The 57295-nt window shown below is 53.5% G+C and carries 55 protein-coding genes and 4 tRNA genes (1 of these 59 cut by a window edge); 45 read left to right on the forward strand and 14 right to left on the reverse strand.

Annotated elements, in window-relative coordinates; genetic code table 11:
• Positions 1-133: 133 nt before the first annotated feature.
• The 7 genes from ilvL (at position 134) to ilvA (ending at position 6682) form a co-directional block, all read left to right on the forward strand.
• Positions 134-232 (forward strand): ilv operon leader peptide, encoded by a 99-nt coding sequence (gene ilvL, locus NNO04_RS10415; RefSeq protein WP_001311244.1) that lies wholly within the window; start codon positions 134-136, stop codon positions 230-232.
• Positions 233-318: 86 nt separating this feature from the next.
• Entirely contained in the window at positions 319-369 is a 51-nt protein-coding gene (gene ilvX / locus NNO04_RS22880; RefSeq protein WP_203361354.1) for a peptide IlvX, read from the forward strand.
• A gap of 2 nt (positions 370-371) precedes the next feature.
• Positions 372-2018, forward strand: a complete 1647-nt coding sequence (ilvG, locus tag NNO04_RS10420) for an acetolactate synthase 2 catalytic subunit (protein WP_271444599.1) — start codon at positions 372-374, stop codon at positions 2016-2018.
• Positions 2015-2278, forward strand: a complete 264-nt coding sequence (ilvM, locus tag NNO04_RS10425) for an acetolactate synthase 2 small subunit (RefSeq protein ID WP_162380309.1) — start codon at positions 2015-2017, stop codon at positions 2276-2278. Before ilvG ends, ilvM begins: the two co-directional genes overlap by 4 nt.
• 16 nt (positions 2279-2294) lie before the next feature.
• Entirely contained in the window at positions 2295-3224 is a 930-nt protein-coding gene (locus NNO04_RS10430; RefSeq protein WP_271444600.1) for a branched-chain amino acid transaminase, read from the forward strand.
• A gap of 60 nt (positions 3225-3284) precedes the next feature.
• Positions 3285-5135, forward strand: a complete 1851-nt coding sequence (ilvD, locus tag NNO04_RS10435; RefSeq protein WP_271444601.1) for a dihydroxy-acid dehydratase — start codon at positions 3285-3287, stop codon at positions 5133-5135.
• A 2-nt stretch (positions 5136-5137) separates the two neighbouring features.
• On the forward strand, positions 5138-6682 hold the full coding sequence (ilvA, locus tag NNO04_RS10440) for a threonine ammonia-lyase, biosynthetic (RefSeq protein ID WP_271444654.1): 1545 nt from the start codon (positions 5138-5140) through the stop codon (positions 6680-6682).
• A 75-nt stretch (positions 6683-6757) separates the two neighbouring features.
• Here ilvA and ilvY read toward each other — a convergent pair whose 3' ends face one another.
• Positions 6758-7648: an HTH-type transcriptional activator IlvY gene (gene ilvY, locus NNO04_RS10445; RefSeq protein ID WP_271444602.1), complete on the reverse strand. Its 891-nt coding sequence runs from the start codon at positions 7646-7648 to the stop codon at positions 6758-6760.
• Positions 7649-7815: 167 nt separating this feature from the next.
• Between ilvY and ilvC the strand changes: the two genes are divergently transcribed.
• A complete protein-coding gene (ilvC, locus tag NNO04_RS10450) occupies positions 7816-9291 on the forward strand; it encodes a ketol-acid reductoisomerase (RefSeq protein ID WP_271444603.1) in 1476 nt (491 codons plus the stop codon).
• Between the two features lie 129 nt (positions 9292-9420).
• Here ilvC and ppiC (NNO04_RS10455) read toward each other — a convergent pair whose 3' ends face one another.
• Positions 9421-9702 carry a peptidylprolyl isomerase PpiC gene (ppiC, locus tag NNO04_RS10455; protein ID WP_003017999.1) on the reverse strand — a complete coding sequence of 94 codons (282 nt, stop codon included), beginning with the start codon at positions 9700-9702 and terminating at the stop codon, positions 9421-9423.
• Positions 9703-9751: 49 nt separating this feature from the next.
• Positions 9752-10033, reverse strand: a complete 282-nt coding sequence (gene ppiC, locus NNO04_RS10460) for a peptidylprolyl isomerase PpiC (RefSeq protein ID WP_162380315.1) — start codon at positions 10031-10033, stop codon at positions 9752-9754.
• 116 nt (positions 10034-10149) lie between these two features.
• Between ppiC (NNO04_RS10460) and rep the strand changes: the two genes are divergently transcribed.
• Positions 10150-12171: a DNA helicase Rep gene (rep, locus tag NNO04_RS10465; protein WP_271444604.1), complete on the forward strand. Its 2022-nt coding sequence runs from the start codon at positions 10150-10152 to the stop codon at positions 12169-12171.
• 38 nt (positions 12172-12209) lie between these two features.
• Here the strand turns inward: rep and gppA are convergent, their stop codons facing one another.
• Together gppA and rhlB are read right to left on the reverse strand one after the other, a co-directional pair.
• Positions 12210-13697 (reverse strand): guanosine-5'-triphosphate,3'-diphosphate diphosphatase, encoded by a 1488-nt coding sequence (gppA, locus tag NNO04_RS10470; protein ID WP_271444605.1) that lies wholly within the window; start codon positions 13695-13697, stop codon positions 12210-12212.
• 6 nt (positions 13698-13703) lie between these two features.
• On the reverse strand, positions 13704-14969 hold the full coding sequence (gene rhlB, locus NNO04_RS10475) for an ATP-dependent RNA helicase RhlB (protein WP_162380319.1): 1266 nt from the start codon (positions 14967-14969) through the stop codon (positions 13704-13706).
• 166 nt (positions 14970-15135) lie between these two features.
• Here rhlB and trxA point away from each other — a divergent pair, with 166 nt between their 5' ends.
• The 20 genes from trxA (at position 15136) to NNO04_RS10575 (ending at position 32286) form a co-directional block, all read left to right on the forward strand.
• Positions 15136-15465: a thioredoxin TrxA gene (trxA, locus tag NNO04_RS10480; RefSeq protein WP_001280776.1), complete on the forward strand. Its 330-nt coding sequence runs from the start codon at positions 15136-15138 to the stop codon at positions 15463-15465.
• A 130-nt stretch (positions 15466-15595) separates the two neighbouring features.
• Entirely contained in the window at positions 15596-15715 is a 120-nt protein-coding gene (locus NNO04_RS10485; RefSeq protein ID WP_162380372.1) for a rho operon leader peptide, read from the forward strand.
• 87 nt (positions 15716-15802) lie between these two features.
• Positions 15803-17062: a transcription termination factor Rho gene (gene rho, locus NNO04_RS10490; RefSeq protein ID WP_002437993.1), complete on the forward strand. Its 1260-nt coding sequence runs from the start codon at positions 15803-15805 to the stop codon at positions 17060-17062.
• Between the two features lie 239 nt (positions 17063-17301).
• Complete coding sequence (wecA, locus tag NNO04_RS10495; RefSeq protein ID WP_162380320.1) at positions 17302-18405, forward strand: UDP-N-acetylglucosamine--undecaprenyl-phosphate N-acetylglucosaminephosphotransferase; 1104 nt, start codon at positions 17302-17304, stop codon at positions 18403-18405.
• A 12-nt stretch (positions 18406-18417) separates the two neighbouring features.
• A complete protein-coding gene (gene wzzE, locus NNO04_RS10500) occupies positions 18418-19464 on the forward strand; it encodes an ECA polysaccharide chain length modulation protein (RefSeq protein WP_271444606.1) in 1047 nt (348 codons plus the stop codon).
• 55 nt (positions 19465-19519) lie between these two features.
• Complete coding sequence (wecB, locus tag NNO04_RS10505; protein ID WP_271444607.1) at positions 19520-20650, forward strand: non-hydrolyzing UDP-N-acetylglucosamine 2-epimerase; 1131 nt, start codon at positions 19520-19522, stop codon at positions 20648-20650.
• Positions 20647-21909 carry a UDP-N-acetyl-D-mannosamine dehydrogenase gene (gene wecC / locus NNO04_RS10510; RefSeq protein WP_271444608.1) on the forward strand — a complete coding sequence of 421 codons (1263 nt, stop codon included), beginning with the start codon at positions 20647-20649 and terminating at the stop codon, positions 21907-21909. The genes wecB and wecC overlap by 4 nt, the downstream gene beginning before the upstream one ends.
• Complete coding sequence (rffG, locus tag NNO04_RS10515) at positions 21909-22976, forward strand: dTDP-glucose 4,6-dehydratase (protein ID WP_271444609.1); 1068 nt, start codon at positions 21909-21911, stop codon at positions 22974-22976. Before wecC ends, rffG begins: the two co-directional genes overlap by 1 nt.
• Before the next feature lie 18 nt (positions 22977-22994).
• Positions 22995-23876: a glucose-1-phosphate thymidylyltransferase RfbA gene (gene rfbA / locus NNO04_RS10520; protein ID WP_271444610.1), complete on the forward strand. Its 882-nt coding sequence runs from the start codon at positions 22995-22997 to the stop codon at positions 23874-23876.
• Positions 23854-24531, forward strand: coding sequence for a dTDP-4-amino-4,6-dideoxy-D-galactose acyltransferase (gene rffC, locus NNO04_RS10525; protein ID WP_271444611.1), 678 nt, complete (start codon positions 23854-23856; stop codon positions 24529-24531). Before rfbA ends, rffC begins: the two co-directional genes overlap by 23 nt.
• Before the next feature lie 4 nt (positions 24532-24535).
• Positions 24536-25666 carry a dTDP-4-amino-4,6-dideoxygalactose transaminase gene (gene rffA / locus NNO04_RS10530; protein ID WP_271444612.1) on the forward strand — a complete coding sequence of 377 codons (1131 nt, stop codon included), beginning with the start codon at positions 24536-24538 and terminating at the stop codon, positions 25664-25666.
• Position 25667: 1 nt separating this feature from the next.
• The gene (gene wzxE, locus NNO04_RS10535) at positions 25668-26918 is read left to right on the forward strand and encodes a lipid III flippase WzxE (RefSeq protein WP_271444613.1); all 1251 of its coding nucleotides are present in this window, start codon (positions 25668-25670) and stop codon (positions 26916-26918) included.
• Positions 26915-27994: a TDP-N-acetylfucosamine:lipid II N-acetylfucosaminyltransferase gene (locus tag NNO04_RS10540; protein WP_271444614.1), complete on the forward strand. Its 1080-nt coding sequence runs from the start codon at positions 26915-26917 to the stop codon at positions 27992-27994. Before wzxE ends, NNO04_RS10540 begins: the two co-directional genes overlap by 4 nt.
• Positions 27991-29343 carry an ECA oligosaccharide polymerase gene (gene wzyE / locus NNO04_RS10545; RefSeq protein ID WP_271444615.1) on the forward strand — a complete coding sequence of 451 codons (1353 nt, stop codon included), beginning with the start codon at positions 27991-27993 and terminating at the stop codon, positions 29341-29343. Before NNO04_RS10540 ends, wzyE begins: the two co-directional genes overlap by 4 nt.
• A 2-nt stretch (positions 29344-29345) precedes the next feature.
• Positions 29346-30086 (forward strand): lipopolysaccharide N-acetylmannosaminouronosyltransferase, encoded by a 741-nt coding sequence (gene wecG / locus NNO04_RS10550; RefSeq protein ID WP_271444616.1) that lies wholly within the window; start codon positions 29346-29348, stop codon positions 30084-30086.
• A 275-nt stretch (positions 30087-30361) separates the two neighbouring features.
• The gene (gene thrP / locus NNO04_RS10555; protein WP_271444617.1) at positions 30362-31747 is read left to right on the forward strand and encodes a bifunctional threonine/serine APC transporter ThrP; all 1386 of its coding nucleotides are present in this window, start codon (positions 30362-30364) and stop codon (positions 31745-31747) included.
• Between the two features lie 102 nt (positions 31748-31849).
• Positions 31850-31926: transfer RNA gene (locus NNO04_RS10560), tRNA-Arg, on the forward strand.
• A 57-nt stretch (positions 31927-31983) separates the two neighbouring features.
• Positions 31984-32059: transfer RNA gene (locus tag NNO04_RS10565), tRNA-His, on the forward strand.
• Between the two features lie 22 nt (positions 32060-32081).
• A tRNA-Leu gene (locus tag NNO04_RS10570) sits at positions 32082-32168 on the forward strand.
• A gap of 41 nt (positions 32169-32209) precedes the next feature.
• Positions 32210-32286: transfer RNA gene (locus NNO04_RS10575), tRNA-Pro, on the forward strand.
• 595 nt (positions 32287-32881) lie between these two features.
• Here NNO04_RS10575 and hemY read toward each other — a convergent pair.
• Genes hemY through hemC form a run of 4 tightly spaced genes read right to left on the reverse strand, consistent with a single transcriptional unit; the run spans position 32882 to position 37022 of the window.
• Complete coding sequence (gene hemY, locus NNO04_RS10580) at positions 32882-34078, reverse strand: protoheme IX biogenesis protein HemY (protein WP_271444655.1); 1197 nt, start codon at positions 34076-34078, stop codon at positions 32882-32884.
• A 2-nt stretch (positions 34079-34080) separates the two neighbouring features.
• Entirely contained in the window at positions 34081-35322 is a 1242-nt protein-coding gene (gene hemX, locus NNO04_RS10585; RefSeq protein ID WP_271444618.1) for a uroporphyrinogen-III C-methyltransferase, read from the reverse strand.
• A 12-nt stretch (positions 35323-35334) separates the two neighbouring features.
• Complete coding sequence (hemD, locus tag NNO04_RS10590; RefSeq protein ID WP_271444619.1) at positions 35335-36084, reverse strand: uroporphyrinogen-III synthase; 750 nt, start codon at positions 36082-36084, stop codon at positions 35335-35337.
• Complete coding sequence (hemC, locus tag NNO04_RS10595) at positions 36081-37022, reverse strand: hydroxymethylbilane synthase (protein ID WP_271444620.1); 942 nt, start codon at positions 37020-37022, stop codon at positions 36081-36083. The genes hemD and hemC overlap by 4 nt, the downstream gene beginning before the upstream one ends.
• Positions 37023-37411: 389 nt before the next feature.
• Between hemC and cyaA the strand changes: the two genes are divergently transcribed.
• Positions 37412-39958, forward strand: coding sequence for a class I adenylate cyclase (gene cyaA / locus NNO04_RS10600; RefSeq protein WP_271444621.1), 2547 nt, complete (start codon positions 37412-37414; stop codon positions 39956-39958).
• Positions 39959-40000: 42 nt separating this feature from the next.
• Here the strand turns inward: cyaA and cyaY are convergent, their stop codons facing one another.
• Positions 40001-40321, reverse strand: coding sequence for an iron donor protein CyaY (gene cyaY, locus NNO04_RS10605; RefSeq protein WP_271444622.1), 321 nt, complete (start codon positions 40319-40321; stop codon positions 40001-40003).
• Positions 40322-40458: 137 nt separating this feature from the next.
• Between cyaY and lptM the strand changes: the two genes are divergently transcribed.
• From lptM to corA, 8 genes are all read left to right on the forward strand, one after another.
• Positions 40459-40662: an LPS translocon maturation chaperone LptM gene (gene lptM / locus NNO04_RS10610; RefSeq protein ID WP_271444623.1), complete on the forward strand. Its 204-nt coding sequence runs from the start codon at positions 40459-40461 to the stop codon at positions 40660-40662.
• A 36-nt stretch (positions 40663-40698) separates the two neighbouring features.
• On the forward strand, positions 40699-41523 hold the full coding sequence (gene dapF / locus NNO04_RS10615) for a diaminopimelate epimerase (protein WP_271444656.1): 825 nt from the start codon (positions 40699-40701) through the stop codon (positions 41521-41523).
• Entirely contained in the window at positions 41520-42227 is a 708-nt protein-coding gene (locus NNO04_RS10620) for a DUF484 domain-containing protein (protein WP_271444624.1), read from the forward strand. The genes dapF and NNO04_RS10620 overlap by 4 nt, the downstream gene beginning before the upstream one ends.
• Complete coding sequence (gene xerC, locus NNO04_RS10625) at positions 42224-43126, forward strand: tyrosine recombinase XerC (protein WP_271444625.1); 903 nt, start codon at positions 42224-42226, stop codon at positions 43124-43126. Before NNO04_RS10620 ends, xerC begins: the two co-directional genes overlap by 4 nt.
• The gene (gene yigB, locus NNO04_RS10630) at positions 43126-43842 is read left to right on the forward strand and encodes a 5-amino-6-(5-phospho-D-ribitylamino)uracil phosphatase YigB (RefSeq protein WP_271444626.1); all 717 of its coding nucleotides are present in this window, start codon (positions 43126-43128) and stop codon (positions 43840-43842) included. The genes xerC and yigB overlap by 1 nt, the downstream gene beginning before the upstream one ends.
• Positions 43843-43991: 149 nt before the next feature.
• Positions 43992-46154: a DNA helicase II gene (gene uvrD / locus NNO04_RS10635; protein ID WP_271444627.1), complete on the forward strand. Its 2163-nt coding sequence runs from the start codon at positions 43992-43994 to the stop codon at positions 46152-46154.
• 213 nt (positions 46155-46367) lie between these two features.
• Positions 46368-46424, forward strand: coding sequence for a YsgD/CorL family protein (gene ysgD / locus NNO04_RS10640; RefSeq protein WP_238340021.1), 57 nt, complete (start codon positions 46368-46370; stop codon positions 46422-46424).
• Between the two features lie 153 nt (positions 46425-46577).
• The gene (corA, locus tag NNO04_RS10645; RefSeq protein ID WP_271444628.1) at positions 46578-47528 is read left to right on the forward strand and encodes a magnesium/cobalt transporter CorA; all 951 of its coding nucleotides are present in this window, start codon (positions 46578-46580) and stop codon (positions 47526-47528) included.
• 84 nt (positions 47529-47612) lie between these two features.
• On the opposite strand, the gene rarD is transcribed toward corA, so the two are convergent.
• Both rarD and yigI read right to left on the reverse strand, forming a co-directional pair.
• Positions 47613-48509 carry an EamA family transporter RarD gene (rarD, locus tag NNO04_RS10650; RefSeq protein WP_271444629.1) on the reverse strand — a complete coding sequence of 299 codons (897 nt, stop codon included), beginning with the start codon at positions 48507-48509 and terminating at the stop codon, positions 47613-47615.
• A 51-nt stretch (positions 48510-48560) separates the two neighbouring features.
• A complete protein-coding gene (yigI, locus tag NNO04_RS10655; RefSeq protein ID WP_271444630.1) occupies positions 48561-49028 on the reverse strand; it encodes an acyl-CoA thioesterase YigI in 468 nt (155 codons plus the stop codon).
• A 161-nt stretch (positions 49029-49189) separates the two neighbouring features.
• On the opposite strand from yigI, the gene pldA reads away from it, so the two are divergent.
• The 3 genes from pldA to rhtC all read left to right on the forward strand — a co-directional run bounded on the left by pldA (position 49190) and on the right by rhtC (position 52651).
• On the forward strand, positions 49190-50059 hold the full coding sequence (gene pldA / locus NNO04_RS10660) for a phospholipase A (protein WP_271444631.1): 870 nt from the start codon (positions 49190-49192) through the stop codon (positions 50057-50059).
• 77 nt (positions 50060-50136) lie between these two features.
• Positions 50137-51966: an ATP-dependent DNA helicase RecQ gene (gene recQ, locus NNO04_RS10665; RefSeq protein ID WP_271444657.1), complete on the forward strand. Its 1830-nt coding sequence runs from the start codon at positions 50137-50139 to the stop codon at positions 51964-51966.
• Positions 51967-52030: 64 nt separating this feature from the next.
• Entirely contained in the window at positions 52031-52651 is a 621-nt protein-coding gene (gene rhtC / locus NNO04_RS10670; RefSeq protein ID WP_271444632.1) for a threonine export protein RhtC, read from the forward strand.
• A 40-nt stretch (positions 52652-52691) separates the two neighbouring features.
• Here the strand turns inward: rhtC and rhtB are convergent, their stop codons facing one another.
• Positions 52692-53312, reverse strand: coding sequence for a homoserine/homoserine lactone efflux protein (gene rhtB, locus NNO04_RS10675; protein ID WP_271444633.1), 621 nt, complete (start codon positions 53310-53312; stop codon positions 52692-52694).
• Between the two features lie 110 nt (positions 53313-53422).
• Between rhtB and pldB the strand changes: the two genes are divergently transcribed.
• From pldB to NNO04_RS10690, 3 genes are all read left to right on the forward strand, one after another.
• Positions 53423-54439, forward strand: coding sequence for a lysophospholipase L2 (gene pldB, locus NNO04_RS10680; RefSeq protein WP_271444634.1), 1017 nt, complete (start codon positions 53423-53425; stop codon positions 54437-54439).
• A gap of 15 nt (positions 54440-54454) precedes the next feature.
• Positions 54455-55255: a sugar/pyridoxal phosphate phosphatase YigL gene (gene yigL / locus NNO04_RS10685; protein ID WP_271444635.1), complete on the forward strand. Its 801-nt coding sequence runs from the start codon at positions 54455-54457 to the stop codon at positions 55253-55255.
• Positions 55256-55335: 80 nt separating this feature from the next.
• Positions 55336-56235 carry a carboxylate/amino acid/amine transporter gene (locus NNO04_RS10690; protein WP_271444658.1) on the forward strand — a complete coding sequence of 300 codons (900 nt, stop codon included), beginning with the start codon at positions 55336-55338 and terminating at the stop codon, positions 56233-56235.
• Here the strand turns inward: NNO04_RS10690 and metR are convergent.
• The gene (gene metR, locus NNO04_RS10695; protein WP_271444636.1) at positions 56123-57076 is read right to left on the reverse strand and encodes an HTH-type transcriptional regulator MetR; all 954 of its coding nucleotides are present in this window, start codon (positions 57074-57076) and stop codon (positions 56123-56125) included. The two genes, NNO04_RS10690 and metR, sit on opposite strands and share 113 nt — an antisense overlap.
• Before the next feature lie 117 nt (positions 57077-57193).
• Here metR and metE point away from each other — a divergent pair, with 117 nt between their 5' ends.
• Positions 57194-57295 carry the 5' portion of a 5-methyltetrahydropteroyltriglutamate--homocysteine S-methyltransferase gene (gene metE / locus NNO04_RS10700; protein ID WP_271444637.1) on the forward strand. 2160 nt of this gene lie beyond the right edge of the window, so 102 of the gene's 2262 nt are visible here — the first part of the coding sequence; it begins with the start codon at positions 57194-57196; the stop codon falls past the right edge of the window.

Genomic DNA, 57295 nt, shown 5'->3' on the forward strand with positions numbered 1-57295 from the left:
ATATAAAACAATGTGTTTTTGCTAAACCGTTAGCTGCGTCAGAAAAAAGAGAATAAAAATATCTTGTGTTATTTGTGAAATCTATGATAACTCTTTAGGCATTCCTTCGAACAAGATGCAAGAATATACGAAAATGACAGCCCTTCTACGAGTGATTAGCCTGGTCGTGATTAGCGTGGTGGTGATTATTATCCCACCGTGCGGGGCTGCACTTGGACGAGGAAAGGCTTAAAAATCAAGCCTTAACGAACTAAGACCCCCGCACCGAAAGGTCCGGGGGTTTTTTTTGACCTTAAAAACATAACCGAGGAACAGAAAATGAATAACAGCATAAAATTCTGTTTCTCCAAATTTATGGCGGGGAAGTAACTATGAATGGGGCGCAATGGGTAGTACATGCTTTGCGAGCACAGGGTGTTAAAACCGTTTTTGGTTATCCCGGTGGCGCAATTATGCCGGTTTACGATGCGTTGTATGACGGCGGCGTGGAACACCTGTTGTGCCGACACGAGCAGGGGGCCGTTATGGCCGCTATCGGGTATGCGCGTTCGACCGGTAAAACCGGCGTCTGTATCGCAACCTCCGGACCTGGGGCGACCAATTTGATCACTGGTCTGGCTGATGCGCTGTTAGATTCCGTTCCCGTTGTCGCCATCACGGGCCAGGTTTCTGCGCCATTCATTGGCACCGATGCTTTTCAGGAAGTGGATGTGTTAGGACTGTCCCTGGCCTGCACCAAGCACAGCTTCCTGGTGCCGTCGCTGGAAGAGTTACCCCGTATCATGGCCGACGCTTTCAGGGTGGCGAATTCAGGACGACCAGGACCCGTTCTGGTTGATATCCCTAAAGATATCCAGCTGGCCAGCGGTACTCTTGAGCCCTATTTCTCCACTGTGAAAAATGATGTTACGTTCCCGCATGCTGATGTTGAGCAAGCGCGTCGAATGATAGCGCAAGCGCAAAAGCCGGTGCTGTACGTCGGGGGCGGCGTGGGGATGGCGCAGGCGGTAACCGCGTTGCGTGAATTTCTCGACGTGACCCGCATGCCAGTCACCTGCACGTTGAAAGGGCTTGGCGCTGTCGATGCAGACTATCCGTATTATCTGGGCATGTTGGGGATGCATGGCACGAAAGCGGCAAACTTTGCGGTGCAGGAATGCGATCTACTGGTGGCTGTCGGTGCGCGTTTTGATGACCGGGTGACCGGCAAGCTGAATACCTTCGCGCCAAATGCCTGCGTAATCCACATGGATATCGACCCCGCAGAAATGAACAAGCTGCGTCAGGCGCACGTTGCGCTTCAGGGCGATCTGAACACGCTGCTGCCTGCTCTGCAGCAATCGTTAAACATTGACGCCTGGCGCCAGCATTGCGCTGAACTGCGCACTGAGCATAGCTGGCGCTATGATCACCCTGGTGACGCTATCTACGCCCCGCTGTTGTTAAAGCAGCTGTCGGATCGTAAACCGGCAGACAGCGTCGTGACGACGGACGTCGGCCAACATCAGATGTGGTCGGCGCAGCATATGACCTATACCCGCCCGGAAAACTTTATCACCTCCAGCGGCTTGGGCACGATGGGCTTTGGCCTGCCAGCGGCAGTGGGCGCACAAGTGGCGCGACCTGATGACACGGTTATCTGTATCTCCGGTGACGGTTCTTTCATGATGAACGTGCAGGAACTGGGCACCGTAAAACGCAAGCAGTTACCGTTGAAAATCGTCTTACTCGATAATCAGCGATTAGGGATGGTACGACAATGGCAGCAACTGTTTTTTCAGGAACGTTATAGCGAAACCACCCTTACCGATAATCCCGATTTCCTCATGTTAGCCAGCGCCTTTGGCATTCCTGGCCAACACATCACCCGTAAAGACCAGGTTGAAGCGGCACTCGACACCATGCTGAACAGCGAGGGGCCTTACCTGCTTCATGTCTCAATCGACGAGCTTGAGAATGTCTGGCCCCTGGTGCCGCCCGGTGCCAGTAACTCAGAAATGCTGGAGAAATTATCATGATGCAACATCAGGTCAATGTGGCGGCGCGCTTCAGCCCGGAAACGTTAGAGCGTGTTTTACGTGTGGTACGTCATCGCGGTTTTCAGGTGTGCTCTATGAATATGGAAACTGCCAGCGATGCGCAGAATATAAATATCGAATTGACCGTTGCCAGCCCCCGGTCGGTCGACTTACTGTTTAGTCAGTTAAGTAAACTGGTAGACGTTGCACATGTTGCCATTTGCCAGAGCACAACCACATCACAACAGATCCGCGCCTGAGCGCAAAGGAAGAAAAATGACGACGAAAAAAGCTGATTACATTTGGTCCAATGGCGAGATGATCCGCTGGGAAGATGCGAAAGTTCACGTAATGTCCCACGCGCTGCACTACGGTACTTCTGTGTTTGAAGGGATCCGTTGCTACGATTCTCACAAAGGACCTGTGGTGTTCCGCCATCGCGAACACATGCAGCGCCTTCGCGACTCAGCAAAAATTTATCGTTTTCCGGTTTCTCAGAGCGTTGATGAGTTAATGGAAGCCTGTCGCTCGGTTATCCGCAAAAACAATCTGACCAGCGCATATATCCGCCCACTGGTCTTTGTGGGCGATGTGGGGATGGGCGTTAACCCACCACCGGGATACACCACTGATGTGATCATCGCCGCGTTCCCGTGGGGAGCCTATCTGGGCGCGGAAGCACTGGATCAGGGCATTGACGCGATGGTTTCGTCCTGGAACCGCGTTGCGCCAAACACCATCCCGACCGCGGCAAAAGCCGGCGGTAACTACCTTTCATCTCTGCTGGTCGGTAGCGAAGCGCGTCGCCACGGTTATCAGGAAGGGATTGCGCTGGATGTGAACGGCTACATTTCTGAAGGCGCAGGTGAGAACCTGTTTGAGGTGAAAGATGGCATTCTGTTCACCCCGCCGTTCACCTCATCCGCACTGCCAGGCATTACGCGTGATGCGATCATCAAGCTGGCAAAAGAGCTGGATATCGAAGTGCGTGAGCAAGTGCTGTCCCGTGAGTCTCTGTATCTGGCGGATGAAGTGTTCATGTCCGGAACCGCAGCAGAAATCACCCCCGTTCGCAGTGTAGACGGCATCCAGGTGGGTGAAGGCCGTTGTGGCCCAGTCACCAAACGCATCCAGCAAGCATTCTTTGGCCTCTTCACCGGTGAAACGGAAGATAAATGGGGCTGGTTGGATCAGGTTAATCCATAAGTATAAATTCGGGACGGCACGCACCGTCCCGCTAAATAGTCAGACGGGAGTAAACAGAGCATGCCTAAGTATCGTTCCGCTACCACAACCCATGGCCGCAATATGGCGGGGGCCCGCGCACTGTGGCGCGCAACCGGGATGACCGACGCCGATTTCGGTAAGCCTATTATTGCGGTTGTAAACTCGTTTACTCAGTTTGTGCCGGGCCACGTGCACCTGCGCGACCTCGGTAAACTGGTTGCTGAACAAATCGAAGCGGCAGGCGGTGTTGCCAAAGAGTTCAACACTATTGCGGTGGATGATGGTATCGCGATGGGTCATGGGGGCATGCTTTATTCACTGCCGTCTCGCGAGCTGATCGCCGACTCTGTTGAGTATATGGTCAATGCCCACTGCGCAGACGCTATGGTCTGCATCTCCAACTGCGACAAAATCACCCCGGGGATGCTGATGGCCTCCCTGCGCCTGAACATTCCGGTGATCTTTGTCTCCGGCGGTCCAATGGAAGCCGGTAAAACCAAACTCTCCGATCAGATAATCAAACTCGATCTGGTCGATGCGATGATTCAGGGCGCGGACCCGAAAGTGTCCGACGAACAGAGCGATCAGGTAGAACGCTCCGCGTGCCCGACCTGCGGCTCCTGTTCTGGCATGTTCACCGCCAACTCAATGAATTGCCTGACCGAAGCGCTGGGCCTGTCACAACCGGGCAACGGCTCATTGTTGGCGACCCACGCCGACCGTAAGCAGCTGTTCCTCAATGCCGGTTCCCGCATTGTTGAGCTGACCAAACGTTATTACGAGCAGGACGACGAAAGTGCCCTGCCGCGCAATATCGCCAGCAAGGCGGCATTCGAAAACGCCATGACGCTGGATATCGCGATGGGTGGTTCCACCAACACCGTTCTTCACCTGCTGGCGGCGGCGCAGGAAGCGGAAATCGACTTCACCATGAGTGATATCGACAGGCTCTCCCGCAAAGTGCCTCAGTTGTGTAAAGTCGCGCCGAGTACACAGAAATACCATATGGAAGACGTGCACCGCGCAGGCGGCGTACTGGGGATTCTGGGCGAGCTGGACCGTGCCAAACTGCTTAACCGCAACGTGAAAAACGTGCTTGGTCTGACGTTGCCGCAAACCCTTGAGCAATACGACGTTGTCGTGACCCAGGATGAGGCGGTGAAAACTATGTTCCGCGCAGGTCCTGCGGGTATCCGCACCACCCAGGCATTTTCGCAGGATTGCCGCTGGGATACGCTGGATGATGACCGCGCGAATGGCTGTATCCGCTCGCTGGAGCATGCTTACAGCAAAGACGGTGGTCTGGCCGTGCTTTACGGCAACTTCGCGGAAAACGGCTGCATTGTGAAAACCGCAGGTGTGGATGACAGCATCCTAAAATTCACCGGCCCGGCCAAAGTTTACGAAAGCCAGGACGATGCAGTAGACGCTATCCTCGGTGGCAAAGTGGTGGCTGGCGATGTGGTTGTCATCCGTTACGAAGGTCCGAAAGGCGGGCCAGGGATGCAGGAAATGCTTTACCCGACCACCTTCCTGAAATCGATGGGCCTCGGCAAAGCGTGTGCGCTGATCACCGACGGTCGTTTCTCCGGCGGCACTTCCGGTCTTTCTATCGGCCATGTTTCTCCTGAGGCGGCGAGTGGCGGCAATATTGCAATCATCGAAGACGGCGATCTGATTGAAATTGATATCCCGAATCGCGGCATCCAACTGCAACTGAGCGATCAGGAAATTGCAGCACGTCGTGAGGCGCAGGAAGCCCGTGGCGATAAAGCCTGGACGCCGAAAAATCGTGAACGTCAGGTCTCCTTTGCCCTGCGTGCCTACGCCAGCCTGGCGACCAGCGCCGACAAAGGTGCTGTGCGCGATAAATCGAAACTGGGGGGTTAATGATGGCTGACTCGCAACCCCTGTCCGGCACCCCTGAGGGTGCCGAGTATCTCAGAGCGGTGCTGCGCGCACCGGTCTACGAAGCAGCGCAGGTCACGCCGCTGCAAAAAATGGAAAAACTCTCGTCGCGCCTCGATAACGTGATCCTGGTGAAACGCGAAGATCGCCAGCCGGTGCACAGCTTCAAGTTGCGCGGGGCTTACGCCATGATGGCGGGTCTGACGGAAGAACAGAAAGCGCAGGGTGTGATTACCGCATCCGCAGGAAACCATGCACAAGGCGTGGCGTTCTCCTCCGCGCGTTTGGGGGTAAAAGCGCTGATTGTCATGCCAACCGCCACCGCCGATATCAAAGTTGATGCGGTGCGCGGTTTCGGCGGCGAAGTGCTACTGTACGGTGCCAATTTTGATGAAGCGAAAGCCAAAGCGATTGAGTTGTCGCAGCAGCAGGGCTTTACCTGGGTGCCGCCGTTTGATCATCCGATGGTGATTGCAGGCCAGGGCACGCTGGCGCTGGAACTGCTGCAACAAGATGCCCATCTGGACCGCGTGTTTGTGCCGGTCGGCGGCGGCGGGCTGGCGGCGGGCGTGGCGGTGCTGATCAAACAGCTGATGCCGCAAATAAAAGTGATTGCTGTAGAAGCGGAAGACTCTGCTTGCCTGAAGGCGGCGCTGGAAGCCGGTCATCCGATCGATCTGCCGCGCGTAGGTTTGTTTGCTGAAGGCGTGGCGGTCAAACGCATCGGCGATGAAACCTTCCGCCTGTGTCAGGAGTATCTTGACGACATCATCACCGTTGACAGCGATGCTATCTGCGCAGCGATGAAAGATCTGTTCGAAGATGTGCGTGCGGTGGCGGAACCGTCCGGCGCGCTGGCGCTGGCGGGGATGAAAAAGTATATCGCCCAGCACAATATCCGTGGCGAGCGACTGGCGCATGTGCTTTCCGGAGCCAACGTTAACTTCCACGGTCTGCGCTACGTTTCCGAACGCTGTGAACTGGGTGAGCAGCGTGAAGCGTTGCTGGCGGTGACCATCCCGGAAGAGAAGGGCAGCTTCCTGAAGTTCTGCCAGCTGCTCGGCGGACGTTCGGTCACCGAGTTCAACTACCGCTTTGCCGATGCTAAAGATGCCTGCATTTTTGTCGGTGTGCGTCTGAGCCGTGGTCTGGATGAGCGTAAAGAGATTCTGCAACTGCTCAATGACGGCGGTTACAGCGTGGTCGATCTCTCCGATGATGAAATGGCGAAACTGCACGTCCGTTACATGGTCGGCGGACGCCCATCGAAACCGCTAAAAGAACGTCTGTTCAGCTTTGAGTTCCCGGAATCACCGGGTGCGCTGCTCAAGTTCTTGCATACGCTGGGCACCCACTGGAACATCTCCCTGTTCCATTACCGTAGTCACGGCACTGACTACGGGCGCGTACTGGCGGCGTTCGAGTTGGGCGATCATGAACCGGATTTTGAAACGCGTCTCAACGAGCTGGGCTACGACTGCCACGATGAAACTCACAACCCGGCGTTTCGGTTCTTTTTGGCGGGTTAGGACGGGATGCCTGATGGCGCTTCACTTATCAGGCCTACACGCCGTTTGTAGCTTGCGCTGCCATCCGGCATGGGGTTAGTGATTCGGCAAAATCGCCCAAAACGCATCAATCAGCGGCTCATGCAGCCGCTTTTTTTGTGCGCAGACGCCAAGTTCAAACGGCGTTTTTTCGTCGCTGCGCTCCAGAATCATCACACGGTTTCGCACCGGCTCCGGGCTGTTTTCCAGCACCACTTCCGGCAGCAGCGCCACACCGCAGCCGAGCGCGACCATTGAGACCATCGCTTCATGGCCTCCCACCGTGGCGTAAATCAAAGGATTGCTGATCTTGTTGCGCCGGAACCACAGCTCAATGCGTCGGCGTACCGGCCCCTGGTCGGCCATAATGAATGGAATTGTCGACCAGTCCGGGATCTCCACCGAGACTTGATTACGTACCGGGCAGGACAATGCGGGAGCGATCAGCACCACCGCCAGATTCTCCAGCATTGAAAATGCCACCGCGCCGGGCAGCGTTTCCGGTTTCCCTGCAATCGCCAGATCCGCTTCGCCGGTTACCACTTTTTCCATCGCATCGGCGGCATCACCGGTGGTGAGCTTAATTTCCACCGACGGATGTTCCGCGCGAAACCTGTCGAGAATCGGCGGCAGATGGCTGTAAGCGGCGGTGACCGAGCAGAAAATATGCAGTTCGCCGGAAAGTGACGGCCCTTGCTGGTCGATGGTGTGGCGCAGTTGCTGATATTGCAGCAAGGTTTGCTGGGCAAAAACACGTAACTCTTCACCTGCTTCGGTCAGCGTCACGGTGCGGTTATCGCGCACAAATAGCGGCTGGCCGAGATCTTCTTCCAGGCGCTGAATTTGCCGGGAAAGAGTGGAGGGGCTGACGTGCATCGCCCGTGCGCTGCGGCCAAAATGGCGGCTCTCCGCCAGATGCAGGAAGGTTTTCAGATCGCGTAAATCCACAGATCGCACTCCACTCTTTTACATTGCAGAAATTGCAACGTGACGTTGTGAATATATCAATTTCCGCAATAAATTTCCTGTCATATAGTGAGTTCATTCTCTCTTGCAATGACACGGCAAGCGAACCTAACAAGAAAGCACGACAACACAACATCACGGAGTTCACCATGGCTAACTACTTCAATACACTGAACCTGCGCCAGCAGCTGGCACAGCTGGGTAAATGTCGCTTTATGGGACGCGACGAATTCGCCGATGGCGCAAGCTACCTTCAGGGTAAAAAAGTGGTCATCGTCGGCTGTGGCGCTCAGGGTCTGAATCAGGGTCTGAACATGCGTGATTCCGGTCTGGATATCTCCTATGCGCTGCGTAAAGAAGCGATTGCTGAAAAGCGCGCTTCCTGGCGTAAAGCGACCGAAAACGGTTTTAAAGTCGGCACCTACGAAGAGTTGATCCCGCAGGCGGACCTGGTGGTTAACCTGACGCCGGACAAACAGCACTCCGACGTGGTGCGTTCCGTACAGCCGCTGATGAAAGTGGGCGCGGCGCTGGGTTACTCTCATGGCTTCAACATCGTCGAAGTGGGCGAGCAGATCCGTAAAGACATCACCGTCGTGATGGTGGCGCCGAAGTGCCCGGGTACCGAGGTGCGTGAAGAGTACAAACGTGGTTTTGGCGTACCGACCCTGATTGCCGTTCACCCGGAAAACGATCCGAAAGGTGAAGGTATGGCCATCGCTAAAGCCTGGGCCGCAGCAACCGGTGGTCACCGTGCGGGCGTTCTGGAGTCTTCCTTCGTTGCAGAAGTGAAATCTGACCTGATGGGCGAGCAGACTATCCTGTGCGGTATGCTGCAGGCCGGTTCTCTGCTGTGCTTCGACAAGCTGGTGGAAGAGGGCACCGACCCGGCATACGCTGAAAAACTGATTCAATTCGGCTGGGAAACCATTACCGAAGCGCTGAAGCAGGGCGGTATTACGCTGATGATGGATCGTCTGTCCAACCCGGCGAAACTGCGCGCTTACGCGCTGTCTGAACAACTGAAAGAGATCATGGCGCCGCTGTTCCAGAAACACATGGACGACATTATCTCCGGCGAATTCTCCTCCGGTATGATGGCCGACTGGGCTAACGACGATAAGAAACTGCTGACCTGGCGTGAAGAGACCGGCAAAACCGCGTTTGAAACCGCGCCGCAGTATGAAGGCAAAATCGGCGAGCAGGAGTACTTTGATAAAGGCGTTCTGATGATCGCAATGGTGAAAGCGGGCGTTGAGCTGGCGTTCGAAACGATGGTGGATTCCGGCATTATCGAAGAGTCGGCTTACTACGAATCCCTGCACGAGCTGCCGCTGATTGCGAACACCATTGCCCGTAAGCGTCTGTATGAAATGAACGTAGTTATCTCTGATACCGCTGAATATGGTAACTACCTGTTCTCATACGCTTGCGTACCGCTGCTGAAATCGTTCATGACTGAAATTCAGCCGGGCGATCTGGGCAAAGCGATTGCCGACGGTGCAGTCGATAACGCGCAGCTGCGTGATGTGAATGAAGCGATTCGCAGCCATGCGATCGAGAAAGTGGGCCAGAAACTGCGTGGCTATATGACGGATATGAAACGTATCGCTGTTGCCGGATAAGGCGTCGCATGAATTGCCGGATGGCGGTGTAAACACCGTATCCGGCCTACAAAAGTGTACGTTTCGTAGGCCTGATAAGCGAAGCGCCATCAGGCAAAAACCCGGTGTTCAGATGCACCGGGTTTTTTGTTAGTTACGGTACAGCACTTTAATGATGTGGTAACCGAACTGAGTGTGCAGCGGGCCGGTTGGCTCCAGCACCGGGCAGGAGAAGACCACTTTGTCGAACGCCGGAACCATCTGGCCCTGACGGAATTCACCTAAGTCACCGCCGCGTTTGCCTGACGGGCAAATTGAGTGCTTCTTCGCCAGTTTGCCGAAGTCGGCGCCATTTTTAATCTGCTCAAGAAGATCTAATGCCAGTTTCTCTTCTTTAACAAGGATATGCACTGCTGCTGCTGTTTTTGCCATGATCGTGCCTTCAAAAAGGGGTCTATAAGGCTGGCGATTTTAGCATGGCTTACCGTCGATACAGCACTTTGATGATGTGGTAGCCAAATTTGGTTTTTACCGGTCCGTAGGGTTTAAGCAGCGGGATACTAAACACCGCAGCATCAAATGGTCCCACCATCATCCCCTGTTTGAATTCGCCAAGATCGCCGCCGTTGCGCCCGGAAGGGCAGCGGGAGTAGCGTTTTGCCAGATGATCGAAACTGATACCGCGCTCCAGTTTGCTTAGGATCTCGAGAGCCAGTTTCTCTTCTTTTACCAGGATATGCAGGGCTGCCGCGCTCTTAACCATAGGGTCGTTCTCATCAAAGGATTGCCGCCCAACACTTTACCATTTGGTGGGTAAATCTCAGCCTGACTTTCTGCTACAATCCACATCCCCGTGTTTACAGATTGAGCAATCCCCCTATGCGTTTGAACCCCGGACAACAACATGCCGTCGAATTCGTCACCGGACCTTGCCTGGTGCTGGCGGGGGCGGGTTCAGGTAAAACACGCGTTATTACTAACAAGATTGCCCACCTTATTCGTGGCTGTGGGTATCAGGCGCGCCATATTGCAGCGGTGACTTTTACCAACAAGGCGGCGCGCGAGATGAAAGAGCGTGTTGGGCAGACGCTGGGACGCAAAGAAGCGCGCGGGCTGATGATTTCCACGTTCCATACGCTGGGGCTGGACATCATCAAGCGGGAATACGCCGCTTTGGGGATGAAATCCAACTTTTCGCTATTCGACGACACTGATCAGGTTGCGTTGTTGAAGGATCTGACCGAAGGGCTGATCGAAGACGATAAAGTGATGCTGCAACAGCTGATCTCAACGATCTCCAACTGGAAAAACGATCTGAAAACTCCTGCGCAGGCGGCGGCCAGCGCGAAGGGCGAGCGGGACCGCATTTTTGCTCATTGCTACGGCCTGTACGATGCGCATATGAAGGCGTGTAACGTGCTGGATTTTGATGACCTGATCCTGCTGCCCACGCTGCTGCTGCAACGTAATGAAGAGGTGCGTGAGCGCTGGCAAAACAAGATCCGCTACCTGCTGGTGGATGAATATCAGGACACCAACACCAGCCAGTACGAGCTGGTAAAGCTGTTGGTGGGCCAACGCGCACGCTTTACGGTGGTGGGGGATGATGATCAGTCCATTTACTCCTGGCGCGGTGCCCGCCCGCAAAACCTGGTGCTGCTGAGCCAGGATTTCCCGGCTTTGCAGGTGATTAAACTCGAGCAGAACTACCGTTCTTCCGGACGCATCCTGAAGGCGGCGAATATTCTCATCGCCAACAACCCTCACGTTTTTGAAAAGCGTCTCTTTTCCGAGCTGGGTTATGGTGCCGAGCTTAAAGTGTTGAGCGCGAACAATGAAGAGCATGAAGCCGAGCGCGTCACGGGCGAACTTATTGCCCATCACTTTGTGAATAAAACCGAATACAAGGATTACGCCATTCTGTACCGCGGGAATCACCAGTCGCGGGTATTTGAAAAATTCCTCATGCAGAACCGGATCCCGTACAAAATTTCCGGCGGTACGTCGTTCTTCTCTCGTCCGGAGATTAAAGATCTGCTGGCCTACCTGCGCGTTTTGACCAATCCGGACGATGACAGCGCGTTTTTACGCATTGTGAACACCCCAAAACGCGAAATCGGTTCAGCCACGCTGCAAAAACTGGGTGAATGGGCGATGACCCGCAACAAAAGTCTGTTTACGGCCAGCTTTGATATGGGGCTTAACCAGACATTAACCGGGCGTGGGTATGATTCGCTCACCCGTTTTACCCAGTGGTTGGGCGAAATTCAGCGTCTGGCGGAGCGTGAGCCGATTGCGGCAGTACGCGACCTTATTCACGGCATCGATTATGAATCCTGGCTGTATGAAACCTCGCCGAGCCAAAAAGCAGCGGAGATGCGCATGAAAAACGTCAACCAGCTGTTTAGCTGGATGACGGAGATGCTGGAAGGTAGTGAAATTGATGAACCGATGACGCTCACCCAGGTGGTGACGCGCTTCACCCTGCGCGACATGATGGAACGTGGCGAAAGCGAAGAGGAGTTAGATCAGGTTCAACTGATGACGCTGCATGCTTCAAAAGGGCTCGAGTTTCCGTATGTCTTTATGGTGGGGATGGAAGAGGGTTTCCTGCCGCACCAGAGCAGTATTGATGAAGATAATATCGATGAAGAGCGCCGTCTGGCCTACGTTGGGATCACGCGTGCACAGAAAGAGCTTATCTTCACGTTGTGCAAAGAACGCCGTCAGTACGGCGAGCTGGTGCGCCCGGAGCCAAGTCGTTTTCTGTTGGAGCTGCCGCAGGACGATCTCATTTGGGAGCAGGAACGTAAAGTGGTGAGCGCCGAAGAGCGGATGCAGAAAGGGCAGAACCATCTGGCAAATTTGAAAGCGATGATGGCGGCAAAGAGAGCTAAATAGTTGCCGGATAAGCGTTAGCACACCCGGCAAAAAACGTCTTACAACACGTCCAGCGGCCAGTGGACATAGCTTTGCCACTGGCTTTCCTGATCAATAAGTTCTTTACCCAGCGGGTGATGCGCAAACCAGCCTTCGGGGAGGATTAACGTCAGATTTTCATTCTGCGCCTGCAACACAATATCAGGCACCAAATCGTCGCGTCGCCGACTGGCAAAAATAATTGCCAGACGCAGTAAACGACAAAGGTGTTCTGCTACGCGCGGTGGCACCGCATTTTGCTGGTGGAGTGACGAGAGATCGACAGGGTTGGTCTGATTTAATAATAACGTTGCCAGCAATTTCTTTTGCGCAGGCGTAAAACCCGGTAAATCAAGATTGCGCACCAGATAGGCCGCATGTTGTGGCGCTTGCCTGAAATCGACGCTTAACCCAATCTCATGCAACTGGCAGGCGCTGATCAATATTTCGCGGCTGATCGGTTCAATATGCCACTCATTCTCCACCTGATCGAGGAAAGAGGCCGCGAGATTCGCGACACGGTTTGCCTGTTCGGTATCGACCATAAATCGCCGCTGAACGTTACGCAACGTGCGGCTGCGAATATCCTGTTCAACGGCGAGGTGTAGCATCCCGTAGACCAGACCTTCACGTAATGCGCCGCCGGCAAGGGTCATGCACTGAATGTTCAGTTCGGTGAAAATGGCGATCAGAATGGCCAGACCGCTTGGGAATACCAGAGCGCGCTCGAGCGTTAATCCTTCAATTTCCAGCTCTTCCAGGCGGCCACACTGAATGGCTCGCTGCTTTAACTGTTGAAGCTTCGCCAGCGTAATACGTTCATCCATGCCCTGCGCCATCATGATTTCTTGTAGCGCTTGCACAGTGCCAGAGGCACCCACACACACTTTCCAGCCATGATAGCGCAACTTATCAGCAACGGGACGCAGCACTTCGCGTGCGGCTTTTTCCGCCTCATCAAAGTTTTCTTGCGCCAGGTTGCGATCGGTAAAGTAACGTTCAAGCCAGGTAACGCAACCCATCGACAAACTGAACAGTGAGGTGGTTTGCGCACCGGTACCCGTGACCATTTCAGTGCTGGCACCGCCGATATCGACAACCAGACGCTGGTCTGCGCCGCCAGTGGTATGGGCGACACCCTGATAAATCAGGCGGGCTTCTTCTTCGCCGCTAATGACCTGGATGGGACAACCGAGGATATCTTGTGCTTTGGCAATAAACTCGCCCGCATTGACGGCAAGGCGTAATGTTGCCGTTGCGACCACGCGGATTTGCGATTGGGGAATATCCTGCAGGCGTTCAGCAAATAAACGCAGGCACTGCCAGCCGCGCTCCATTGCCTCTGCTGAAAGAGAATTATCACTGTTCAGCCCTGCAGCCAGACGCACCTTGCGTTTGATGCGGGTAAGCGTCTGGATGCTTCCTGCCACCTCGCGTACAACCAGCATATGAAAACTATTGGAACCGAGATCGATAGCTGCATAAAGCGACGAGGTGGAGCTGAGCATATTTTCTTAACCTGAACGACGACGGTTACGAGGTGCGCCAGTGCGGCGTGGCCCATTACCAGGGCGCGAACGCGTCAGGCGCAATGGCTTAGGCAAATCGGTCATCAGCGCGTCTGGATTGTATTTGCTCACCGGAATCGAGTGACCAATGTAGGTCTCAATGGCGGGCAGATTCAACGCGTACTCTTCGCAGGCCAGACTGATGGAATGACCGCTTGCGCCAGCACGACCTGTACGACCGATACGGTGGACGTAATCTTCACAGTCATCCGGCAGATCGTAGTTAAAGACGTGCGTCACCGCAGGAATGTGCAGACCGCGGGCCGCAACGTCAGTTGCCACCAGAATATCAAGGTCACCACGGGTAAATTCATCGAGAATGCGCAGACGTTTTTTCTGCGCTACGTCGCCGGTCAACAGACCTACGCGATGGCCATCAGCAGCAAGACTGCCCCAGATCTCTTCGCAACGATGTTTGGTGTTGGCGAAAACAATGGCACGATCTGGCCACTCTTCTTCGATCAGCGTTTGCAGTAAACGCATCTTTTCTTCATTAGAAGGGTAGAAAAGCTCTTCTTTAATGCGATGACCCGTCTTTTGTTCCGGTTCAACTTCAACGTATTCGGCGTTGTTCATCTGCTCGAAAGCCAGTTCACGAACACGGTAAGAGAGGGTCGCAGAGAACAGCATGTTCAGACGCTGAGTGGCTGGCGGCATACGACGGAACAGCCAACGGATATCTTTAATAAAGCCCAGGTCGTACATACGATCGGCTTCATCGAGCACGACGACCTGAATAGCGCCAAGGTTGATATGATTCTGTTTCGCGTAGTCGATCAGACGACCTGTGGTGCCGATCAGAATATCGACGCCGCTTTCCAGCACTTTAAGCTGTTTGTCGTAACCGTCACCGCCGTAAGCCAGACCTAACTTCAGGCCGGTCGTTTGAGCCAGAGGCTCCGCATCAGCGTGGATCTGCACAGCTAATTCGCGTGTCGGCGCCATAATGAGCGCGCGCGGCTGATTCACTTTGCGATCGGCAATCGCGGGATGAGAGAGAAGATAATGAAACGTTGACGTCAGAAACGCCATCGTTTTCCCGGTACCGGTTTGCGCCTGCCCTGCAACATCACGACCTGCCAGCGTTAGCGGGAGGGCCAGTGCCTGAATGGGCGTGCAGTTATGAAACCCTTTTTTTTCAAGGGCTTCTATCACCTTAGGATGCAGGGCGAAGTCGGAAAACTTCTGTTCTGTTAAATGTGTTTTGCTCATAGTGTGGTAGAATATCAGCTTACTATTGCTTTACGAAAGCGTATCCGGTGAAATAAAGTCAACCTTTAGTTGGTTTTGAAGGCTGCATCCCTCAATTGTGAGTGATGTTGACGCTGAGCGACAGATCCTGAACCAACACGCCAGGCTTATTCCTGTGGAGTTATATATGAGCGATAAAATTATTCACCTGACTGACGACAGTTTTGACACGGATGTACTCAAAGCGGACGGGGCGATCCTCGTTGATTTCTGGGCAGAGTGGTGCGGACCGTGCAAAATGATCGCCCCGATTCTGGATGAAATCGCTGACGAATATCAGGGCAAATTGACGGTTGCTAAACTGAACATTGACCAGAACCCAGGCACTGCGCCGAAGTATGGTATCCGTGGCATCCCGACCCTGCTGCTGTTCAAGAACGGTGAAGTGGCTGCAACCAAAGTGGGCGCTCTGTCCAAAGGTCAGCTGAAAGAGTTCCTCGACGCCAACCTGGCGTAAGGAAATATCATGTTCGGGCGACCGGCATCCTAAATTATGTGGATGACTGGACGCCCGGCTTGAGTCATGCTAAGTTAGTGTTGACTTCGTATTAAACATACCTTATTAAGTTTGAATCTAGTTTTATCCAATACTTCCCGTTTTATCTCACGCGAGAAGTGGACAGATTCCTGGCTTGTCACTCAATCCGTCTTGTCGTTTCAGTTCTGTGTACTTTCCTGTGACCAGACAGCGAACAGACATGAGTTGATGGCCGTAAACAGGCATGGATGATCCTGCCATACCATTCACAACATTAAGTTCGAGATTTACCCCAAGTTTAAGAACTCACACCATTATGAATCTTACCGAATTAAAGAATACGCCGGTTTCTGAGCTGATCACTCTCGGCGAAAATATGGGGCTGGAAAACCTGGCTCGTATGCGCAAGCAGGACATTATTTTTGCCATCCTGAAGCAGCACGCAAAGAGTGGCGAAGATATCTTTGGTGACGGTGTGCTGGAGATATTGCAGGATGGATTTGGTTTCCTCCGCTCTGCAGACAGCTCCTACCTCGCCGGTCCTGATGACATCTACGTTTCCCCTAGCCAAATCCGCCGTTTCAACCTCCGCACTGGTGATACCATTTCTGGTAAGATTCGTCCGCCGAAAGAAGGTGAACGCTACTTTGCGCTGTTGAAAGTTAACGAAGTTAACTATGACAAACCGGAAAACGCCCGTAATAAAATCCTGTTTGAGAACTTAACCCCACTGCACGCAAACTCTCGTCTGCGTATGGAACGTGGTAACGGTTCAACAGAAGATTTGACCGCTCGCGTACTGGATCTGGCTTCGCCAATTGGTCGTGGTCAGCGTGGTCTGATTGTGGCGCCGCCGAAAGCCGGTAAAACGATGCTGCTGCAGAACATTGCGCAGAGCATTGCGTACAATCACCCGGACTGCGTGCTGATGGTCCTGCTGATTGACGAACGTCCGGAAGAAGTGACCGAGATGCAGCGTCTGGTGAAAGGTGAAGTGGTTGCTTCCACCTTTGACGAACCCGCATCTCGCCACGTTCAGGTCGCGGAAATGGTGATTGAGAAGGCGAAACGCCTGGTTGAGCATAAGAAAGACGTTATCATTCTGCTCGACTCCATCACCCGTCTTGCACGTGCATATAACACCGTGGTACCGGCTTCCGGTAAAGTACTGACCGGTGGTGTGGACGCTAACGCCCTGCACCGTCCAAAACGTTTCTTCGGTGCCGCGCGTAACGTGGAAGAGGGCGGTAGCCTGACCATTATCGCGACGGCGCTGATCGATACTGGCTCTAAAATGGACGAAGTTATCTACGAAGAGTTTAAAGGTACAGGTAACATGGAACTGCACCTCTCTCGTAAGATCGCTGAAAAACGCGTCTTCCCGGCTATCGACTACAACCGTTCCGGTACCCGTAAAGAAGAGCTGCTCACCACTCAGGAAGAGCTGCAGAAGATGTGGATCCTGCGCAAAATCATTCACCCAATGGGCGAAATTGATGCTATGGAATTCCTCATCAACAAACTGGCGATGACCAAAACCAACGACGACTTCTTCGATATGATGAAACGTTCGTAAGCCAGTTTTTACTCGAAAACGCCACGTTTTTACGTGGCGTTTTGCTTTTATATCTGTAATCTTAACGACACCTTTACAAAAATACGGTATCACATGCCGTTGCTTTGCGATTCATTCATAATTCGTACCGTGTGGTTGATAATTATACAAAAGCACCTGATTCAGCGCAGGGTTTCCCTTCTGAATAAAGGTCTTCATGGTTATACTTCTGCTATTAATTTTCTCTGAGAGCATGCATTGTGAATTTACTTACAGTGAGTACTGATCTCATCAGTATTTTTTTATTCACGACACTGTTCCTGTTTTTTGCACGCAAGGTGGCAAAAAAGGTCGGTTTAGTGGATAAACCCAACTTCCGTAAACGTCACCAGGGACTGATACCGCTGGTTGGTGGAATTTCGGTTTACGCGGGTATTTGCTTCACCTTCGGAATTGTTGATTATTACATTCCACATGCTTCTCTCTATCTGGCTTGTGCTGGCGTGCTGGTCTTTATTGGTGCACTTGACGATCGCTTTGATATTAGCGTAAAAATTCGCGCCACTATTCAGGCCGCTATCGGCGTCGTCATGATGGTCGCCGGTCAACTCTATTTACGCAGCCTGGGGTACATTTTTGGTCCCTGGGAGATGGTTCTCGGTCCTTTCGGTTATTTTCTTACACTGTTCGCTGTGTGGGCTGCCATTAATGCTTTTAACATGGTCGACGGTATTGACGGGCTGCTCGGTGGGCTTTCCAGCGTCTCGTTTGCAGCTATGGGGCTTATCCTGTGGTTTGATGGACAGACAAGCCTGGCTGTTTGGTGTTTTGCGATGATTGCCGCCATCCTGCCTTACATTATGCTGAACCTGGGGATTTTGGGACGTCGCTACAAAGTCTTTATGGGCGATGCTGGCAGTACGTTGATTGGTTTCACCGTCATTTGGGTCCTGCTGGAAACCACTCAGGGAAAAACGCACCCCATCAGCCCTGTTACTGCGCTGTGGATTATTGCCATTCCATTAATGGACATGGTGGCGATCATGTATCGTCGCTTGCGTAAAGGGATGAGCCCCTTCTCTCCCGATCGCCAACACATTCATCATTTGATCATGCGGGCAGGGTTTACTTCCCGGCAGGCTTTTGTGCTTATTACGCTGGCTGCTGCGATTCTGGCATCCATCGGCGTTGCGGCAGAATATTCTCATTTTGTCCCTGAATGGGTCATGTTGGTGCTCTTTTTGCTAGCATTCTTCCTTTACGGTTACTGTATTAAACGTGCCTGGAAGGTGGCAAGATTTATCAAGCGTGTGAAGCGCAGACTCCGTAGGAACCGTGATAACAAGCCAAACTTAACCAAGTAAATTGAGGATACGATGACACAACCATTACCGGGGGCACACGCTGTGAGCGCTGAAAATGAACTGGATATTCGTGGGTTGTTTCGTACCTTATGGGCTGGAAAACTATGGATTGTGGGTATTGCGTTGGTGTTTGCGCTTGTTGCGTTAGCCTACACTTTTTTTGCGCGCCAGGAGTGGAGCGCAACCGCGATCTCAGACCGTCCAACCGTCAATATGCTGGGAGGTTATTACTCTCAGCAACAGTTCTTACGTAATCTGGACGTCAAGGCAAGCGTTGCGCCCCTCGACCAACCTTCAGTCATGGATGAAGCGTATAAAGAGTTCGTGATGCAGCTGGCTTCGTGGGATACCCGTCGCGATTTCTGGTTACAGACGGATTATTACAAACAGCGCATGGTCGGAAATAGCAAAGCCGACGCGGCAATGCTCGATGAAATGATCAACAACATTCTGTTTACCCCTGGCGATGTTGCCCGCAATACCAATGACAGCGTGAAGCTGGTGGCGGAGACGGCGCCCGATGCCAATAACCTGCTGCGACAGTATGTCGCATTTGCCAGCCAGCGGGCGGCAAGTCACCTCAACGAAGAATTAAAAGGGGCATGGGCGGCGCGTACAGTACAAATGAAAGCGCAGGTGAAACGCCAGGAAGAGGTCGCCAAAGCGATTTTCTCTCGTCGCGTTCACAGCATTGAACAAGCGCTTAAAATCGCAGAACAACATAATATTTCTCGCACTTCTACCGATATTCCTGCCGATGAATTGCCCGATTCTGAGCTATTTTTGCTTGGACGTCCGATGTTGCAGGCTCGACTCGAAAACCTGCAGGCCGTCGGCCCCGCGTTCGATCTGGATTACTTCCAAAACCGGGCAATGTTGAACACACTGAATGTAGGTCCGACTCTGGATCCGCGTTTTCAGACCTATCGTTATTTGCGTACGCCGGAAGAACCGGTAAAACGTGATAGCCCACGCCGTGCCTTCCTGATGATTATGTGGGGCATTGTGGGGGGGCTGATCGGTGCTGGTGTCGCACTAACCCGTCGCCGCACGATTTAGCAACACCGTTGCAGTGAGGGGCTGGGCCCTCACTGCCAATCCGAAGAGAATCGATGTGAAAGTACTGACTGTATTTGGCACGCGACCAGAGGCGATTAAAATGGCGCCTCTGGTTCATGCGCTGGCAAAAGACCCTTATTTTGAGGCCAAAGTTTGCGTCACTGCGCAGCATCGGGAGATGCTGGATCAAGTGTTAAACCTCTTTTCCATCGAACCTGACTACGATCTCAACATAATGCAACCGGGTCAGGGACTAACGGAAATTACTTGTCGGATCCTGGAAGGGTTAAAGCCTATCCTTGCTGACTTCAAGCCCGATGTGGTACTGGTTCATGGCGATACGACAACGACGATTGCCACCAGCCTTGCCGCCTTTTATCAACGTATTCCGGTAGGGCATGTCGAGGCCGGATTGCGCACCGGCGATTTGTACTCCCCCTGGCCTGAAGAGGCTAACCGCACGTTGACCGGGCATCTGGCGATGTATCATTTTGCGCCGACTGAAAATTCTCGCCAGAATTTGCTGCGGGAAAATATTCCAGATAATCGCATTTTCGTCACCGGTAACACCGTCATTGACGCGCTGATTTGGGTTCGTGACCGCGTTCTGGCGAGCGATACCTTACGGGCAGAACTGGCGGTGCAGTACCCTTTCCTCAGTAACAATAAAAAAATGATTCTGGTCACAGGCCATCGCCGCGAAAGTTTCGGCAAGGGCTTTGAGCATATCTGTCATGCATTGGCAGAGATTGCTGCCGCGAATCAGGATGTGCAGATTGTCTATCCGGTGCACCTGAATCCGAATGTCAGCGAACCGGTCAACCGTATACTTGGTCACGTTGAAAATGTGGTTCTGATTGAACCGCAGGACTATTTGCCGTTCGTTTGGCTGATGAACCACGCCTGGCTGATCCTGACCGACTCCGGCGGTATTCAGGAAGAGGCGCCATCCTTAGGTAAGCCTGTGCTGGTGATGCGTGAAACCACGGAACGACCAGAAGCCATTACCGCAGGTACAGTGCGTTTAGTTGGAACCGATCCGCAGCGTATTGTGGAAGAGGTCACGCGCTTGCTGCACGACGAAAATGAATATCAAACCATGAGCCGCGCCCATAATCCTTATGGTGACGGTCAGGCATGTGGCCGGATTTTAGACGCGTTAAAAAATAATCGGGTATCGCTATGAGTTTTACGACCATTTCTGTTGTTGGGTTGGGATACATTGGACTGCCGACGGCAGCCGCCTTTGCTTCCCGCCAAAAGCATGTCATTGGCGTGGATGTTAACCAGCACGCGGTAGAAACCATCAATCGCGGTGAGATCCATATCGTTGAACCGGACCTGGGCAGCGTCGTGAAAACGGCTGTTGAAGGGGGATTCCTGCGTGCTACGACGACGCCTGTTGAAGCCGATGCATATCTGATTGCGGTACCGACCCCCTTCAAAGGCGATCATGACCCCGATATGGTGTATGTCGAGGCTGCGGCTAAGTCTATTGCACCGGTACTGAAGAAAGGTGCGCTGGTGATCCTCGAGTCGACCTCTCCGGTCGGGGCGACGGAGCAGATGGCTGAGTGGCTGGCGGAGATGCGCCCTGATCTGACGTTCCCACAGCAGGTGGGTGAGCAGGCAGAAGTGAATATTGCGTACTGTCCAGAGCGCGTGTTGCCGGGGCAGGTGATGGTGGAACTGATTAAAAATGACCGCGTGATCGGCGGGATGACGCCTGTTTGCTCAGCGCGCGCCAGCGAACTCTACAACATCTTCCTTGAAGGTGAATGTGTGGTAACAAACTCCCGCACGGCAGAGATGTGTAAGCTGACTGAAAACAGTTTTCGTGATGTTAACATTGCATTTGCTAACGAACTGTCACTTATTTGCGCCGATCAGGGCATTAACGTCTGGGAACTGATTCGTCTGGCGAACCGCCATCCTCGTGTGAATATTCTCCAGCCCGGTCCCGGCGTCGGCGGGCACTGTATTGCTGTCGATCCGTGGTTTATTGTGGCGCAGAACCCACAGCAGGCGCGGCTTATCCGTACCGCCCGCGAAGTGAACGATGGTAAACCGCACTGGGTGGTTGATCAGGTAAAAGCCGCCGTGGCGGATTGTCTGGTCGCAACAAATAAACGCGCCAGTGAGGTGAAAGTTGCCTGCTTTGGTCTGGCATTTAAACCCAACATTGATGACCTGCGCGAAAGCCCGGCAATGGGTATTGCATTGAACATTGCCCAGTGGCACGCAGGTGAAACGCTGGTGGTGGAGCCGAACATTCACCAGTTGCCGAAAAAACTGGATGGCCATTGTACTTTAGCCACGCTGGAAAGCGCGCTGGCTGACGCCGATGTGCTGGTAATGCTGGTTGATCATAACGAATTTAAAGCGATTAACGGTGATGCGGTTCACCAGCAATATGTGGTGGATACCAAAGGAGTCTGGCGTTAATGAAACGGATCCTGGTAACCGGCGGCGCCGGATTTATCGGCTCTGCTGTCGTGCGGCATATTATCAACAATACGTCTGATGCGGTGGTGGTGGTCGATAAACTCACCTACGCAGGAAACCTCATGTCGCTGGCCTCTGTGGCTCAAGATGACCGTTTTGCGTTTGAGAAAGTGGATATTTGTGATCGGACTTCGCTTGAGCAAGTCTTCCAACAGTATCAGCCGGATTACGTTATGCATCTGGCAGCCGAAAGCCACGTAGACCGCTCTATTGATGGTCCGGCGGCGTTTATTGAAACCAACACCGTCGGGACATATACGCTATTGGAAGCGGCAAGAGCATACTGGAACACGCTGCCCGATGAGAAAAAATCGACGTTTCGCTTCCACCATATCTCCACCGATGAAGTCTACGGCGATCTGCACTCCACGGATGATTTCTTCACCGAAACCACCCCATATGCGCCGAGTAGCCCCTATTCCGCCTCGAAAGCCAGCAGCGACCATCTGGTTCGCGCCTGGTTGCGCACCTATGGGCTGCCAACGCTGATTACCAACTGTTCCAATAACTATGGTCCTTACCACTTCCCGGAAAAACTGATTCCACTGATGATCCTCAACGCGCTGGCGGGGAAACCGTTGCCGGTGTATGGCAATGGGCAGCAAATCCGCGACTGGCTTTTTGTGGAGGATCATGCTCGTGCGCTTTATTGCGTGGCGACCACCGGGAAAGTGGGTGAAACCTATAATATTGGTGGTCACAACGAGCGTAAGAATCTCGAGGTGGTGGAAACGATTTGCGCGTTGCTGGAAGAGTTGGCACCGAACAAACCGTACGGCGTGGCGCACTATCGCGACCTGATCGCGTTTGTCGCCGACCGCCCGGGGCACGACTTGCGCTATGCCATTGATGCGTCGAAAATTGCCCGTGAACTTGGTTGGATACCGCAGGAAACGTTTGAAAGCGGGATGCGTAAAACAGTGCAATGGTATCTGGCTAATGAAACCTGGTGGAAACAGGTGCAGGACGGCAGCTATCAGGGTGAACGTTTAGGTCTGAAGGGCTAACTTGCGGCGGAGGTATACATGAAAGGTATCATTCTGGCAGGCGGTTCAGGCACCCGGTTGCACCCGATTACGCGCGGCGTGTCAAAACAGTTATTGCCGATCTACGACAAACCGATGATCTACTATCCGCTCTCCGTGCTGATGCTGGCGGGGATCCGTGAAATTCTGATCATCACTACGCCGGAAGACAAAGGGTATTTCCAGCGCTTACTGGGCGATGGTTCAGAGTTTGGCATTGCATTGCAGTATGCCGAACAACCCAGCCCTGACGGCCTGGCGCAGGCATTTATCATCGGTGAAACCTTTCTGAACGGTGAACCTTCCTGCCTGGTTCTTGGTGATAATATCTTTTTTGGTCAGGGATTTAGTCCGAAACTACGCCACGTTGCTGCGCGCACGGAAGGGGCGACGGTATTTGGCTACCAGGTCATGGATCCTGAGCGTTTTGGTGTCGTGGAGTTTGACGACAATTTCCGCGCTGTCTCTCTGGAAGAGAAACCGAAACAGCCGAAATCCAACTGGGCAGTAACCGGGCTTTATTTCTACGACCACAAAGTGGTTGAGTATGCGAAACAAGTAAAACCGTCAGAACGCGGCGAACTGGAGATTACCTCCATCAACCAGATGTATCTGGAGGCGGGAAATCTGACGGTAGAGCTACTGGGGCGCGGTTTTGCCTGGCTGGATACGGGAACGCATGACAGCCTGATTGAAGCGAGTACCTTTGTGCAGACGGTGGAAAAACGGCAGGGATTTAAGATAGCCTGCCTGGAAGAGATCGCCTGGCGTAACGGTTGGCTGGATGATGAAGGCGTGAAGCGTGCTGCCAGTTCGCTGGCGAAAACAGGCTATGGCCAATATTTACTGGAGTTACTCCGTGCTCGTCCGCGCCAGTATTGAACCGCTGAACTGGGAAAATACGTTCTTTGGCGTAAACAGCGCCATTGTGCGTATCAGTCCTGACGCACCACTGCTGACACCAGAAGTCTTACAGCCCTGGTCACGAGTGCAGGCAAAAATTTCAGCGTCGTGCACGGATGAACTGGATGCCTTACAAGAACTGGGATTTTCGCTGGTCGAAGGTGAAGTCGATTTAGCGCTGTCGGTCGCAAACGTCCGGAATGACGGCGATGCGCAAGTGGCGCAACGGGCAGATATTCCAGTGTTACGCCAGTTGGCCAGTGAAGCATTTGCTCAAAGCCGCTTTCGCGCGCCGTGGTATGCGCCGGATGCCAGCGCCCGTTTCTACGCGCAATGGATCGAGAACGCCGTGCTGGGCACATTTGACCACCAGTGTCTGGTTCTCCGGACGACGGGGGGCGAGATTCGCGGTTATGTTTCGCTGCGTGAACTGAATGACGCCGATGCGCGAATTGGCCTCCTGGCAGGGCGCGGAGCAGGCGCTGAATTAATGCAGGCCGCGCTCTGTTGGGCGCAATCTCGCGGAAAGACAACATTGCGGGTGGCGACCCAAATGGGCAACACCGCCGCGCTTAAACGTTACATACAGAGCGGTGCCAACATAGAAAGCACCGCGTACTGGTTATACAGGTGACAAAATGATTCCATTTAACGCGCCGCCGGTGGTGGGAACCGAACTCGAATACATGCAATCAGCCATGGGCAGCGGCAAACTGTGTGGCGACGGTGGCTTTACACGCCGCTGCCAGCAGTGGCTGGAGCAACGCTTCGGCAGTGCAAAAGTGCTACTGACACCGTCCTGTACCGCCTCGCTTGAGATGGCGGCACTGCTGCTGGACATTCAGCCTGGCGATGAAGTCATCATGCCGAGCTACACCTTTGTTTCGACAGCGAATGCTTTCGTATTGCGCGGGGCAAAAATCGTCTTTGTCGATATCCGCCCGGATACCATGAACATTGATGAGACGCTCATTGAAGCCGCTATTTCTGAGAAGACGCGAGCCATTGTTCCGGTCCATTACGCCGGTGTTGCCTGTGAGATGGACACCATCATGGCGTTGGCGGCAAAGTACAACCTGTTTGTGGTCGAAGATGCCGCTCAGGGCGTCATGTCCACTTATAAAGGTCGCGCGTTAGGCACGATTGGACATATTGGCTGCTTTAGTTTCCATGAAACTAAAAACTACACTGCAGGTGGTGAAGGCGGTGCGACGTTGATTAATGACCGATCGTTAATCGAACGTGCGGAAATTATCCGTGAAAAAGGCACTAACCGTAGCCAGTTCTTCCGTGGTCAGGTAGACAAATACACCTGGCGGGATATTGGTTCCAGCTATCTGATGTCCGATCTTCAGGCAGCGTACCTGTGGGCGCAACTGGAGGCGGCAGACCGCATCAATCAACAGCGTCTGACGCTGTGGCAGACATATTATGACGCCCTGGCTCCACTGGCGCGCGCTGGACGCATTACCTTACCTTCAATCCCTGATGATTGTGGGCAAAACGCCCATATGTTCTACATCAAATTGCGGGATATTGATGATCGTAGCGCATTGATTAACTTTATGAAAGAAGCCGAAATTATGGCAGTCTTCCATTATATTCCGTTGCATGATTGCCCTGCGGGCGACAAATTTGGTGAGTTTATTGGCGAAGATCGCTATACCACCAAAGAGAGCGAGCGTTTACTGCGCCTGCCTCTGTTTTACAATCTGTCACCCGCCAATCAGCGTACGGTGATCACGACTTTACTCAACTACTTCTCCTGAAATGTCGCTCGCAAAAGCGTCCCTGTGGACGGCGGCCAGCACGCTGGTAAAAATTGGCGCGGGGCTACTGGTGGTGAAACTGCTGGCCGTGGCGTTTGGCCCCGCAGGCGTCGGCCAGGCGGGTAACTTTCGCCAGATGGTGACTGTGTTGGGCGTTTTGGCTGGCGCTGGCATCTTTAACGGCGTCACCAAATACGTTGCCCAGAATCACGACAATCCGGCGCAATTGCGCAATGTGGTCGGCACCTCCTCGGCGATGGTTCTGGGATTTTCGACCCTGCTGGCGCTGATATTTTTGCTGGCGGCGGTCCCTATCAGTCAGGGACTGTTTGGACATACTCACTATCAGGGGTTGGTGCGTCTGGTTGCGCTGGTGCAAATGGGGATTGCCTGGGCGAATCTGCTGTTGGCGCTGATGAAAGGGTTTCGTGACGCGGCGGGTAATGCACTGTCGCTGATCGTGGGTAGCGTGTTGGGCGTGGTGGCCTGGTATGTCTGCTACCGCATCGGTGACTACGAAGGCGCATTACTGGGGATGGCGTTGGTTCCCGCGCTGGTCGTTGTGCCAGCTGCGGTGCTGTTGCTTAAGCGTGGAACACTCCCTCTGCGCTATCTTAAACCTTCCTGGAATGGTGTCCTTGCCAGGCAACTGTGTAAATTTACGTTGATGGCGCTGATCACCTCCATCACGATACCGGTAGCGTACGTGATGATGCGAAACCTGCTGGCGGCGCACTACAGCTGGGATGAGGTTGGGATCTGGCAAGGTGTCAGCAGTATCTCGGACGCGTATCTGCAATTTATTACCGCCTCGTTTAGCGTCTATCTCCTGCCGACATTGTCGCGTCTGACAGAAAAGCGCGATATTACGCGGGAACTCGTCAAATCGCTCACGTTTGTTTTACCGGCGGTCGCGGTCGCGAGCTTTACCGTCTGGTTGCTGCGCGATTTTGCCATCTGGCTGCTGTTTTCCGCCAAATTCACGGCGATGCGCGATTTATTCGCCTGGCAGCTTGTCGGCGATGTATTGAAAGTGGGTGCCTATGTTTTTGGCTATCTGGTGATCGCCAAAGCATCGCTGCGGTTTTATATTCTGGCTGAAATCAGCCAGTTCATTTTGTTGACGGTATTTGCCCACTGGCTGATCCCCGCGCATGGTGCGCTGGGTGCTGCGCAGGCGTATATGGCAACGTATATCGTCTATTTTTCTCTTTGTTGTGGCGTATTTTTACTCTGGCGTAGGCGGGCATGACTGTACTGATTCACGTACTGGGATCGGATATCCCTCACCATAATCAAACCGTGTTGCGGTTTTTCAATGACGCGTTGGCCGCCACGAGCGAACATGCGCGCGTCTTTATGGTTGCTGGCCAGGATGCGGGATACAGTGAAAGCTGCCCGGCGCTCTCATTGAGCTTCTATAGCGGTAAAAAAACACTGGCAGATGCGGTGATTGCCCTTGCGAAAGCCAATCGCCAACAGCGCTTCTTCTTCCACGGCCAGTTCAATACCAGCCTGTGGCTGGCGCTGTTGAGTGGTGGAATTAAGCCGGAACAGTTTTACTGGCATATTTGGGGAGCGGATCTGTATGAAGTTTCCAGTGGGCTGAAATTCAAACTGTTTTATCCGATTCGCCGTATGGCGCAGGGTCGTGTCGGCTGTGTGTTTGCGACTCGCGGCGACCTCAGCTATTTCGCCCTGCGGCACCCTCGTGTACGTGGAGAATTACTCTATTTCCCGACGCGAATGGATCCTTCGCTGAATAACATGGCAAGCGAGCGCCAGCGTAAAGGGAAAATGACGATTCTGGTGGGAAATTCCGGCGATCGCAGCAACGAGCATATTGCGGCGTTACGCGCGGTACACCAGCAGTTCGGCGATACGGTAAATGTGATCGTCCCGATGGGATATCCGGCGAATAACGAGATCTATATCGAAGAGGTTCGTCAGGCGGGACTGGCGCTGTTCAGCGCTGAAAATTTACAGATCCTCAGCGAAAAGCTGGCGTTTGATGCCTATCTTACGCTGCTTCGTCAGTGTGATTTAGGGTATTTTATTTTTGCGCGCCAGCAGGGAATAGGGACGTTGTGCCTTCTGATTCAGGCTGGGATTCCGTGCGTCCTTAACCGAGAGAATCCGTTCTGGCAGGATATGGCGGAGCAGCATCTCCCGGTGCTGTTCACGACCGATCTTCTCAATGAATCCGTCGTTCGTGAAGCGCAGCGCCAGCTGGCGTCCGTCGATAAGAACGGCATTACCTTCTTTAGCCCGAACTATCTGCAGCCGTGGCATAACGCGTTACAGATTGCCGCAGGAGACATCGTATGAGCTTGATGCAATTCAGCGGTCTGCTGGTGGTCTGGCTGCTCTCCACCCTGTTTATCGGCACGCTGACCTGGTTTGAGTTTCGCCGCGTTCGCTTTAACTTCAATGTGTTTTTCTCCTTGTTGTTTCTGCTGACGTTCTTTTTTGGATTCCCACTGACCAGTGTTCTGGTCTTTCGTTTTGACGTGGGTGTGGCGCCGCCAGACATTCTGTTGCAGGCGCTGTTGTCTGCGGCCTGCTTCTATGCGGTTTACTACGTCACATATAAAACGCGTTTGCGTAAGCGGGTTTCAACGACACCGCGGAAACCGCTGTTTACGATGAACCGGGTTGAGACACATCTTACCTGGGTATTGTTGATGGGGATTGCGTTGGTGAGCGTGGGGATCTTCTTCATGCACAACGGATTTCTGCTGTTCAAGCTTAATTCCTACAGTCAGATCTTCTCCAGTGAAGTCTCCGGCGTGGCATTGAAACGCTTCTTCTACTTCTTTATACCGGCGATGCTGGTTATTTATTTTTTACGCCAGGACAGCAAAGCGTGGCTGTTCTTTTTGGTCAGCACTGTCGCGTTTGGTTTGCTTACCTACCTGATCGTCGGCGGCACACGTGCCAATATCATCATCGCGTTTGCCATCTTCCTGTTCATTGGCATTATTCGTGGCTGGATTTCACTCTGGATGCTGGTGGCGGCGGGGGTACTGGGTATCGTCGGTATGTTCTGGCTGGCGCTAAAGCGCTACGGGATGAACGTCAGTGGCGATGAAGCGTTCTACACCTTCTTATATCTGACCCGTGACACCTTCTCTCCGTGGGAGAACCTGGCGCTGCTATTGCAGAATTATAACAATATCGATTTTCAGGGGCTGGCACCGATCGTCCGTGATTTTTACGTCTTTATTCCTTCCTGGCTCTGGCCTGGACGGCCCGGCATTGTGCTCAACTCCGCGAATTATTTTACCTGGGAAGTTCTTAACAACCATTCAGGCCTTGCCATTTCACCGACCCTTATCGGTTCGCTGGTGGTGATGGGAGGGGCGTTGTTTATTCCGCTTGGGGCTATTGTGGTTGGTTTGATTATCAAGTGGTTCGACTGGTTGTATGAGCTGGGTAATCGGGAAACCAATCGTTATAAGACGGCGATTCTGCACAGTTTTTGCTTTGGTGCCATCTTCAATATGATTGTCCTGGCACGAGAAGGTCTGGATTCGTTTGTCTCACGGGTAGTGTTTTTCCTCGTGATTTTTGGTGTTTGTCTGTTGGTGGCGAAACTGTTGTTCTGGCTTTTTGACTATGCCGGACTCATTCAAAAACGAAAACCCTCGCTGCCGCAGACACAGGTTGAAGGGTAAAGATGACAGATAACACAACTGCACCCGTCTACGCGCTGCGTGGATTACAGCTGATTGGATGGCGCGATATGCAGCATGCGCTCAATTACCTGTTTGCAGAAGGCCAGATCAGGCAGGGAACGCTGGTAGCGATCAACGCCGAGAAGATGCTGACGGCGGAAGATAACCCCGAAGTCAGGGAGTTGATTAACGCCGCCGAGTTTAAATACGCGGACGGTATTAGTGTTGTGCGCTCGGTGCGCAAAAAATTTCCTCAGGCTCGCATCTCGCGTGTTGCCGGTGCCGATCTCTGGGAAGCGTTGATGGCGCGGGCAGGAATGGAAGGCACCCCCGTCTTTCTGGTAGGTGGCAAGCCGGAGGTGCTGGCGCAAACACAAGCCAAATTACGCGCGCAATGGAATGTGAATATCGTCGGCAGCCAGGACGGATATTTTAAGCCTGAAGAGCGTCAGGCGCTGTTTGAGCGTATTCACGCCAGCGGCGCGAAGATTGTGACGGTCGCGATGGGGTCGCCAAAACAGGAAATCCTGATGCGTGATTGTCGTCTTATTCATCCACATGCCTTATACATGGGCGTGGGTGGTACGTATGACGTTTTTACCGGACACGTTAAGCGCGCGCCAAAAGTATGGCAAAAACTGGGGCTGGAATGGTTGTACCGCTTATTATCACAGCCGAGCCGTATTACCCGACAGTTACGTTTACTGCGTTACCTCCGCTGGCACTATACCGGCGACCTCTGAATTTCCCTCTGATCCCTCGGGTAGTGCACTCTGCGTAATGCACTACCCCGTCGCACAATGATTGCTGCTTTATTGCTCAAAGCATTTATTTTTTTAATGCTTTGTTTGCCATTTTGGAAAATTTAAGAAACCATTCGCCCCCATCATTGCAGTGCTGCGGTCATTTTTACGTCAACCGTAAACCGCCCGGCACCGCATGGTCAGTTATGGCAAAAGAAGTACTCATAACAATAACCGGTCATACCGGGAAAAAGGCAAACACGACAAGAGGAACTATGGCAGAGAAGAAACCGGAGCTACAGCGTGGGCTGGAAGCTCGTCATATCGAATTGATTGCTCTCGGGGGCACTATTGGCGTCGGCTTGTTTATGGGCGCAGCCAGTACGCTGAAATGGGCCGGACCGTCAGTCCTGCTGGCGTATATCGTTGCCGGGCTTTTTGTTTTTTTCATCATGCGTTCAATGGGCGAAATGTTGTTCCTTGAACCGGTTGCCGGTTCATTTGCCGTCTACGCTCACCGCTACATGAGCCCTTTCTTCGGGTATCTCACGGCATGGTCTTACTGGTTTATGTGGATGGCGGTGGGGATCTCGGAGATAACCGCCATTGGGGTCTATGTGCAATTTTGGTTTCCAGAAATGGCGCAATGGATACCCGCATTGATCGCCGTAGGGCTGGTCGCGCTCGCGAATCTCGCCGCTGTTCGCCTGTATGGCGAAATCGAGTTCTGGTTTGCAATGATCAAAGTCACCACCATTATTGTGATGATCGTGGTTGGTCTGGGGGTGATTTTCTTTGGTTTTGGTAACGGCGGTCAGGCCATTGGTTTTGGCAACCTGACAGAGCACGGCGGTTTCTTTGCCGGTGGCTGGAAAGGATTTCTCACAGCATTGTGCATTGTGGTGGCGTCCTACCAGGGTGTTGAGCTGATCGGCATTACCGCCGGTGAAGCGAAAAACCCGCAGGTTACGCTGCGTAGCGCGGTGGGCAAAGTGTTGTGGCGTATCCTGATTTTCTACGTGGGTGCGATTTTCGTTATTGTGACCATCTTTCCGTGGAACGAAATTGGCAGCAGCGGTAGTCCATTTGTTCTGACCTTTGCCAAAATCGGGATTACCGCAGCGGCCGGGATTATTAACTTTGTGGTGCTGACGGCGGCGCTTTCCGGTTGTAACAGTGGAATGTATAGCTGCGGGCGTATGCTGTATGCGCTGGCGAAGAACCGCCAGCTTCCGGCTGCGATGGCCAGGGTGTCTCGCCACGGCGTACCGGTTGCTGGTGTGGCGCTCTCTATCTTGATTTTGCTGATTGGCTCATGCCTTAACTACATTATCCCAAATCCTCAGCGTGTCTTTGTCTATGTCTACAGTGCGAGCGTATTACCAGGCATGGTGCCGTGGTTTGTGATCCTGATTAGTCAGTTGCGCTTCCGTCAGGCGCATAAAGAGGCGATCGCCAGTCATCCTTTCCGCTCGATTATGTTCCCCTGGGCGAATTATTTGACGATGGCGTTCCTGATTTGCGTTTTAATTGGCATGTACTTTAATGAAGAGACTCGTATGTCGCTGTTTGTCGGTATCCTCTTTCTGCTTGTCGTTACCCTCGCTTATAAGGTTTTCGGCCTGAATCGGGGTGTTGATATTCAGAAAGTGGAGAAATAAGCGACAAAACGCACAAACCCTGAGCAAACGAACATTTTCTTTTAAAAGGCACTAGACAGCGGGGTGGGAAGTCCGTATTATCCGACCCCGCAACGGCGCTAAGCGCCCGTAGCTCAGCTGGATAGAGCGCTGCCCTCCGGAGGCAGAGGTCTCAGGTTCGAATCCTGTCGGGCGCACCATTTACCCGGTGCTGGAGCTGCGGTGGTTTTAAAGACCGCGTAAAAAGATTTGTAGTGGTGGCTATAGCTCAGTTGGTAGAGCCCTGGATTGTGATTCCAGTTGTCGTGGGTTCGAATCCCATTAGCCACCCCATTATTTGATAAGTTGTGACAATGCGAAGGTGGCGGAATTGGTAGACGCGCTAGCTTCAGGTGTTAGTGTTCTTACGGACGTGGGGGTTCAAGTCCCCCCCCTCGCACCACGACTTAAAGAATTGAACTAAAAATTCAAAAAGCAGTACATCGGCGAGTAGCGCAGCTTGGTAGCGCAACTGGTTTGGGACCAGTGGGTCGGAGGTTCGAATCCTCTCTCGCCGACCAATTTTGAACCCCGCTTCGGCGGGGTTTTTTGTTTTCTGATATTCCTCTCTTGTGCTTTATCCCCCGAATACATCCACAAACACTATGTCACTATCTGACGATGCCATTGCGTAAGGTTGTCGCTGTCGGGCGACAATTAACTTTATGTTTTTACACTATTTCTTCATATTCGCGGATATTTGTCTCTATACAGAGACAAACAGCGTCCCGTGGTGGAGAGGGATGTAGATGTCAGGCGTCGCTGACCCGCTCAGGGCGCGGTTCCCCGAATAGTCTGAATCCCTGCTTTTTGCAGTTCAATCATGGCACACATTGTGCAATAATATACGGGTAGATGCTCATTCCATCTCTTATGTTCGCCTTAGTGCCTCATAAACTCAGGAATGATGCAGAGCCGTTTACGGTGCTTATCGTCCACTGACAGATGTCGCTTTCGCCTCATCAAACACCATGGGCATAACGTTGAGTGAAGCACCCATTTATGTTGTCATACAGACCTGTTTAACGCCTGCTCCTGATGGAGTGGGCGTTTTTTTATGGGTGTTACCGTAGGATGGTATGCCCGGTAAGCTGCTCGCCACCGGGCATGAAGGTGTTACTGCGGAGGGTTATTCTGCAATGTCAGCATCAGGCCATCGCGACGCATAGCCGCAGCGTCTTCCGGCTGATGGAGTCTGTCCAGCACATCGGCAAGCCAGGCGTAGTCATAGGCATCCGGACGTTGCTTGAGCGCAGCGCGGAAGGCCAGGGCAGCCTCTTGCCACTCACCATGTTTCATCAGCGACTGACCCAGCGTGCTCCACAGTAGCGGACGATCGCCAACATTTTTAATCTGTTGACGGAGTACTTTCTCCACCAACTCTGGATTGTTGGTTTTCAGACGCGGGATCGGCAATACCAGACGATCGTCATACTGGCGTTTCAGGCCATCGATGATGATCTGCTGCGCGGTATCGTGATCGTCACACTCGATCAGATGTTCTGCCATGGCAACCTGCAGGGCAACCTGATGGCGGGTTTTGCGGCTTTGGTTTTTCCACCAGCTACGCAACCCTTCACTGCCCTGATCGGCACGCGCCTGATCCATCAAACCAATCCACGCCTGTTGTTCCAGCAGGGTGCGGTGCTCTTCATCACCGACTTTGGCTTTCGCCATCGACGGGATAATCTCCAGCAACGATCCCCATGCGCCGGTACGGATGTAGGCTTGCTCTGCCAGACGCAATACTTCCGGATGGCGCGGTGTCACTTCCAGCAGTTTGTCTACGCCATGGCGGGCCGCGTGGTCTTCATTACGCGCCAGTTGCAGACGTACGCGGGCAATTTCCACTGGGATGGTGTCGTTACCTGCGATCTCGGCAGCGCGCTCGAGGTGTTGATTCGCACGCGCTTCATCGCCACGCTGTTGCGCCGCTTCAGCGGCCAGAAGGTAGTTCACCACCGGCTGTTCAGCATGATCGGCATTTTTCGACATCAGTTTTTCAACTTGCTGATAATCACCTTCTGCCAGTTTGAGAAGCGCCTGCTCCGTTTGCTTACGCGCACGGCGGCGTTTACGGCCCACAAACCAGCCGCGCGTGTGAGCGCCTGTGCGGAAAACGCGGCGTAGCAGCCATTCGATCGCAAACAGAACAACCATCATGACGATCAGAATAATCACCAGACCGGTGACGCTGGTTTCAATGTTGTAGTTGTCGGTCTGGATCAGCACATACCCCTGATGTCCCGCGAGCATCGGACCCACCACAATACCTGCGATCAACAATACAAAGAGCAATAATACTTTTAGCATCATTATTCTCCTTGCGGCGCAGCGGACGGAGTGTCTGCTTGTGGTGCAGGTGCAGGTGCAGGTGCAGGTGCAGGTGCAGGTGCAGGTGCAGGTGCAGGTGCAGGTGCAGGTGCAGGTGCAGGTGCAGGTGCCGAAGTTGCTGATTGCGCCAACAAATTACGCACGCGGGTTTGCATCAGCTTCTCAAGAATTTCCTGGCTTTTCAGCGTCTCCGGTACATCCATGGTGATGCTCTGCTGGCTCAGTTTGTCCACTTCATCAAGAAACGCTTTGGTTGTCGCATCTTCGGTGTCGTAGTACGCGCGAACCCAGGTGGAAACGTTATCCAGCGCCTGGCGGTATGTTTCTTCCTGGTGGCGCGGAACGGCTTGCGCCGCGACTAACAGGCGTGAACGGATATTTTCACGCAGGTAAACATCCTGATTTGGCGCCAGCAGCGGCACGGCAGTTTCATCGCGACGACGAATGGTGATGAAGCTGTCCATAAAGTTCTGCCAGCTTTTTTGCAGGTTCACGCGCCATTCACTAATGGAGCTCGAAAGTTCGCTGCTGTCGGAATCCATCGGTGAGTCATCGTTGTCGTTGTCAGCCAGACGCAGATTATCGATCTGGTTAGAGAGTTGGTTGACCTTGAGGATAATACCGTCGTAGTCCACCTGCGAGACAGATGACAGGCTGGCGATATCATCGGTAATGGCACGGCGAGCGATGATAAGGCTCGGATCGTTCATATCCGCAAGACTGGCGTCCGCGCTTTTTAACAGCGCAGCGGCGGTGGTGACATCCTGATCGCTCCACAGCTTACGTCCGGCGAGCTTTACCAGAAAATCAGCCTGCGCCAACAGCCAGGTTTTGGCATCGCTTCCAGATATTGTGGCGACTTTCTGCTGCACGTCGGCGAGCTGTTTTGCCAGAGTCGTTTGCTGACGATTCGCCTCATCCAACTGAGTTGCCTGTTTTTTAATTATGCTTTCGAGTTCTGTCTTTTGGGCTTCCTGCGCTTTTTGCAATGCTATCAGTTGATTAGCTAACGCATCGCTGGTGGCTGTCTGCGTCGTCGCCTGTTGTTTTCCCCAGCCATAAAGTCCAACCCCTGCCGCAAGGGCAATGGCGATGGCCACCGCGCTCAGGATCAGCGAGGTGCTATTTTTGCTCTTTTTCTCAGTGTTGACTGGCTGTGATGTGGTTTCCACGGCCTCCCTGGTTTCTTCAACCGTGGCGGAGGATTTTTCTTGTTCCGTCATTATGGCATCCCATTATGAGAGTAATTGTAATGCGCGCAGTAGCGCATCGTTGTCGGCGTTATCAGCGACCTTAATATCTTGCCAGCCCAGTTCCCGGGCGAGGTGCGCCAGACGCTCGCTGACGACCAGCAGTCGACAGCGTAGTAACCAGTGTTCCCGATACCATTGTGGTGTCATTGACCAGAGCTGTTGCAGCATCTCGCCACTGGTGACAACCACCGTTGTCACACCACGAGAGTGCCAGCGCATGGCCTCTTGCGCACCGTCGTAATGCTTTGCACTGCGTTGATAACATTCACAAAAAGTGACATCAGCCCCGCGTTCTATTAGGGTGTCTCCTAACAGTTCACGACCACCGTTGCCACGTAAAATAAGCGCCTGTTTACCTGCAATATTTTGTAATTCAGGTAATTGTAGCAAGACTTCGCTAATTTCCCGATCCAGAGGATAACGAATATTGCGCCCGCTCACCGTATGGAGCGCCAGCGCTGTGGTGCGGCCAATAGCAAAATACTGCGGGAGCGTTGGCCAGTTTTGCCCTTGCTGCTGAAGTTGAGCATGGGCGAAAGTGACAGCATGTTGGGAAAGGGCGAAGACGAGATCGTTCTGAGTCAGCGTGGCCAGGTGGTTGGCAAGTGTATTAAGCTCGCGGCCTGGCGTGAACTCAATGAGCGGAAAGCTCCAGGCCACCTGCCCCAGTGTGCGCAGACGGCTCACTAACTCTTCCCCTGAGGGAGACGGGCGGGTGACCAGAATACTCATGCGGGGGCTTCTCCGTTGTAAACCTCTGTCAGAATAGCGCGGGCTCCGTTCTCCAGCAGTTCTTCCGCCAGGGAGATGCCCATCTGTTCGGCATCCTGAGGCGATCCGCGTCGTTCACCGCGAATCATCTGCGAACCATCAGGGGCGCCTACTAACGCACGTAACCAGATTTCACCGTCGATGATTTCAGCATAGCTGCCAATGGGCACCTGACAGCCGCCTTCCAGACGGGTGTTCATGGCGCGCTCCGCTTTGACGCGCACGGCGGTTTCATCATGATTCAGCGGCGCCAGCAGTTCCCGGGTACGGGTATCATCCAGTCGACACTCAATGCCAACCGCGCCCTGCCCGACAGCGGGAAGCGAAATTTCTGGCGGCATGGCGGTGCGGATACGTGACTCCAGACCCAGGCGTTTTAACCCGGCAACGGCCAGAATAATGGCGTCATAGTCACCGTTATCCAGTTTGCTGAGGCGCGTTCCGACATTGCCGCGCAACGAGCGGATAATGAGGTCCGGACGGCGTTCGGCCAACTGGCACTGGCGACGCAGGCTGGAGGTGCCTACGATGCTGCCTGCCGGCAGTTCATCCAGATGATGATAGGTATTGGAGACAAACGCATCGCGCGGGTCTTCGCGTTCGCAAATGGTGACCAGTCCGAGGCCTTGCGGGAATTCAACCGGTACATCTTTCATCGAATGCACTGCGATATCCGCGCGCTTCTCCAGCAGTGCGACCTCCAGCTCTTTGACGAACAAGCCTTTTCCGCCCACTTTCGCCAAAGGGGTATCAAGAATTACGTCGCCACGTGTCACCATTGGCACCAGTTCAACAACCAGTCCAGGATGATTCGCCATCAAGGCGTCTTTGACAAAATGTGCCTGCCAGAGCGCAAGGGGGCTTTGGCGTGTGGCAATTCTTAAAACTTTGTCTAACATGCTTGTTACCGTCATTATCGTCCGTGGACCATCCTAACATCCTTACAAGTGGGATGTCAGTGTTACGGTCAAAGGTGAGTGAGAGAGAAGGCGTTGTGTCGTCAATGGCAGTGAAGAGTGACGAGAAAGCGCCTTGCTATATTACGGAATTTACACGAAGCGAACGGTGCTACACTGGTAAGTAGTGCAACTTTCTTTACGGTCAATGAGCAAGGTGTTAAATTGATCACGTTTTAGACCATTTTTTCGTCTGCGCCTCAAAGAGGAGACCGAAAAAAGGTAACGGCTATTTTTGACATACGGTATATCCCGAATGATGACGTTTGCGAAACCACGTAACGGTAACGACAAACAGAAACATGACGGGTAGCAACATCAGGCGATACGTCTTGTACCTCTATATTGAGACTTTGAAACAGAGACTGGATGCCATAAATCAACTGCGTGTGGATCGCGCGCTTGCTGCCATGGGACCTGCTTTCCAGCAGGTATACAGTCTGCTGCCGACATTATTGCATTATCACCATCCGCTGATGCCGGGTTACCTGGATGGTAACGTTCCCAAAGGCATCTGTTTCTATTCGCCTGATGAAACTCAACGCCACTATCTGAATGAACTGGAACTGCACCGCGGTATGTCTGTGCAGAATCCGCCGAAGGGTGAATTGCCGATTACTGGCGTTTACTCAATGGGCAGTACGTCTTCAGTAGGGCAAAGCTGTTCCTCTGACCTGGATATCTGGGTCTGCCATCAATCCTGGCTCGATAGCGAAGAGCGCCAGTTGCTGCAACGCAAATGCAGCCTTCTGGAAAGCTGGGCCGCCTCGCTGGGTGTTGAAGTCAGCTTCTTCCTGATCGACGAAAACCGTTTCCGCCACAATGAAAGCGGCAGTCTGGGTGGTGAAGACTGTGGCTCCACACAGCATATCCTGTTGCTGGATGAATTTTACCGCACCGCTGTGCGTCTGGCCGGTAAACGTATTCTGTGGAGTATGGTGCCGTGCGACGAAGAAGAGCATTACGACGATTACGTGATGACGCTCTACGCGCAGGGTGTGTTAACGCCAAACGAATGGCTGGATCTGGGTGGGCTGAGCTCACTCTCTGCGGAAGAGTACTTTGGCGCCAGCCTTTGGCAGCTGTACAAGAGTATTGATTCGCCGTACAAAGCGGTGCTGAAAACGCTGCTGCTGGAAGCGTATTCCTGGGAGTACCCGAATCCGCGCCTGTTGGCGAAAGATATCAAACAGCGTCTGCACGATGGCGAGATCGTATCCTTTGGTCTTGATCCCTACTGCATGATGCTGGAACGCGTTACTGAATATCTCACGGCGATTGAAGACCCAACGCGCCTGGATCTGGTGCGTCGATGTTTCTACCTGAAAGTCTGCGAGAAACTGAGTCGTGAACGCGCCTGCGTTGGCTGGCGCCGTGAAGTCTTAAGTCAGTTAGTCAAAGAGTGGGGATGGGACGAAGCGCGTCTGACCATGCTCGACAATCGCGCTAACTGGAAGATCGATCAAGTCCGTGAAGCACATAACGAACTGCTTGATGCCATGATGCAGAGCTATCGTAACCTGATCCGTTTTGCGCGCCGTAACAACCTTAGCGTTAGCGCCAGTCCACAGGATATCGGGGTATTGACCCGTAAACTGTATGCCGCATTTGAGGCGCTGCCGGGTAAAGTGACGCTGGTGAACCCGCAGATTTCGCCGGATCTCTCCGAGCCGAATCTGACGTTTATCCATGTGCCGCCGGGTCGTGCCAACCGTTCAGGATGGTATCTCTACAACCGTGCGCCGAACATGGATTCCATCATCAGCCATCAGCCGCTGGAATATAACCGTTACCTGAACAAGCTGGTGGCCTGGGCGTGGTTTAACGGCCTGCTGACCTCACGTACGCATCTGTTTATTAAAGGCAACGGCATTGTTGATCTGCCGAAGCTGCAGGAGATGGTGGCTGACGTGTCGCACCATTTCCCTCTGCGTTTGCCAGCGCCAACGCCAAAAGCGCTCTACAGTCCGTGTGAAATTCGTCACCTGGCGATTATCGTCAACCTTGAGTATGACCCGACAGCGGCGTTCCGTAATCAGGTTGTGCATTTTGATTTCCGCAAGTTGGATATCTTCAGCTTTGGCGAAGAACAAAATTGCCTGGTGGGCAGCGTTGACCTGTTGTATCGCAACTCATGGAACGAAGTGCGTACTCTGCATTTCAACGGCGAACAGGCGATGATTGAAGCGCTGAAAACGATTCTGGGCAAAATGCACCAGGATGCCGCCCCGCCGGACAGCGTGGAAGTGTTCTGCTATAGCCAGCATTTACGTGGATTGATTCGCACTCGTGTACAGCAACTGGTTTCTGAGTGCATTGAATTGCGTCTCTCCAGCACACGGCAGGAAACGGGGCGCTTCAAAGCGCTACGCGTTGCAGGCCAGACCTGGGGACTGTTCTTTGAACGTCTGAATGTGTCAGTGCAGAAGCTGGAAAATGCCATTGAATTCTATGGCGCGATTTCACATAACAAGCTGCATGGACTTTCTGTGCAGGTTGAGACAAACCATGTGAAATTACCGTCGGTGGTGGATGGTTTCGCCAGTGAAGGGATTATTCAGTTCTTTTTTGAAGAAACGGGCGATGATAAAGGCTTTAATATCTACATTCTGGACGAAAGTAACCGGGCGGAAGTGTACCATCACTGCGAAGGTAGCAAAGAAGAGCTGGTGCGCGACGTGAGCCGCTTCTATTCGTCTTCCCACGATCGTTTTACGTACGGCTCCAGTTTCATCAACTTTAACTTGCCTCAGTTCTACCAGATCGTGAATACCGATGGTCGTGCGCAGGTGATCCCGTTCCGCGCGCAGTCGATTAGTACCGTGCCTCCTGCCAGCCAGGACAACGACACGCCGTTATTACAGCAGTATTTCTCTTGATGTTTATGCCGGATAAGGCGAAGACCCTATCCGGCACAACACTTAACGGAAGCTAACGTTTTCACCCGCTTGTTGCGTTGCCGCTTGCTCAAGTAGCGCCCAGAAAGTCTCTCCGCTGCGGTCGCAGATCCATTCGTCGCCTTTCAGATCAAAATGGTAGCCGCCCTGTTTGGTCGCCAGCCACACCTGGTGCAACGGCTCCTGGCGGTTGATGATGATTTTGCTGCCGTTTTCAAAGGTAATGGTCAGCACACCACCGTTAATTTCGCAGTCGATATCGCTGTCGCCGTCCCAGTCATCCAGACGCTCTTCAATGGTCATCCACAGGGTATCCGCAAGGCGATGAAATTCACTGTCGTTCATTTTTTTATCCCATTTTTCGTGATGTTCGCAGTATAACGCGAAACAAAACACGTTGCAGTTTGCAGGCAAACTCTTGCTTTTACGTCTTCTCCTGCGATGATAGAAAACAGAAAGCATGAACTTACAGGCAATCCACAATGAAAAATGTGTTTCAGGCACTCGCTGTACTTCTTACTCTGTTCAGCCTGACGGGCTGCGGTCTAAAAGGCCCGCTCTATTTTCCGCCAGAGGACAAGAATGCACCGCCTCCGACGAAGAAGGTTGAACCGCAAACGCAATCCACCCTGCCAGAACGAAATGATCGTGCAACAGGCGACGGCCCTACTCAGGTGAATTACTGACGGTAACCCTCTGTACCCGCGTGAATGGAGCGAATGATGCAATTCTCTAAAATGCATGGCCTTGGCAACGATTTTATGGTCGTCGACGCGGTAACGCAGAATGTCTTTTTCTCGCCGGAGTTGATCCGCCGTCTGTCGGACAGACATCTGGGGGTCGGATTCGATCAACTGTTGGTTGTCGAACCGCCTTACGATCCCGAGCTGGATTTTCATTACCGCATCTTTAATGCGGATGGCAGTGAAGTCTCGCAATGCGGTAACGGTGCACGCTGTTTTGCCCGGTTTGTCCGCCTGAAAGGGTTGACGAACAAGCGTGATATTCGCGTCAGCACGGCCAATGGCCGCATGGTTCTGAGCGTTACCGACGACGAACTGGTACGGGTCAATATGGGCGAGCCCAACTTTGAACCGGCGCAGGTGCCGTTTCGCGCCAACAAAGCGGAAAAGACCTATATTATGCGAGCCGCTGAACAGACAGTATTGTGCGGCGTCGTTTCGATGGGGAACCCGCATTGCGTGATTCAGGTTGATGATGTTGATACGGCCGCCGTAGAAACGTTGGGGCCGGTTCTGGAAAATCATGAACGCTTTCCTGAGCGCGCCAATATCGGGTTTATGCAAGTGGTTAAACGCGAGCATATCCGGTTACGCGTTTATGAGCGTGGGGCAGGAGAAACCCAGGCCTGCGGCAGTGGCGCGTGCGCTGCTGTGGCGGTTGGTATTCAGCAGGGTTTGTTAGCAGAAGAAGTACGCGTGGAATTACCGGGCGGTCGTCTTGATATCGCCTGGAGAGGTCCGGGCCATCCGTTATATATGACTGGCCCGGCGGCACATGTCTACGACGGGTTTATTCATCTATGAAGCAACCAGGGGAAGAACTACAGGAAACACTCATGGAACTGGATGACCGCGCGGTCGTCGAGTATTTGCAGCGTCACCCTGAGTTTTTTATCCGCAATGCGCGCGCTGTCGAAGCGATGCGTGTCCCGCACCCGGTGCGTGGAACCATCTCTTTAGTTGAATGGCATATGGCGCGCGCGCGCAACCATATCAACGAGCTCGAAGAGAACATGACGCTACTGATGGAGCAGGCGAACGCCAACGAAAGCCTGTTTTATCGTCTGTTGCATCTCCAGGGGCGACTGGTGTCAGCCGGCAGTCTGGATGAGCTGCTGATACGTTTTCATCGCTGGGCGCGCGATCTGGGGCTGGCAGGGGCAACAATCCGCTTATTCCCCGATCGCTGGCGACTCGGTGCGCCGTCGAGTTTCACGCATCTGTCATTAAACCGCCAGGCCTTCGAACCGTTGCGTATTCAACGTCTGGGGCAGGAGCAGCACTATCTTGGCCCGCTCAACGGTCCGGAACTGCTGGTGGTGCTGCCGGAAGCCAAAGCGATAGGCTCGGTGGCGATGTCAATGCTGGGACGCGAGGGCGATCTCGGTGTCATGCTGTTCAGCAGTCGTGATGCACACCATTATCAGCAAGGGCAAGGGACGCAGTTGCTGCAAGAGATATCGCTGATGTTGCCGGAATTGCTCGAGCGTTGGATTGAACGCATATGACGGATTTGCCGCTTTCGCAGGATGTTGCCCGCTTTTTGCGTTATCTGGGCGTGGAGCGGCAACTTAGCCCAATAACGCTCCTGAACTATCGCCGTCAGCTTGATGCCATTATCGCGTTAGCCGGGGAAGCCGGAATGCAAAGTTGGCAACAATGTGATGCTGCGAGAGTACGCAGTTTTGCGGTGCGCAGTCGTCGCAAAGGGCTTGGGCCTGCCAGTCTGGCATTACGTCTCTCTGCATTACGCAGTTTCTTCGACTGGCTGGTGAGCCAGGGCGAGTTGCCGGCTAACCCGGCGAAAGGGATCTCCGCACCCAAAGCGCCGCGCCATCTGCCGAAAAATATCGACGTTGATGATGTGAATCGTCTGCTGGATATCGACCTCAATGACCCGCTTGCCGTGCGCGATCGGGCAATGCTGGAGGTGATGTACGGCGCAGGGTTGCGTTTGTCAGAATTGGTTGGGCTGGATATTAAACACCTCGATCTCGACACTGGCGAAGTGTGGGTGATGGGGAAAGGCAGCAAAGAGCGACGTCTGCCCATCGGACGCAATGCGGTGGCGTGGATTGAACACTGGCTGGATCTGCGTGGCCTGTTTGGCGGTGACGACGATGCGCTGTTTCTCTCCAAACTGGGGAAACGGATTTCAGCGCGTAACGTGCAAAAACGGTTTGCCGAGTGGGGCATCAGGCAGGGGCTGAATAGCCATGTGCATCCGCATAAACTGCGTCACTCGTTTGCCACTCATATGCTGGAGTCGAGCGGCGACCTGCGCGGTGTGCAGGAGTTGTTGGGGCATGCCAACCTCTCGACCACCCAAATCTATACTCATCTTGATTTTCAACACCTGGCCTCGGTGTACGATGCGGCGCATCCGCGCGCCAAACGGGGGAAATAATGCGTTTTTACCGGCCGTTGGGGCGCATCTCTGCGCTCACCTTTGACCTGGATGACACCCTTTATGATAACCGTCAGGTTATTCTGCGCACGGAGCAGGAAGCGCTCGCCTTTGTGCAAAACTATCACCCTGCGCTGCGCACATTACAAAACGCCGACCTGCAACGTTTACGTCAGGCAGTGCGTGAAGCGGAGCCAGAGATTTACCATGACGTCACCGAGTGGCGGCATCGCGCCGTAGAACGCGCCATGTTGAACGCGGGATTATCAGCGGAAGAGGCGACGGCAGGCGCCAACGCGGCGATGATGAATTTCGCAAAGTGGCGTAGCCGGATTGACGTCCCGCAGGAGACACACGACACGCTGGCAGCGCTGGCTGAAAAGTGGCCGCTGGTGGCGATCACCAACGGCAATGCGCAGCCGGAATTGTTTGGGCTGGGCGACTATTTTGAGTTTGTCCTGCGGGCGGGGCCGGACGGTCGTTCTAAGCCGTTTAGCGACATGTATACCTTAGCCGCTGAGAAGCTCAACGTACCGATCGGCGAGATCCTGCATGTGGGCGACGATCTGACCACTGACGTCGCTGGCGCCATTCGCTGCGGTATGCAGGCGTGCTGGATCAAGCCGGAAAATGCCGACCTGATGCAGACCAATGACAGCCGTTTGTTACCGCATCTGGAAATTTCCCGGTTGGCATCGCTGACCTCGCTGATATAATCCTCAATAGTTCTGTATAAAATTCCAGGGTTTTGGCGGATGGCGCTACGCTTATCCGCCCTACGGTGACTGCGATCACGTAGGCCCGATAAGCGAAGCGCCATCGGGCATTTCGCAGTTTATCTATTCCTAACGCGGCGGTGCCATCAATGGACGTTTCTTACCTGCTCGACAGCCTTAATGACAAACAGCGCGAAGCCGTCGCTGCCTCGCGCACCAACATGCTGGTGCTGGCGGGGGCGGGCAGTGGTAAGACGCGTGTGCTGGTACACCGTATCGCCTGGCTACTGAGTGTAGAAAACTGCTCGCCGTACTCCATTATGGCAGTGACGTTCACCAACAAAGCGGCGGCGGAGATGCGCCATCGTATCGGGCAACTGATGGGAACGACGCAGGGCGGGATGTGGGTCGGAACCTTCCACGGGCTGGCGCACCGTCTGCTGCGTGCGCACCATCTGGACGCCAATTTGCCGCAGGATTTCCAAATCCTGGACAGTGAAGACCAGTTGCGTCTGCTGAAGCGCCTGATCAAAGCCATGAATCTTGACGAGAAGCAGTGGCCGCCGCGTCAGGCGATGTGGTACATCAACAGCCAGAAAGACGAAGGGCTGCGCCCGCACCATATTCAGAGCTACGGCAACCCGGTTGAGCAGACCTGGCAGAAGGTCTATCAGGCTTATCAGGAAGCGTGCGACCGCGCCGGGCTGGTCGATTTCGCCGAACTGCTGCTGCGCGCTCACGAACTGTGGCTCAACAAGCCGCACATTCTTCAGCATTACCGCGAACGCTTCACCAATATCCTGGTCGACGAATTCCAGGATACCAACAACATTCAGTACGCGTGGATCCGCCTGCTGGCGGGCGATACCGGCAAGGTGATGATTGTCGGCGATGATGACCAGTCAATCTACGGCTGGCGCGGCGCACAGGTTGAAAACATTCAGCGCTTCCTCAACGATTTTCCCGGCGCGGAAACCATCCGCCTGGAGCAGAACTACCGTTCAACCAGCAATATTTTGAGCGCGGCGAACGCCCTGATTGAAAACAACAACGGTCGTCTCGGTAAGAAGCTGTGGACTGATGGCGCGGACGGCGAGCCTATCTCGCTCTACTGCGCCTTCAACGAACTCGACGAAGCGCGCTTCGTGGTCAACCGCATCAAAACCTGGCAGGACAACGGCGGCGCGCTGGATCAGTGCGCCATTCTCTATCGCAGCAACGCCCAGTCGCGCGTGCTGGAAGAGGCGTTACTCCAGGCGAGCATGCCGTACCGCATTTACGGCGGCATGCGCTTCTTCGAACGTCAGGAAATCAAAGACGCACTCTCTTATCTGCGGTTGATTGCAAATCGTAATGACGACGCAGCGTTTGAGCGCGTGGTCAACACGCCAACGCGCGGCATCGGCGATCGTACCCTGGATGTGGTGCGTCAGACGTCACGTGATCGCCAACTGACGCTGTGGCAAGCCTGCCGCGAGCTGTTGCAGGAAAAAGCGCTGGCGGGCCGCGCGGCGAGCGCGCTACAGCGCTTTATGGAGTTGATTGACGCGCTGGCGCAAGAAACGGCAGACATGCCGCTGCACGTGCAGACTGACCGTGTGGTGAAAGATTCCGGTCTGCGCATGATGTACGAGCAGGAAAAGGGCGAGAAGGGTCAGACGCGTATCGAAAACTTAGACGAACTGGTGACGGCAACGCGCCAGTTCAGCTACAACGAAGAAGACGAAGATTTAATGCCGTTACAGGCGTTCCTTTCCCATGCCGCGCTGGAAGCGGGTGAAGGGCAGGCGGATACCTGGCAGGATGCGGTGCAGTTAATGACTCTGCACTCGGCGAAAGGGCTGGAGTTCCCGCAGGTATTTATCGTCGGTATGGAAGAAGGGATGTTCCCGAGCCAGATGTCGCTCGACGAGGGCGGGCGTCTGGAGGAAGAACGCCGTCTGGCCTACGTCGGCGTGACCCGGGCGATGCAAAAACTGACCCTGACCTACGCCGAAACACGTCGTCTGTACGGAAAAGAGGTTTACCATCGTCCGTCGCGCTTTATCGGTGAACTACCGGAAAACTGCGTGGAAGAAGTGCGTCTGCGCGCGACCGTGAGTCGCCCGGTCAGCCATCAGCGGATGGGGACGCCGATGGCGGAGAACGACACTGGCTACAAACTCGGCCAGCGCGTGCGCCACGCTAAGTTCGGCGAGGGCACCATTGTGAATCTGGAAGGCAGCGGTGAGCACAGTCGCCTGCAGGTAGCGTTCCAGGGGCAGGGAATCAAATGGTTAGTGGCGGCCTACGCCAGGCTGGAAACGGTCTAACATCACTAACCTTATGATTCGTAGGCCGGATAAGGTGAAGCCGCCATCCGGCAATCTGCCGCTTAATGTTCTGAAAACATAGATAAATCATCCCTCTCTGCTAACCTTAAAGCATTAGGGGAAATAATTACTTTTTCGCGTTCCGTTGCGAGTTGACGTCAAATTTATGCTGGCGTAACATGCGCGCACGATTACGCTAAGAGGACATTCGCCTTGGACACACCCAGTAGATGCTGGCTCATTATCCTGTCATCCAGGATCAACTCCTAAGGCTATCCCTTTTTGCTGATAGCCTTCGCGGTTGTCAGCGACTTTCTCTCTTTTCCCGTCGCGTTGAGTCAGGCTGTTTAATGGTCTGAAACCCAATTTGTTTCTGTGTGCCCACCGAACGTCCGATATTTTTATGCATTGGGAGTCCCGGTCATGCTGAGCGCATTTCAACTGGAAAAAAACCGACTGACCCGGCTGGAAGTCGAGGAGTCACAAACCCTGATTGATGCTGTATGGGTCGATTTGGTCGAACCGGACGACGACGAGCGCCTGCGCGTACAATCTGAACTGGGTCAGAGCCTGGCAACACGTCCTGAACTGGAAGACATCGAAGCATCTGCCCGTTTCTTCGAAGACGAAGACGGTCTGCACATCCACTCCTTTTTCTTCTTTGAAGATGCGGAAGACCACGCCGGTAACTCCACGGTGGCATTTACCATCCGTGATGGCCGTTTGTTCACCCTGCGTGAACGTGAACTGCCAGCGTTTCGTCTCTATCGTATGCGTGCGCGTAGCCAGGCGATGGTGGACGGCAATGCGTATGAGCTGCTGTTGGATCTGTTTGAAACCAAAATCGAACAGCTGGCAGATGAAATCGAAAACATCTACAGCGACCTGGAAAAACTCAGCCGTGTGATCATGGAAGGGCATCAGGGTGATGAATACGACGAAGCGCTCTCCACGCTGGCGGAACTGGAAGATATCGGCTGGAAAGTGCGCCTGTGTCTGATGGATACCCAGCGCGCCCTCAACTTCCTGGTACGTAAAGCGCGTTTACCGGGCGGACAACTGGAGCAGGCGCGTGAGATCCTGCGCGATATCGAATCCCTGCTGCCACATAACGAATCCCTGTTCCAGAAAGTGAACTTCCTGATGCAGGCGGCGATGGGTTTTATCAACATCGAGCAGAACCGTATCATCAAGATCTTCTCGGTGGTTTCTGTGGTGTTCCTGCCGCCGACGCTGGTGGCCTCCAGTTACGGAATGAACTTTGAATTTATGCCGGAACTGCACTGGAGCTTCGGTTATCCTGGCGCGATTGTCTTTATGATGCTCGCGGGTCTGGCGCCGTATCTGTACTTTAAGCGGAAGAACTGGCTTTGATGATTCGCCCGGTGGCGCGACGCCTACCGGGCCTAAAGATCCCGTAGGCCGGATAAGGCGCAGCCGCCATCCGGCAAAAAAGCACTACAACCCTTTGCGCGTTCTTCGTTGGGTATAAATCGCATCCGCAACAAAAATCCCCAGCGCCACCCAGATAAAGGCGAACGTCACCATTTTATCGGCTCCCGGCGTTTCGCCGTAAAACATGACCGCCAGAATAAACATCAATGTTGGGCCGATATACTGGAAGAATCCCAGAGTGGAGAGACGCAGACGCGTTGCCGCGCCGGTAAAACAGAGCAGCGGTATCGTGGTGACAACGCCTGCGGCGATCAACAACAGGTTCAGCGACAAAGGGTTCTTATCCATATGGCTGGTGGCGCTGTCGGCAATGCCAAACAGATAAATTGCGGCGACCGGCAAAAGCCACAGCGTTTCAATCAGCATGCCGGTTTGCGCTTCCACGGCAATCTTTTTACGCACCAGACCGTAAAAGGCGAAACTGAACGCCAGTCCCAGCGCGATAATCGGCAGCGAACCGAATGTCCAGAGTTGCACCAATACGCCGCAGGCCGCCATCGCGACGGCCAGCCACTGCATTCGACGGAAGCGCTCGCCGAGGAAAATCATCCCCAGTAAAATGTTCACCAGCGGATTGATAAAGTAGCCCAGGCTGGCTTCCAGCATGTGGTGGTTATTCACCGCCCAGATAAAGAGCAGCCAGTTTCCACCGATCAGAACTGCCGACAATGCCAACAGGAAGATCTTCTTTGGCGTTTGCAGCAGCGTTTTTAAATACGACCACTGACGACTGACGCTGATCAGCGCCACCATAAAAAAGAATGACCAAATTACGCGGTGCGTCAGGATTTCGTCCGCTGGAACGTAAGAGATCAGCTTGAAGTACGCGGGTGCGATACCCCAAATAAAATAAGCAGCAAGAGCGAGTAGTACGCCCTGCCGCGTTTGCTTAGCATCCATCGGGAAAACTCATATCAGAAATGGAACGGCAGTTTACCTTTTTTTACGTGCTTACCCCACCATATAAGTGGCGGTCGCGCTGGCGATATAAAGCTGATCCTCGTTATGCAACTCCACACGCGCTACGGCGACCTTATTACCCGCACGGAGCAAACTACTGGTCGCGGTAAAACGATTCCCACGGCCAGGGCGTAAGTAATCGACGCGTAGATCGATGGTGCCCATGCGTGACATCCGTTGGCGTAGTTCATCTTCACTGATGGTTTCATGACGGGTCAGCGTACTCCCCACGCAAACCAGGCCGGCAGCAACATCTAATGCAGAGGCAATCACCCCGCCATGCAAAATGCTCTGTGACCAGTTCCCGACCATCATCGGCTGATTACTGAAGGCTAATTGGGCAAACTCCTTTTCATAGCGCTCCAGTTCCAGCCCCAATGCCCGGTTAAACGGCATATGGTAGACAAACATTTCCCCTACTAACTTCAGGACTTCTTCAGCGGTAAGTACAGCAGACATACGATTGGACACTCCGTGGTTAATGAGATGTTGATATTATGCTTCTTGTTTGTTGTTTTCTACTTTAGGAGAGGATAACTAAACAGGTATTGAGTAAGTATGTAGAATGCGTGATACATAATTTTACAATCATCAATATTGAGTTCAGGAGAAGTGTAACGATGTGGGCAATTCTGGGGTGGTTATTACCAGCAGCAATGCTGCCGTTGGCCGCGTTTGCGCAGGACGCGACAGAGAAAGAGGTTCATGATGCACCGGCGGTGCGAGGCAGTATTATCGCCAACATGCTGCAAGAGCATGACAGTCCGTTCACGCTGTACCCCTATGACACTAACTATCTGATTTACACCGCTACCAGTGACATGAACAAAGAAGCTATCAGTAGCTATGACTGGTCGGATAATGCCCGTAAAGATGAGGTGAAGTTTCAACTGAGTCTGGCTTTCCCTCTCTGGCGTGGCATTCTGGGGGCGAATTCGGTGCTGGGGGCGTCCTATACCCAGAAATCGTGGTGGCAATTGTCGAATAGCGAAGAGTCTTCGCCTTTTCGCGAAACGAACTATGAACCGCAACTGTTCCTGGGATTTGCCACCGATTATCGCTTAGTGGGCTGGACATTGCGCGATGTAGAAATGGGGTATAACCACGATTCTAATGGCCGTTCAGATCCGACATCGCGTAGCTGGAACCGTCTTTATACCCGTCTGATGGCTGATAATGGCAACTGGCTGGTGGAAGTGAAGCCGTGGTTTGTCGTGGGCAGTACCGATGATAACCCTGATATCACCAAATACATGGGCTATTACCAGCTTAAAATCGGCTATCACCTCGGTGAGGCGGTGTTAAGTGCAAAAGGGCAGTACAACTGGAATACCGGATACGGCGGCGCAGAACTTGGTCTCAGCTATCCGATAACGAAGCACGTTCGCCTTTATACCCAGGTGTACAGCGGATATGGCGAATCCCTGATCGACTATAACTTTAATCAGACGCGTGTCGGTGTAGGCGTGATGCTGAACGATATCTTCTGATAAGCACTTAAACATTGCAGTTTCTCTCTCAGGCGCTGAAAATAGCGCCTGTTTTTATACTGGTGAATGGGGTTAATGTGGCGCAGGCGGAAGTGTTGAATCTGGAGTCGGGAGCTAAACAGGTTTTGCAGGAAACCTTCGGCTACCAACAGTTTCGCCCAGGTCAGGAACAGATTATCGACACCGTTCTTTCCGGTCGAGACTGCCTGGTCGTGATGCCAACCGGTGGTGGGAAATCCCTGTGCTATCAAATCCCGGCACTGCTTCTGAACGGCTTAACCGTCGTTGTTTCACCGCTTATCTCTCTGATGAAAGACCAGGTCGATCAACTGCTGGCCAACGGCGTGGCAGCGGCGTGTCTGAACTCAACCCAGAGCCGTGAACAACAGCTTGAGGTCATGTCGGGCTGCCGTACCGGGCAAATCCGCCTGCTGTATATCGCACCTGAACGCCTGATGCTGGATAACTTTCTTGAGCATCTTGCACACTGGAACCCGGTGTTATTAGCCGTCGACGAGGCTCACTGTATTTCGCAGTGGGGGCATGATTTCCGCCCGGAATACGCCGCACTGGGTCAGCTTCGCCAGCGTTTCCCCGCCCTGCCGTTTATGGCGCTCACCGCAACGGCCGACGACACCACCCGACTGGACATTGTTCGCCTGCTGGGACTCAACGATCCGTTAATCCAGATCAGCAGTTTTGACCGCCCGAACATTCGCTATATGTTGATGGAGAAGTTTAAGCCGCTCGATCAGCTTATGCGTTACGTTCAGGAACAGCGCGGTAAGTCGGGCATTATTTACTGTAATAGCCGTGCGAAAGTGGAAGACACCGCCGCGCGTTTGCAAAGCCGCGGGATCAGCGCGGCGGCGTATCATGCGGGTCTGGAAAACGGCGTTCGCGCCGATGTGCAGGAAAAATTCCAGCGTGACGATCTGCAAATCGTCGTGGCGACGGTGGCATTCGGCATGGGGATTAATAAACCCAACGTCCGCTTTGTGGTGCACTTCGACATTCCGCGCAATATCGAATCCTACTATCAGGAAACGGGTCGGGCAGGGCGAGACGGTCTGCCCGCGGAAGCGATGCTGTTCTACGATCCGGCGGATATGGCGTGGCTCCGACGCTGTCTTGAAGAAAAACCTGCCGGACAGTTGCAGGACATTGAACGGCACAAGCTGAATGCGATGGGGGCGTTTGCTGAGGCGCAAACCTGCCGTCGCCTGGTGTTGCTCAACTATTTTGGCGAAGGGCGGCAGGAAGCGTGCGGCAACTGCGATATCTGCCTTGATCCGCCAAAACAGTACGACGGTTTAATGGATGCGCGCAAAGCGCTGTCGACGATCTATCGTGTTAACCAGCGCTTCGGTATGGGGTATGTCGTGGAGGTACTTCGCGGCGCGAACAACCAACGAATCCGTGACTTAGCCCATGACAAACTGCCGGTTTACGGCATTGGCCGCGAGCAGAGCCACGAGCATTGGGTGAGCGTTATTCGCCAACTGATTCATCTTGGGCTGGTGACGCAAAACATCGCCCACCACTCGGCGCTCCAGCTCACAGAAGCGGCGCGTCCGGTGTTGCGCGGCGATGTGCCGCTTCAGCTTGCCGTACCGCGTATCGTTGCGTTGAAGCCTCGTGTAATGCAGAAATCCTTCGGCGGTAACTACGATCGCAAGCTGTTTGCTAAATTACGTAAACTGCGTAAAGCGATTGCCGATGAAGAAAATATCCCGCCTTATGTGGTTTTCAACGACGCTACGCTTATCGAAATGGCGGAACAGATGCCGGTGTCGCCGAGTGAAATGCTCAGCGTTAACGGTGTCGGCATGCGGAAACTGGAGCGTTTTGGCAAAGAGTTTATGGCGCTGATCCGCGCGCATGTCGATGGCGACGACGAAGAGTAGTCAGCCTGGAAAAAAAGTGCCAGGATGATGACTCACTGAACTCTTTCCCCCGCGAGTTATTTTTATGCTGATGCTATTTCTCACCGTGGCTATGGTGCACATTGTTGCGCTGATGAGCCCAGGACCAGACTTTTTCTTTGTCTCCCAAACTGCCGTCAGCCGTTCCCGTAAAGAAGCGATGATGGGCGTATTGGGCATTACCTGTGGCGTGATGGTCTGGGCGGGCGTGGCGCTGCTTGGGCTGCATCTGATCATTGAGAAAATGGCCTGGCTGCACACCATTATCATGGTCGGCGGCGGTCTGTACCTGTGCTGGATGGGGTACCAAATGCTCCGTGGCGCATTGAAAAAACAGGAAACAACGGCCCCCGCGGCGCAGGTGGAACTGGCGCAGAGTGGACGTAGTTTTCTGAAAGGTCTGCTGACCAATCTGGCGAATCCGAAAGCGATTATTTACTTCGGCTCGGTGTTCTCACTGTTTGTTGGTGATAATGTCGGTACGGCTGCGCGCTGGGGTATTTTTGCGCTGATTATCGTGGAAACGCTGGCGTGGTTTACGATTGTTGCCAGTCTGTTTGCCCTGCCGAAAATGCGTCGCGGTTATCAGCGCCTGGCGAAATGGATCGACGGTTTTGCCGGCGCGTTATTCGCAGGTTTTGGCATTCATCTGATTATTTCGCGCTAAGTGATAAGCCGGATTAGCGTTAGCGCTGTCCGGCAACGTTTCATGCATGTCTTGCTGAGGCCAATAGCGCGCCGACCAGCATAAACAACGAACCGAACACTTTGTTCAGCGCCTTCATCTGTTTTGGCCCCTTAATCCACGCCGCGATGCGTTGTGCCAGCGTCGCATAACCGATCATCACAATCACATCGACCACAATAGTCGTAATGCCGAGGATGACGTACTGCATCAGTTGCGGTTCCTGCGGCAGGATAAATTGTGGAAACAGGGCGGCAAGAAAAACGATGCTCTTGGGGTTGGTCAGATTGACAAAGACGGCGCGTTTGAACAATCGACCACGTGATTGTGTGCTTGCCATCGTGTTCAGATCGATAGCGCCCGCAGCGCGCCATTGCTGAATACCCAGCCAGATCAGATAGGCGGCTCCCGCCCACTTCAGAACCTCAAAGGCGATGACCGAGCGCGAAAATAGCGTCCCCAGACCGATCCCCACCAGAATGATGTGAGTACCAAGCCCGGTTTGCAGACCCGCAATTGATGCGACTGCGCCACGATAACCGTGGTTGATGGAAGTGGTCATGGTATTGATGGCGCCGGAGCCTGGAGAAAGACTCAAAATAATGGATGTCAGCAGGTAGGCGAACCACCATTCAAAGGTCATGAGAAACTCCCTGGTTGTCTATTTTTATGCCACAATACGCTACTGTTGCTGTGTTGTGTCAGACATGACAAAAAAAACGATTTTACGTGGTTAACGAGGCTGGATACCCGATGTTTCAGCAGCAAAAAGATTGGGAAACAAGAGAAAACGCGTTTGCCGCTTTTTCCATGGGACCACTGACAGATTTCTGGCGTCAGCGGGAGGAAGCGGAGTTTACGGGCGTGGACAATGTTCCGGTGCGCTTTGTCCGTTTTCGCGCAGAAAACAATGATCGTGTGGTCGTGATTTGTCCTGGCCGTATTGAAAGCTATGTAAAGTACGCCGAACTGGCGTATGACCTGTTTCAGTCGGGTTTTGATGTGCTCATTATCGATCATCGTGGGCAAGGGCGATCCGGGCGATTATTGTCGGATACGCACCGTGGGCATGTGGTGAGTTTTAATGATTATGTCGATGATTTAACCGACTTTTGGCAGAAGGAAGTTCAACCGGGACCGTGGCGAAAACGCTACATACTCGCCCATTCCATGGGCGGTGCAATTGCCACCCTGTTTCTGCAACGTCATCCCGCGCATTGTGATGCCATCGCGCTTTGTGCGCCGATGTTTGGTATTGTGATGCGCCTGCCTTCGTTTATGGTGCGCCATATTCTCGACTGGGCGGAAGGACATCAACGCATCCGTGAAGGGTACGCGATTGGCACGGGTCGCTGGCGGGCGATGCCGTTTAGCATGAATGCGTTAACCCACAGCCGACAACGTTACCGCCGCAACTTACGTTTTTATGCCGACGAACCGCAACTGCGGGTTGGTGGACCGACATATCACTGGGTACGTGAAGGTATTCAGGCTGGCGAACAGGTATTGGCAGGGGCGGGCGACGATGCGACGCCTACGCTGCTCATCCAGGCAGAGGAAGAGCGTGTGGTGGATAACCGCATGCATGACCGTTTTTGTGAAATCCGCGCCGCAGCAGGCCATCCTGTAGAAGGAGGCCAGCCGCTTGTTATCAAAGGCGCGTACCATGAGATCCTTTTTGAAAAGGACGCAATGCGCTCAGTCGCGCTCAACGCTATTGTTGAATTTTTCAACAGGCATAATTCATCCAGCGAAAATCGCTTTGCATAGAGGTTTAATTTTCTTATGTATCAGGTTGTTGCGTCTGATTTAGATGGTACGCTACTCTCTCCCGACCACACGTTATCCCCTTACGCTAAAGAGACGCTGAAACTGTTGACTGCCCGTGGCGTCAATTTTGTTTTTGCGACCGGGCGTCACCATGTCGACGTAGGGCAAATCCGCGATAACCTCGAGATTCGGTCTTACATGATCACCTCCAACGGGGCGCGAGTACACGATCCTGATGGAAATCTGGTGTTTACGCATAATCTGGATCGCGACATTGCCAGCGATCTGTTCGGCGTGGTGAACACCAACCCGGATATTGTCACCAACGTATATCGCGACGACGAATGGTTTATGAATCGCCATCGTCCGGATGAGATGCGTTTTTTCAAAGAGGCGGTTTTCAATTATTCGCTGTTTGAACCCGGCTTACTGGAGCCGGAAGGCATCAGCAAAGTGTTCTTCACCTGCAATTCTCATGAAAAACTGCTGCCGCTGGAGCAGGCGATAAACGCGCGTTGGGGCGATCGTGTCAACGTGAGTTTCTCTACGCTGACGTGTCTGGAAGTGATGGCCGGGGGTGTTTCGAAAGGGCATGCGCTGGAAGCCGTCGCAAAAGCGATGGGTTACAGCCTGAAGGATTGCATTGCCTTTGGCGATGGCATGAACGACGCCGAGATGCTCTCCATGGCGGGTAAAGGGTGCATTATGGGCAATGCGCACCAGCGCCTGAAAGACCTGCATCCAGGACTGGACGTGATCGGCACCAACGCTGACGACGCCGTGCCGCATTACCTGCGTGAGCTGTTTTTATCCTGATGTAGTTGTTCTTTAGTTGACCAGTTGTCAACTCAACTCTCCGCTACAATGGATGCTCCTTGTTCAAAGAGACATCCATTGTGGCGCTACTCATCATTACCACGATCCTGTGGGCCTTTTCGTTTAGCTTAATTGGCGAGTATCTTGCCGGGCATGTCGACAGCTATTTTTCCGTACTGATGCGTGTGGGGCTGGCGGCGCTGGTCTTCCTGCCGTTTTTGCGCACGCGCGGGCAGTCGCCTCGAACCATTGTGCTCTACATGCTGGTCGGCGCGATGCAACTGGGCATCATGTACCTGCTCAGTTTCCGTGCTTACCTGTACCTGACTGTCTCTGAATTTTTACTGTTTACCGTCTTCACACCGCTGTATATCACGCTGATCTACGATCTGTTGAGTAAGCGCAGGCTGCGTTGGGGCTATGTGTTGAGCGCGCTGTTGGCGGTGATTGGGGCCGCGATCATTCGCTATGACAAAGTCAGCGATCACTTCTGGACCGGTTTATTGCTGGTACAGCTGGCGAATATCAGTTTTGCCATTGGGATGGTGGGCTACAAGCGGTTGATGGAGATCCACCCGATGCCTCAGCACAACGCGTTTGCCTGGTTTTACATGGGGGCGTTTCTGGTGGCTGTCGCCGCCTGGTTTATGCTGGGGAATCCTCACAAACTCCCGACGACCCCGTTACAATGGGGCATTCTGGTCTGGCTGGGCGTGGTGGCTTCCGGACTGGGGTACTTTATGTGGAACTATGGGGCGACGCAGGTGGATGCAGGCACACTGGGCATCATGAATAACGTGCATGTCCCTGCGGGGCTGCTGGTCAACCTTGCTATCTGGCAAGAACAGCCCCACTGGCCAAGCTTTATCATTGGGGCGACGGTGATACTGGCCTCACTGTGGGTACATCGCTATTGGGTCGCTCCGCGCTCCGTACAAACGGTAGATGATCGCAAGCGTGGTTCCGCGCTGAACGAATAAAGGCTTCCGTCACCGGCTGCCGTTGTTCGCCGTCGCGGACGGCGGCGTAGAGGCGGCTCCACAATCCATCACCCAGGGTTTTGGTCACCACCAGACCCTGGCGCTCAAAACTCTCCACCACCCAGTGCGGCAAGGCAGCAATCCCCATTCTGGCCGCGACCATTTGGATCAGCAGTAGCGTGTTATCGACGCTTTTCAACGACGGGCTAACGCCCGCAGGTTGTAGGAAGTGGCGCCACACATCTAGGCGGCTGCGCTGCACCGGGTAGATCAGCAGCGTTTCACTGGCGAGATCTTCCGGCGTGATCAGCGTCTTGCTGGCCAGCGGATGATCCGGCGCCAGCACCAGACGCACTTCAAAATCAAACATGGGCGAATAGTGCAGCCCGCTGCGCGGCAGGATATCGGAGGTCATCACCAGATCCAGCTCGTCCTGCTGCAATGCGGGTTGGGGGTCAAACGTCACGCCGGATTTGAAATCCATCTCCACCTGCGGCCATTTCGCGCGGAAATTCTCCAGTGCCGGAGTCAGCCATTGAATGCAGCTATGACATTCAATAGCGATACGTAGCCGGGTCTGTTGCGGTTCGTTACATGCCTGAAGCGCCCGGCTAATCTGCGGCAGCACCTGGTTCGCCAGCTGCAGGAGAATCTCTCCCTGTGGCGTAAAACGCAGCGGCTGGCTTTTACGCACAAAGAGTCGGAAACCGAGGCGCTGCTCCAGATCGCTGAACTGGTGAGACAGGGCGGATTGGGTTTGATGCAACGTAGCCGCGGCGGCGGCCAGCGAACCACTATTCCGCAACGCCTGTAGCGTTTTCAGGTGTTTAATTTCGATCATGAAAGTCCTTCACTTCGGCATGAACAAATTGCGCTTGAGGAATACACATTACATTTACATTATGGATGTGTAAACATCTGGATGGCTAAATACTAAAAATTCCACAAGGGGCATATAATGACAATATTGAATCACACCCTCGGTTTCCCTCGCGTTGGCCTGCGTCGCGAGCTGAAAAAAGCACAAGAGAGCTACTGGGCGGGCACGACATCTCGTGAA

This window comes from Citrobacter sp. Awk 4, from assembly GCF_028069725.1.
Taxonomy (GTDB): Bacteria; Pseudomonadota; Gammaproteobacteria; order Enterobacterales; family Enterobacteriaceae; genus Citrobacter_D.

Excerpts from the sequence above, each read along its gene's own strand:
- ilvL (WP_001311244.1), top strand. The coding sequence starts at position 134 with ATGACAGCCCTTCTACGAGTGATTAGCCTGGTCGTGATTAGCGTGGTG.
- ilvG (WP_271444599.1), top strand. The coding sequence starts at position 372 with ATGAATGGGGCGCAATGGGTAGTACATGCTTTGCGAGCACAGGGTGTT.
- ilvM (WP_162380309.1), top strand. The coding sequence starts at position 2,015 with ATGATGCAACATCAGGTCAATGTGGCGGCGCGCTTCAGCCCGGAAACG.
- NNO04_RS10430 (WP_271444600.1), top strand. The coding sequence starts at position 2,295 with ATGACGACGAAAAAAGCTGATTACATTTGGTCCAATGGCGAGATGATC.
- ilvD (WP_271444601.1), top strand. The coding sequence starts at position 3,285 with ATGCCTAAGTATCGTTCCGCTACCACAACCCATGGCCGCAATATGGCG.
- ilvA (WP_271444654.1), top strand. The coding sequence starts at position 5,138 with ATGGCTGACTCGCAACCCCTGTCCGGCACCCCTGAGGGTGCCGAGTAT.
- ilvC (WP_271444603.1), top strand. The coding sequence starts at position 7,816 with ATGGCTAACTACTTCAATACACTGAACCTGCGCCAGCAGCTGGCACAG.
- ppiC (WP_003017999.1), bottom strand. The coding sequence starts at position 9,702 with ATGGCAAAAACAGCAGCAGCAGTGCATATCCTTGTTAAAGAAGAGAAA.
- ppiC (WP_162380315.1), bottom strand. The coding sequence starts at position 10,033 with ATGGTTAAGAGCGCGGCAGCCCTGCATATCCTGGTAAAAGAAGAGAAA.
- rep (WP_271444604.1), top strand. The coding sequence starts at position 10,150 with ATGCGTTTGAACCCCGGACAACAACATGCCGTCGAATTCGTCACCGGA.
- gppA (WP_271444605.1), bottom strand. The coding sequence starts at position 13,697 with ATGCTCAGCTCCACCTCGTCGCTTTATGCAGCTATCGATCTCGGTTCC.
- rhlB (WP_162380319.1), bottom strand. The coding sequence starts at position 14,969 with ATGAGCAAAACACATTTAACAGAACAGAAGTTTTCCGACTTCGCCCTG.
- trxA (WP_001280776.1), top strand. The coding sequence starts at position 15,136 with ATGAGCGATAAAATTATTCACCTGACTGACGACAGTTTTGACACGGAT.
- rho (WP_002437993.1), top strand. The coding sequence starts at position 15,803 with ATGAATCTTACCGAATTAAAGAATACGCCGGTTTCTGAGCTGATCACT.
- wzzE (WP_271444606.1), top strand. The coding sequence starts at position 18,418 with ATGACACAACCATTACCGGGGGCACACGCTGTGAGCGCTGAAAATGAA.
- wecC (WP_271444608.1), top strand. The coding sequence starts at position 20,647 with ATGAGTTTTACGACCATTTCTGTTGTTGGGTTGGGATACATTGGACTG.
- rffG (WP_271444609.1), top strand. The coding sequence starts at position 21,909 with ATGAAACGGATCCTGGTAACCGGCGGCGCCGGATTTATCGGCTCTGCT.
- rfbA (WP_271444610.1), top strand. The coding sequence starts at position 22,995 with ATGAAAGGTATCATTCTGGCAGGCGGTTCAGGCACCCGGTTGCACCCG.
- rffA (WP_271444612.1), top strand. The coding sequence starts at position 24,536 with ATGATTCCATTTAACGCGCCGCCGGTGGTGGGAACCGAACTCGAATAC.
- wzxE (WP_271444613.1), top strand. The coding sequence starts at position 25,668 with ATGTCGCTCGCAAAAGCGTCCCTGTGGACGGCGGCCAGCACGCTGGTA.
- NNO04_RS10540 (WP_271444614.1), top strand. The coding sequence starts at position 26,915 with ATGACTGTACTGATTCACGTACTGGGATCGGATATCCCTCACCATAAT.
- wzyE (WP_271444615.1), top strand. The coding sequence starts at position 27,991 with ATGAGCTTGATGCAATTCAGCGGTCTGCTGGTGGTCTGGCTGCTCTCC.
- wecG (WP_271444616.1), top strand. The coding sequence starts at position 29,346 with ATGACAGATAACACAACTGCACCCGTCTACGCGCTGCGTGGATTACAG.
- thrP (WP_271444617.1), top strand. The coding sequence starts at position 30,362 with ATGGCAGAGAAGAAACCGGAGCTACAGCGTGGGCTGGAAGCTCGTCAT.
- hemY (WP_271444655.1), bottom strand. The coding sequence starts at position 34,078 with ATGCTAAAAGTATTATTGCTCTTTGTATTGTTGATCGCAGGTATTGTG.
- hemX (WP_271444618.1), bottom strand. The coding sequence starts at position 35,322 with ATGACGGAACAAGAAAAATCCTCCGCCACGGTTGAAGAAACCAGGGAG.
- hemD (WP_271444619.1), bottom strand. The coding sequence starts at position 36,084 with ATGAGTATTCTGGTCACCCGCCCGTCTCCCTCAGGGGAAGAGTTAGTG.
- hemC (WP_271444620.1), bottom strand. The coding sequence starts at position 37,022 with ATGTTAGACAAAGTTTTAAGAATTGCCACACGCCAAAGCCCCCTTGCG.
- cyaY (WP_271444622.1), bottom strand. The coding sequence starts at position 40,321 with ATGAACGACAGTGAATTTCATCGCCTTGCGGATACCCTGTGGATGACC.
- lptM (WP_271444623.1), top strand. The coding sequence starts at position 40,459 with ATGAAAAATGTGTTTCAGGCACTCGCTGTACTTCTTACTCTGTTCAGC.
- dapF (WP_271444656.1), top strand. The coding sequence starts at position 40,699 with ATGCAATTCTCTAAAATGCATGGCCTTGGCAACGATTTTATGGTCGTC.
- NNO04_RS10620 (WP_271444624.1), top strand. The coding sequence starts at position 41,520 with ATGAAGCAACCAGGGGAAGAACTACAGGAAACACTCATGGAACTGGAT.
- xerC (WP_271444625.1), top strand. The coding sequence starts at position 42,224 with ATGACGGATTTGCCGCTTTCGCAGGATGTTGCCCGCTTTTTGCGTTAT.
- yigB (WP_271444626.1), top strand. The coding sequence starts at position 43,126 with ATGCGTTTTTACCGGCCGTTGGGGCGCATCTCTGCGCTCACCTTTGAC.
- uvrD (WP_271444627.1), top strand. The coding sequence starts at position 43,992 with ATGGACGTTTCTTACCTGCTCGACAGCCTTAATGACAAACAGCGCGAA.
- corA (WP_271444628.1), top strand. The coding sequence starts at position 46,578 with ATGCTGAGCGCATTTCAACTGGAAAAAAACCGACTGACCCGGCTGGAA.
- rarD (WP_271444629.1), bottom strand. The coding sequence starts at position 48,509 with ATGGATGCTAAGCAAACGCGGCAGGGCGTACTACTCGCTCTTGCTGCT.
- yigI (WP_271444630.1), bottom strand. The coding sequence starts at position 49,028 with ATGTCTGCTGTACTTACCGCTGAAGAAGTCCTGAAGTTAGTAGGGGAA.
- pldA (WP_271444631.1), top strand. The coding sequence starts at position 49,190 with ATGTGGGCAATTCTGGGGTGGTTATTACCAGCAGCAATGCTGCCGTTG.
- rhtC (WP_271444632.1), top strand. The coding sequence starts at position 52,031 with ATGCTGATGCTATTTCTCACCGTGGCTATGGTGCACATTGTTGCGCTG.
- rhtB (WP_271444633.1), bottom strand. The coding sequence starts at position 53,312 with ATGACCTTTGAATGGTGGTTCGCCTACCTGCTGACATCCATTATTTTG.
- pldB (WP_271444634.1), top strand. The coding sequence starts at position 53,423 with ATGTTTCAGCAGCAAAAAGATTGGGAAACAAGAGAAAACGCGTTTGCC.
- yigL (WP_271444635.1), top strand. The coding sequence starts at position 54,455 with ATGTATCAGGTTGTTGCGTCTGATTTAGATGGTACGCTACTCTCTCCC.
- metR (WP_271444636.1), bottom strand. The coding sequence starts at position 57,076 with ATGATCGAAATTAAACACCTGAAAACGCTACAGGCGTTGCGGAATAGT.